This is a genomic window from Bradyrhizobium guangzhouense, assembly GCF_004114955.1.
Lineage (GTDB): Bacteria > Pseudomonadota > Alphaproteobacteria > Rhizobiales > Xanthobacteraceae > Bradyrhizobium > Bradyrhizobium guangzhouense.
The window spans coordinates 1,131,782-1,187,719 of record NZ_CP030053.1; the positions used below are offsets into that span (position 1 = coordinate 1,131,782).

At 64.8% G+C, this 55,938-nt stretch carries 55 protein-coding genes and 1 tRNA gene (1 of these 56 running past the window's edge); 26 read left to right on the forward strand and 30 right to left on the reverse strand.

The genetic code is table 11. The features are described 5' to 3' along the window. Positions 1 to 52 precede the first annotated feature (52 nt). On the reverse strand, positions 53 to 748 hold the full coding sequence (locus XH91_RS05560; RefSeq protein ID WP_128949643.1) for a DUF1013 domain-containing protein: 696 nt from the start codon (positions 746 to 748) through the stop codon (positions 53 to 55). Between the two features lie 266 nt (positions 749 to 1,014). Between XH91_RS05560 and ispH the strand changes: the two genes are divergently transcribed. Genes ispH through rnhA form a run of 3 tightly spaced genes read left to right on the forward strand, consistent with a single transcriptional unit; the run spans position 1,015 to position 3,434 of the window. Beyond that, the gene (gene ispH / locus XH91_RS05565) at positions 1,015 to 1,983 is read left to right on the forward strand and encodes a 4-hydroxy-3-methylbut-2-enyl diphosphate reductase (protein WP_128949644.1); all 969 of its coding nucleotides are present in this window, start codon (positions 1,015 to 1,017) and stop codon (positions 1,981 to 1,983) included. Between the two features lie 6 nt (positions 1,984 to 1,989). Further along, complete coding sequence (locus XH91_RS05570; protein ID WP_128949645.1) at positions 1,990 to 2,973, forward strand: homoserine kinase; 984 nt, start codon at positions 1,990 to 1,992, stop codon at positions 2,971 to 2,973. After that, the gene (gene rnhA / locus XH91_RS05575; protein ID WP_128949646.1) at positions 2,970 to 3,434 is read left to right on the forward strand and encodes a ribonuclease HI; all 465 of its coding nucleotides are present in this window, start codon (positions 2,970 to 2,972) and stop codon (positions 3,432 to 3,434) included. Before XH91_RS05570 ends, rnhA begins: the two co-directional genes overlap by 4 nt. A gap of 677 nt (positions 3,435 to 4,111) precedes the next feature. Here rnhA and XH91_RS05585 read toward each other — a convergent pair. The 5 genes from XH91_RS05585 to XH91_RS05605 form a co-directional block, all read right to left on the reverse strand. Further along, positions 4,112 to 4,597, reverse strand: coding sequence for a peroxiredoxin (locus tag XH91_RS05585; RefSeq protein ID WP_128949648.1), 486 nt, complete (start codon positions 4,595 to 4,597; stop codon positions 4,112 to 4,114). A gap of 108 nt (positions 4,598 to 4,705) precedes the next feature. Next, positions 4,706 to 5,260: a DUF924 family protein gene (locus XH91_RS05590; RefSeq protein WP_128949649.1), complete on the reverse strand. Its 555-nt coding sequence runs from the start codon at positions 5,258 to 5,260 to the stop codon at positions 4,706 to 4,708. Between the two features lie 15 nt (positions 5,261 to 5,275). Continuing rightward, positions 5,276 to 6,961, reverse strand: coding sequence for a long-chain fatty acid--CoA ligase (locus XH91_RS05595; RefSeq protein ID WP_128949650.1), 1,686 nt, complete (start codon positions 6,959 to 6,961; stop codon positions 5,276 to 5,278). A 187-nt stretch (positions 6,962 to 7,148) separates the two neighbouring features. Further along, positions 7,149 to 8,624, reverse strand: coding sequence for a D-alanyl-D-alanine carboxypeptidase family protein (locus XH91_RS05600; RefSeq protein ID WP_128949651.1), 1,476 nt, complete (start codon positions 8,622 to 8,624; stop codon positions 7,149 to 7,151). A 176-nt stretch (positions 8,625 to 8,800) separates the two neighbouring features. After that, entirely contained in the window at positions 8,801 to 10,606 is a 1,806-nt protein-coding gene (locus XH91_RS05605) for a glucan ABC transporter ATP-binding protein/ permease (protein WP_128949652.1), read from the reverse strand. 304 nt (positions 10,607 to 10,910) lie between these two features. Here XH91_RS05605 and XH91_RS05610 point away from each other — a divergent pair, with 304 nt between their 5' ends. The 7 genes from XH91_RS05610 to XH91_RS05640 all read left to right on the forward strand — a co-directional run bounded on the left by XH91_RS05610 (position 10,911) and on the right by XH91_RS05640 (position 16,622). Next, complete coding sequence (locus XH91_RS05610) at positions 10,911 to 11,273, forward strand: hypothetical protein (RefSeq protein ID WP_128949653.1); 363 nt, start codon at positions 10,911 to 10,913, stop codon at positions 11,271 to 11,273. A gap of 116 nt (positions 11,274 to 11,389) precedes the next feature. Then, positions 11,390 to 11,794, forward strand: a complete 405-nt coding sequence (hisE, locus tag XH91_RS05615; protein ID WP_128949654.1) for a phosphoribosyl-ATP diphosphatase — start codon at positions 11,390 to 11,392, stop codon at positions 11,792 to 11,794. A 142-nt stretch (positions 11,795 to 11,936) separates the two neighbouring features. Next, positions 11,937 to 12,539 (forward strand): YqaA family protein, encoded by a 603-nt coding sequence (locus XH91_RS05620; protein ID WP_206736855.1) that lies wholly within the window; start codon positions 11,937 to 11,939, stop codon positions 12,537 to 12,539. A gap of 121 nt (positions 12,540 to 12,660) precedes the next feature. Further along, positions 12,661 to 13,188, forward strand: coding sequence for a hypothetical protein (locus XH91_RS05625; RefSeq protein WP_128949655.1), 528 nt, complete (start codon positions 12,661 to 12,663; stop codon positions 13,186 to 13,188). 30 nt (positions 13,189 to 13,218) lie between these two features. Further along, on the forward strand, positions 13,219 to 14,619 hold the full coding sequence (locus tag XH91_RS05630) for an aspartate ammonia-lyase (protein WP_128949656.1): 1,401 nt from the start codon (positions 13,219 to 13,221) through the stop codon (positions 14,617 to 14,619). Between the two features lie 249 nt (positions 14,620 to 14,868). Beyond that, on the forward strand, positions 14,869 to 15,837 hold the full coding sequence (locus XH91_RS05635; protein ID WP_128949657.1) for an NAD(P)H-dependent flavin oxidoreductase: 969 nt from the start codon (positions 14,869 to 14,871) through the stop codon (positions 15,835 to 15,837). Between the two features lie 11 nt (positions 15,838 to 15,848). Continuing rightward, complete coding sequence (locus tag XH91_RS05640) at positions 15,849 to 16,622, forward strand: thioesterase family protein (RefSeq protein WP_128949658.1); 774 nt, start codon at positions 15,849 to 15,851, stop codon at positions 16,620 to 16,622. 31 nt (positions 16,623 to 16,653) lie between these two features. Here XH91_RS05640 and XH91_RS38710 read toward each other — a convergent pair whose 3' ends face one another. From XH91_RS38710 to XH91_RS05660, 3 genes are all read right to left on the reverse strand, one after another. Beyond that, on the reverse strand, positions 16,654 to 17,316 hold the full coding sequence (locus XH91_RS38710) for a hypothetical protein (protein WP_164938252.1): 663 nt from the start codon (positions 17,314 to 17,316) through the stop codon (positions 16,654 to 16,656). Positions 17,317 to 17,324: 8 nt separating this feature from the next. After that, positions 17,325 to 17,912 carry a hypothetical protein gene (locus XH91_RS38715; RefSeq protein WP_206736856.1) on the reverse strand — a complete coding sequence of 196 codons (588 nt, stop codon included), beginning with the start codon at positions 17,910 to 17,912 and terminating at the stop codon, positions 17,325 to 17,327. A 301-nt stretch (positions 17,913 to 18,213) separates the two neighbouring features. Continuing rightward, positions 18,214 to 19,776 carry an AMP-binding protein gene (locus tag XH91_RS05660; protein WP_128949662.1) on the reverse strand — a complete coding sequence of 521 codons (1,563 nt, stop codon included), beginning with the start codon at positions 19,774 to 19,776 and terminating at the stop codon, positions 18,214 to 18,216. Positions 19,777 to 19,883: 107 nt separating this feature from the next. Here XH91_RS05660 and XH91_RS05665 point away from each other — a divergent pair, with 107 nt between their 5' ends. From XH91_RS05665 to XH91_RS05680, 4 genes are all read left to right on the forward strand, one after another. Next, positions 19,884 to 20,849, forward strand: a complete 966-nt coding sequence (locus XH91_RS05665; RefSeq protein ID WP_128949663.1) for an NAD(P)H-dependent flavin oxidoreductase — start codon at positions 19,884 to 19,886, stop codon at positions 20,847 to 20,849. Positions 20,850 to 20,973: 124 nt separating this feature from the next. Continuing rightward, entirely contained in the window at positions 20,974 to 21,222 is a 249-nt protein-coding gene (locus XH91_RS05670) for a hypothetical protein (RefSeq protein ID WP_128949664.1), read from the forward strand. A gap of 133 nt (positions 21,223 to 21,355) precedes the next feature. Beyond that, positions 21,356 to 22,066, forward strand: a complete 711-nt coding sequence (locus XH91_RS05675; protein WP_164933626.1) for a hypothetical protein — start codon at positions 21,356 to 21,358, stop codon at positions 22,064 to 22,066. An 84-nt stretch (positions 22,067 to 22,150) separates the two neighbouring features. Then, positions 22,151 to 22,816, forward strand: a complete 666-nt coding sequence (locus XH91_RS05680; protein ID WP_128949665.1) for a hypothetical protein — start codon at positions 22,151 to 22,153, stop codon at positions 22,814 to 22,816. An 80-nt stretch (positions 22,817 to 22,896) separates the two neighbouring features. Here XH91_RS05680 and XH91_RS05685 read toward each other — a convergent pair whose 3' ends face one another. Continuing rightward, positions 22,897 to 23,121 carry a hypothetical protein gene (locus tag XH91_RS05685; RefSeq protein WP_128949666.1) on the reverse strand — a complete coding sequence of 75 codons (225 nt, stop codon included), beginning with the start codon at positions 23,119 to 23,121 and terminating at the stop codon, positions 22,897 to 22,899. Positions 23,122 to 23,356: 235 nt separating this feature from the next. Here XH91_RS05685 and XH91_RS05690 point away from each other — a divergent pair, with 235 nt between their 5' ends. Beyond that, positions 23,357 to 23,647, forward strand: coding sequence for a hypothetical protein (locus XH91_RS05690; protein ID WP_128949667.1), 291 nt, complete (start codon positions 23,357 to 23,359; stop codon positions 23,645 to 23,647). A gap of 150 nt (positions 23,648 to 23,797) precedes the next feature. Here the strand turns inward: XH91_RS05690 and XH91_RS05695 are convergent, their stop codons facing one another. The 5 genes from XH91_RS05695 to XH91_RS05715 all read right to left on the reverse strand — a co-directional run bounded on the left by XH91_RS05695 (position 23,798) and on the right by XH91_RS05715 (position 30,001). After that, positions 23,798 to 25,717, reverse strand: coding sequence for a sensor histidine kinase (locus XH91_RS05695; protein ID WP_128949668.1), 1,920 nt, complete (start codon positions 25,715 to 25,717; stop codon positions 23,798 to 23,800). Further along, complete coding sequence (locus tag XH91_RS05700) at positions 25,714 to 26,385, reverse strand: response regulator (RefSeq protein ID WP_164933625.1); 672 nt, start codon at positions 26,383 to 26,385, stop codon at positions 25,714 to 25,716. Before XH91_RS05700 ends, XH91_RS05695 begins: the two co-directional genes overlap by 4 nt. Positions 26,386 to 26,525: 140 nt before the next feature. After that, positions 26,526 to 29,237, reverse strand: a complete 2,712-nt coding sequence (locus XH91_RS05705) for a T6SS phospholipase effector Tle1-like catalytic domain-containing protein (RefSeq protein WP_128949670.1) — start codon at positions 29,235 to 29,237, stop codon at positions 26,526 to 26,528. Between the two features lie 244 nt (positions 29,238 to 29,481). Then, positions 29,482 to 29,733: a GCG_CRPN prefix-to-repeats domain-containing protein gene (locus XH91_RS05710; RefSeq protein WP_128949671.1), complete on the reverse strand. Its 252-nt coding sequence runs from the start codon at positions 29,731 to 29,733 to the stop codon at positions 29,482 to 29,484. Positions 29,734 to 29,758: 25 nt separating this feature from the next. Next, positions 29,759 to 30,001: a hypothetical protein gene (locus XH91_RS05715; RefSeq protein WP_128949672.1), complete on the reverse strand. Its 243-nt coding sequence runs from the start codon at positions 29,999 to 30,001 to the stop codon at positions 29,759 to 29,761. A gap of 300 nt (positions 30,002 to 30,301) precedes the next feature. Here XH91_RS05715 and XH91_RS05720 point away from each other — a divergent pair, with 300 nt between their 5' ends. Next, positions 30,302 to 31,261: an AraC family transcriptional regulator gene (locus XH91_RS05720; RefSeq protein WP_128949673.1), complete on the forward strand. Its 960-nt coding sequence runs from the start codon at positions 30,302 to 30,304 to the stop codon at positions 31,259 to 31,261. 10 nt (positions 31,262 to 31,271) lie between these two features. Here XH91_RS05720 and XH91_RS05725 read toward each other — a convergent pair whose 3' ends face one another. Beyond that, complete coding sequence (locus XH91_RS05725) at positions 31,272 to 31,505, reverse strand: hypothetical protein (RefSeq protein WP_128949674.1); 234 nt, start codon at positions 31,503 to 31,505, stop codon at positions 31,272 to 31,274. Positions 31,506 to 31,600: 95 nt separating this feature from the next. On the opposite strand from XH91_RS05725, the gene XH91_RS05730 reads away from it, so the two are divergent. Beyond that, entirely contained in the window at positions 31,601 to 32,059 is a 459-nt protein-coding gene (locus tag XH91_RS05730; RefSeq protein ID WP_128949675.1) for a DUF6314 family protein, read from the forward strand. 104 nt (positions 32,060 to 32,163) lie between these two features. Here the strand turns inward: XH91_RS05730 and XH91_RS05735 are convergent. Beyond that, a tRNA-Leu gene (locus tag XH91_RS05735) sits at positions 32,164 to 32,248 on the reverse strand. A gap of 218 nt (positions 32,249 to 32,466) precedes the next feature. Between XH91_RS05735 and XH91_RS05740 the strand changes: the two genes are divergently transcribed. Next, positions 32,467 to 33,009, forward strand: coding sequence for a disulfide bond formation protein B (locus tag XH91_RS05740; RefSeq protein WP_128949676.1), 543 nt, complete (start codon positions 32,467 to 32,469; stop codon positions 33,007 to 33,009). Here XH91_RS05740 and XH91_RS05745 read toward each other — a convergent pair whose 3' ends face one another. From XH91_RS05745 to XH91_RS05755, 3 genes are read right to left on the reverse strand one after another with little or no spacing between them, the layout of a single operon-like run. After that, entirely contained in the window at positions 33,010 to 33,741 is a 732-nt protein-coding gene (locus XH91_RS05745) for an ABC transporter ATP-binding protein (RefSeq protein ID WP_128949677.1), read from the reverse strand. After that, on the reverse strand, positions 33,738 to 35,507 hold the full coding sequence (locus tag XH91_RS05750; RefSeq protein ID WP_128949678.1) for a branched-chain amino acid ABC transporter ATP-binding protein/permease: 1,770 nt from the start codon (positions 35,505 to 35,507) through the stop codon (positions 33,738 to 33,740). The genes XH91_RS05745 and XH91_RS05750 overlap by 4 nt, the downstream gene beginning before the upstream one ends. A 7-nt stretch (positions 35,508 to 35,514) precedes the next feature. Then, positions 35,515 to 36,555 carry a branched-chain amino acid ABC transporter permease gene (locus tag XH91_RS05755; RefSeq protein ID WP_164933624.1) on the reverse strand — a complete coding sequence of 347 codons (1,041 nt, stop codon included), beginning with the start codon at positions 36,553 to 36,555 and terminating at the stop codon, positions 35,515 to 35,517. A 176-nt stretch (positions 36,556 to 36,731) separates the two neighbouring features. On the opposite strand from XH91_RS05755, the gene XH91_RS05760 reads away from it, so the two are divergent. The 8 genes from XH91_RS05760 (at position 36,732) to XH91_RS05795 (ending at position 44,975) form a co-directional block, all read left to right on the forward strand. Continuing rightward, entirely contained in the window at positions 36,732 to 37,253 is a 522-nt protein-coding gene (locus XH91_RS05760) for a MarR family winged helix-turn-helix transcriptional regulator (RefSeq protein WP_128949679.1), read from the forward strand. 305 nt (positions 37,254 to 37,558) lie between these two features. After that, complete coding sequence (locus XH91_RS05765; protein WP_128949680.1) at positions 37,559 to 37,828, forward strand: helix-turn-helix domain-containing protein; 270 nt, start codon at positions 37,559 to 37,561, stop codon at positions 37,826 to 37,828. 40 nt (positions 37,829 to 37,868) lie between these two features. Then, positions 37,869 to 39,869 carry a hydrogenase 4 subunit B gene (hyfB, locus tag XH91_RS05770; protein WP_128949681.1) on the forward strand — a complete coding sequence of 667 codons (2,001 nt, stop codon included), beginning with the start codon at positions 37,869 to 37,871 and terminating at the stop codon, positions 39,867 to 39,869. Beyond that, the gene (locus XH91_RS05775) at positions 39,866 to 40,822 is read left to right on the forward strand and encodes a respiratory chain complex I subunit 1 family protein (RefSeq protein ID WP_128949682.1); all 957 of its coding nucleotides are present in this window, start codon (positions 39,866 to 39,868) and stop codon (positions 40,820 to 40,822) included. The genes hyfB and XH91_RS05775 overlap by 4 nt, the downstream gene beginning before the upstream one ends. A gap of 3 nt (positions 40,823 to 40,825) precedes the next feature. After that, positions 40,826 to 41,488, forward strand: coding sequence for a hydrogenase-4 component E (locus tag XH91_RS05780; protein WP_128949683.1), 663 nt, complete (start codon positions 40,826 to 40,828; stop codon positions 41,486 to 41,488). Next, positions 41,485 to 42,924, forward strand: coding sequence for a hydrogenase 4 subunit F (locus XH91_RS05785; protein WP_128949684.1), 1,440 nt, complete (start codon positions 41,485 to 41,487; stop codon positions 42,922 to 42,924). Before XH91_RS05780 ends, XH91_RS05785 begins: the two co-directional genes overlap by 4 nt. Positions 42,925 to 42,926: 2 nt before the next feature. Next, positions 42,927 to 44,447 carry a hydrogenase large subunit gene (locus XH91_RS05790; RefSeq protein WP_128949685.1) on the forward strand — a complete coding sequence of 507 codons (1,521 nt, stop codon included), beginning with the start codon at positions 42,927 to 42,929 and terminating at the stop codon, positions 44,445 to 44,447. A 3-nt stretch (positions 44,448 to 44,450) separates the two neighbouring features. After that, positions 44,451 to 44,975 carry an NADH-quinone oxidoreductase subunit B family protein gene (locus tag XH91_RS05795; protein ID WP_128949686.1) on the forward strand — a complete coding sequence of 175 codons (525 nt, stop codon included), beginning with the start codon at positions 44,451 to 44,453 and terminating at the stop codon, positions 44,973 to 44,975. Between the two features lie 32 nt (positions 44,976 to 45,007). Here the strand turns inward: XH91_RS05795 and XH91_RS05800 are convergent, their stop codons facing one another. The 10 genes from XH91_RS05800 to XH91_RS05845 all read right to left on the reverse strand — a co-directional run. Then, on the reverse strand, positions 45,008 to 46,291 hold the full coding sequence (locus XH91_RS05800; protein ID WP_128949687.1) for a glycerate kinase type-2 family protein: 1,284 nt from the start codon (positions 46,289 to 46,291) through the stop codon (positions 45,008 to 45,010). Between the two features lie 217 nt (positions 46,292 to 46,508). Beyond that, entirely contained in the window at positions 46,509 to 47,738 is a 1,230-nt protein-coding gene (locus XH91_RS05805) for an ABC transporter substrate-binding protein (protein ID WP_128949688.1), read from the reverse strand. Positions 47,739 to 47,951: 213 nt separating this feature from the next. Then, positions 47,952 to 49,181: an ABC transporter substrate-binding protein gene (locus XH91_RS05810; RefSeq protein WP_128949689.1), complete on the reverse strand. Its 1,230-nt coding sequence runs from the start codon at positions 49,179 to 49,181 to the stop codon at positions 47,952 to 47,954. Positions 49,182 to 49,553: 372 nt separating this feature from the next. Next, positions 49,554 to 50,780 (reverse strand): ABC transporter substrate-binding protein, encoded by a 1,227-nt coding sequence (locus XH91_RS05815; protein ID WP_128949690.1) that lies wholly within the window; start codon positions 50,778 to 50,780, stop codon positions 49,554 to 49,556. Between the two features lie 119 nt (positions 50,781 to 50,899). Next, a complete protein-coding gene (locus XH91_RS05820) occupies positions 50,900 to 52,129 on the reverse strand; it encodes an ABC transporter substrate-binding protein (RefSeq protein ID WP_128949691.1) in 1,230 nt (409 codons plus the stop codon). Positions 52,130 to 52,170: 41 nt separating this feature from the next. After that, positions 52,171 to 53,187: a branched-chain amino acid ABC transporter permease gene (locus XH91_RS05825; protein ID WP_128949692.1), complete on the reverse strand. Its 1,017-nt coding sequence runs from the start codon at positions 53,185 to 53,187 to the stop codon at positions 52,171 to 52,173. Between the two features lie 2 nt (positions 53,188 to 53,189). After that, positions 53,190 to 54,068 carry a branched-chain amino acid ABC transporter permease gene (locus XH91_RS05830; RefSeq protein WP_128949693.1) on the reverse strand — a complete coding sequence of 293 codons (879 nt, stop codon included), beginning with the start codon at positions 54,066 to 54,068 and terminating at the stop codon, positions 53,190 to 53,192. A gap of 12 nt (positions 54,069 to 54,080) precedes the next feature. Beyond that, positions 54,081 to 54,794, reverse strand: coding sequence for an ABC transporter ATP-binding protein (locus tag XH91_RS05835; protein WP_128949694.1), 714 nt, complete (start codon positions 54,792 to 54,794; stop codon positions 54,081 to 54,083). Next, positions 54,791 to 55,588, reverse strand: a complete 798-nt coding sequence (locus tag XH91_RS05840; protein WP_128949695.1) for an ABC transporter ATP-binding protein — start codon at positions 55,586 to 55,588, stop codon at positions 54,791 to 54,793. The genes XH91_RS05835 and XH91_RS05840 overlap by 4 nt, the downstream gene beginning before the upstream one ends. A gap of 66 nt (positions 55,589 to 55,654) precedes the next feature. Further along, on the reverse strand, positions 55,655 to 55,938 hold the final stretch of the coding sequence (locus XH91_RS05845; protein WP_128949696.1) for an IclR family transcriptional regulator. The gene runs 583 nt beyond the window's last position; the window shows 284 of its 867 coding nt (coding positions 584-867); its start codon lies off the right edge, out of view; it ends in the stop codon at positions 55,655 to 55,657.

The window sequence follows — 55,938 nt, forward strand, 5'->3', positions numbered from 1 at the left end:
CGGGTTGTCCCGCCGCGTTTTGCGTTTCGATGACGATACGGAGAGGCGAGTCCTACTCCTCCTCTTCCTCGTGTTTCTTGCCGCCGAGGGTCTTGAGCTTGGCGAACACGGCGTCGACGTTGAGGTCGTCGCTGGATTTCTCCGACGGCTCGTACTCGTCCTTCTTGGTGGTCTCGGACGCCGGCAGCAGGGTGGCGCCGCCGTAGTTGGCGTCGATCGGCTTTTCCTTGGCCGCGCGTGCCACTTCGAAATCGAGCTCGATCTGCGAGCAAAGGCCAAGGGTGACCGGATCGATCGGGGTCAGCTGCGAGGTGTTCCAGTGGGTGCGGTCGCGCACGCTGGCGATCGTGCTCTTGGTGGTGCCGACCAAGCGCATCACCTGGGCGTCCTTGAGCTCGGGATGGCTGCGCAGCAGCCAGAGGATGGCGCTGGGACGCTCGTGTCGGCGCGACACCGGCGTGTAGCGCGGGCCCTTGCGCTTGGGCTGGGGCGGCAGCACGACCTTGCTCTCCTGAAGGCGGAGCCGGTAGTCCTGGTTCTTCTCGCCCTTCTCGATCTCCTCGCGGGTCAGCTGGCCGTTGGAGATCGGGTCCATGCCCTTGATGCCCTGGGCGGCGTCGCCGTCGGCGATCGCGCGCACCTCAAGGGGATGCATCTTGGTGAAGTCGGCGACCTGGTCGAAGGTCAGCGCGGTGTTGTCGAGCAGCCAGACGGCGGTCGCCTTGGGCATCAGAGGTGCGTTGCTCATGGCAAATCTCCTTTGTGCTTCGCCCACCCCCTCAGGAGGCGAAACCGGTGGTCATCAGCGATGACAGGGAATTCGCGCTATATAAGCCCGGAGGGGGTAGCCACGCAATGGTTCTGCTATAGATAGTGCCTTGACAGCGCTCGAAAGGGGGCCCAATTCCCTCTCAAGTCGCACTAACGTCGAAGCCGACCGTTTTAGGCCCTTTTCCATCCATCGACCGTCCCTCGCCAGAAGGCGAATGGGTGATTCGGTCCCGAGATCGCTCAATGTCAGCCAAACCAGACCTCAAGATCGTGCTTTGTTCTCCCCGTGGCTTCTGTGCTGGGGTGGTCCGGGCGATCGACACCGTGGAACGGGCGCTCGATAAGTATGGCGCCCCCGTCTATGTTCGCCATGAGATTGTGCACAACAAATACGTCGTCGACGGGTTGAAAAAGAAGGGCGCCATCTTCGTCGAGGAGCTGGCGGAGATCCCGGAGAATACGACCGCTCCGGTGGTGTTCTCGGCCCATGGCGTGCCGAAGTCGGTTCCCGCCGACGCCCAGTCCCGCAATCTGTTCTCGCTGGATGCGACCTGCCCGCTGGTGACCAAGGTCCACCGCGAGGCGGCGATCCACTTCAAGCGCGGCCGCGAGATCTTCCTGATCGGCCACTCTCATCACCCCGAAGTGGTCGGCACGCTCGGCCAGCTGCCGGTCGGCGCGGTCACCCTGATCGAGACCGCCGAGGACGCCAAGACCATCAATCCGAAGGACCCGAACAACCTGGCCTTCGTGACCCAGACCACGCTGTCGATCGACGACACCGCGGAGATCGTGGCGCTGCTCAAGGAGCGCTTCCCGAACATCAACGGTCCGCACAAGGAAGACATTTGCTACGCCACCACCAACCGCCAGCTCGCGGTGAAGAAGGTGGCGCCGGTGGTCGACGCGCTCATTGTCGTCGGTGCTCCCAATTCGTCGAACTCGCAGCGCCTGCGCGAGGTCGCCGAGCGCGAGGGCTGCAAGATCGCCGTGCTGGCGCAGCGCGCCGCCGACATCGACTGGACCAGGTTCGGCAACATCGGAAGCCTCGGCATCACCGCAGGCGCGTCCGCGCCTGAAGTGATCGTCGAGGAGATCATGGACGCGTTCGCCGAGCGCTACACGCTGCATGTGGAGACGGTCTCGGCCGCGGAAGAGAACGAGTTCTTCCCGCTGCCGCGTCAGGTGCGCCCCGAAGCTGCCGCCGAGTAGTCTTGCATGGCGGTCTACACCGACGTTGCCGCCGACGAGCTTGCGGATTTCCTGAAGCAGTACGATCTCGGCGAATTGCTCTCCTACAAGGGCATCGCCGAGGGCGTCGAGAACACCAACTTCCTGCTGCATACCAGCCAAGGCTCGTTCATCCTCACGCTCTATGAAAAGCGCGTGGCGAAGAACGATCTGCCGTTCTTTCTCGCGCTGATGACGCATCTGGCCGAGCATGGCGTGACCTGTCCGCTGCCGGTGAAGGCGAAAGACGGCGAGGCGCTGCACGAGCTGCAGGGACGGCCCGCCGCGATCATCACCTTTCTCGAGGGCATCTGGCCGCGCAAGCCGAACGCCGTGCACTGCGCCGGCGTCGGCGAGGGGTTGGCGAGGATGCATCTGGCCGGCGCGAACTTTGCGATCAAGCGCGCCAACGCATTGTCGGTCGCGGGCTGGCGGCCGCTGTTCGACGCCGCGGCGGATCGCGCCGACGAGGTGCAGCCGGGCCTGCGCGCGTTTCTGTCCGCCGAGCTCGACTATCTCTCCGGCGGCGTCTGGCCGACCAATCTGCCCGAGGGCGTGATCCACGCCGATCTCTTCAACGACAACGTCTTCTTCCTCGGCGACAAGCTGTCGGGTATCATCGACTTCACCTTCGCCTGCAACGACATGCTGGCCTATGATGTCGCGATCTGCCTGAACGCCTGGTGCTTCGAGCCGGATCATTCCTTCAACGTCACCAAGGCGCGCGCCTTCCTGAATGCCTATGGCCGGGTGCGAAAGCTTTCGGAGGCGGAAGAGGCTGCATTGCCGCTGCTCGCGCGCGGTGCCGCGATCCGCTTCCTGCTGACGCGGCTGGTCGACTGGCTCAACGTGCCCCCGGGCGCGCTCGTCAAGCCGAAGGACCCCCTCGAATATGCCCGCAAGCTGCGCTTCCACCAAAGCGTTTCCAGCGCGCGGGATTACGGGCTGATGCCGTCAGGACTGGTCGCGTGAGTGAGCTTCCCAACGTCACGATCTTCACCGACGGCGCGTGCTCGGGCAATCCCGGGCCCGGCGGGTGGGGCGCAATCCTGAAGTTCGGCGACAAGGAAAAAGAGCTGAACGGCGGCGAGCGCCACACCACCAACAACCAGATGGAATTGATGGCGGCGATCTCGGCGCTGGAAGCGCTGAAGAAGCCGTGCACCGTCGATCTCTACACCGACAGCCAGTATGTCCGTCAGGGCATCACGGCCTGGATTCACGGCTGGAAGCGCAACGGCTGGCGCACCGCCGACAAGAAGCCGGTGAAGAACGTCGAGCTATGGCAGCGCCTCGATGCGGCGTTGAAGGCGCACGAGGTGCGCTGGCACTGGGTCAAGGGCCATGCCGGCCATCCCGAGAACGAACGCGCCGATCAATTGGCGCGCGACGGCATCGTGAAGTCGCGGTTGCAGCAGCGGTTGGGAGAGTAGGGCGCGCCGTCGAAGCCGGACTCTCCGCCATCATCGCCCGGCCTTGACCGGGCGATCCAGTACGCCGAGACAGCTGCGATTGAACCGAGGGGCCGCGGCGTACTGGATGCCCCGCTTTCGCGGAGCATGACAGCGAGAATGACGCGCGAACGTCGCGGGTCTCACCGCTTCTCGATCACAAGGCTCTACCGCACCAAAGGTGTCATCGCCCGGCTTGACCGGGCGATCCAGTACGCCGAGACAGCTGCGATTGAACCGAGGGGCCGCGGCGTACTGGATGCCCCGCCTTCGCGGAGCATGACAGCGAGAATGACGCGCGAACGTCGCGGGTCTCACCGCTTCTCGATCACCAGGCTCGACCGCACCAAAGGTGTCATCGCCCGGCTCGACCGGGCGATCCAGTACGCCGCGACAGCTGTGATTGAACCGAGGGGCCGCGGCGTACTGGATGCTCCGCTTTCGCGGAGCATGACAGCGAGAATGACGCGCGAATTTCGCGGCTCTCACCGCTTCTCGATCACAAGGCTCGACCGCACCAAAGGTGTCATCGCCCGGCTCGACCGGGCGATCCAGTACGCCGCAGCAGCTGTGATTTGTCTCTACGTCTCTGGAATACTGGATGCCCCGCCTTCGCGGGGCATGACAGTGTCTTGTGTGGCTGAGAGCGTGGCCCCAGCTTACAGCTGCCCCAGCAGCGTATCGCCGCCCGAGACCTCGACCTTGCCAGGCATTGCCTCGAGGTTGAGCTTCTTGACCACGCCGTCCTCGACCAGCATCGAATAGCGCTTGGAGCGGATGCCGAGGCCGTTGCCGGAGGCATCCAGCTCCATGCCGATCGCCTTGGCGAAGTCGGCATTGCCGTCGGCGAGGAAGATCGCCTCGTCGCGTTGGTCGGTGTCGCGCTTCCAGGCGTTCATGACGAAAGCGTCGTTGACCGAGACGATCGCGATGGTGTCGACGCCCTTGTCCTTCATGGCGTAGGCGTTGAGGAAGATGCTCGGCAGATGCATCTTGTGGCAGGTGCCGGTGTAGGCGCCGGGCACCGCGAACAGCGCCACCTTCTTGCCCTTGAAGATATCGTCGGTGGTCTTCACCTGCGGGCCTTCCGCCGTCATCACGCGGAATTTCGTCTCGGGCAGCTTGTCGCCAACTTGGATCGCCATCGTCAGTCTCCCTGAAAATCGGTCCCGCTTTTTAGACCGTGCGGCCGGACTGCACAATATTGCCGGCGGAAGAAGCCGACGGGCCGGCGGCCCTTCACCGTTATGTCATCAGCCCGAAAAGCCGCCGCCGTCGAGGAACGCCTGTTCGTCCGCCGTGGTCTCGCGTCCGAGGACATTGTTGCGGTGAGGGAAGCGGCCGAACCGGCGGATGATCTCGGCGTGCTCGGCAGCCGATTCCTGGGCGTCCGTGTTGTCGGTGTCGCGAAACAGCGCGATGCAATGCTCCTGGTCGGGAAGATGCTCTGAATGCATCAGCGGCATATAGAGGAATTCGAGCAGGGCAGGATCGACCCTGTCGCCGGCGCCTCGATCGATGGTGCGGCGGGCAATATCGAGCGCCAGCGCGTCGCTGGAAAAGGCCTGCGGCGTGCCGCGGAACATGTTGCGGGGAAACTGGTCGAGCACGATGACCAGCGCCAGTGCGCCGTCATCGCTGACTTCCCAGGAGGCCAGCCGGCCGGCGGCGGCCTGCTCCCACAGGCTGAGATAGCGGCGCCGGATCTCCGCGTCGAATGCATCGTTGCGCTTGTACCAGCGCTCGCGGCCGGCCTCGCGCCAGAAGGCGAGAATGCCTGATGGCGTGATGTCGCGGACGTCAGTCATGGAGCAGCGGCGGCCTTACGCCGCCTGAGCTTTCTTCTCGTCACGCAACTCGCGGCGCAGGATTTTGCCGACATTGGTCTTGGGCAGGTCGGTGCGGAATTCGATGTGCTTGGGCACCTTGTAGCCGGTGAGCTGCTCGTGACAGAACTTGATCACGTCCTCGGCCGTGAGGTTAGGATCCTTCTTCACCACAAAGGCCTTCACCGCCTCGCCCGATTTGGCATCGGGGATGCCGATCACCGCGCATTCCAGTACGCCCGGATGGCTTGCGATCACTTCCTCGATCTCGTTCGGATAGACGTTGAAGCCGGAGACCAGGATCATGTCCTTCTTGCGGTCCACGATCTTGGTGAAGCCCTTCTCGTCCATCACGCCGATGTCGCCAGTGCGGAAATAGCCGTCGGCGGTCATTACCTTGGCGGTCTCCTCCGGCCTGTTCCAGTAGCCCGACATCACCTGCGGGCCCTTGGCGCAGATCTCGCCGGCCTGGCCGAGCGGCAGCTCATTGCCGTCGTCGTCGCGGATCGAGATCCAGGTCGAGGGCACGGGGATGCCGATCGAGCCGGAGAATTCGGTCGTGTTCGCGGGGTTGCAGGTCAGCGTCGGCGAGGTCTCCGACAGGCCGTAGCCCTCGGCGATGAAGCAGCCGGTCACGGCCTTCCACTGCTCGGCCACCGGGCGCTGCACCGCCATGCCGCCGCCGTTGGAGATCTTCAGCTTGGAGAAGTCGAGCTTCTTGAAGTCAGGATGGTGCATCAGGCCGTTGTAGAGCGTGTTGACGGCCGGGAAGCTGTTGACCTGATACTTGGCCAGCTCCTTGATGAAGCCCGCGATGTCGCGCGGGTTCGGGATCAGGAGATTGCAGCCGCCGGCGCGCACCGCGAGCAAGTAGCAGGCCGTCAGCGCGAAGATGTGATAGAGCGGCAGGGCGCAGACGATCATCAACTGCTCGACATGCGGCGGCGCATTGAGCGCCGGCTGCAGCCATGCGTCGTTCTGCAGCACGTTGGCGACGATGTTGCGGTGGAGCAGCGTGGCGCCCTTGGAGACGCCGGTGGTGCCGCCGGTATATTGCAGGAAGGCGACGTCGCCGGGCGAGAGCTTTGGCTTGTTGAAGGTCTGGCCGCGGCCGGCCGCGAGCGCGTCGTTGAACGACACCGAGCCCGGCAGCGCGAAGGCCGGCACCATCTTCTTGACGCGGCGCACGACGAGATTGACGATCACGCCCTTGAAGCCGAGCAGATCGCCCATGCTGGCGACGATGACGTGCTTGACCGGCGTCTTGTTGATCACCTGCTGGACGGTGTGGGCAAAGTTCTCCAGCACGATGACGGCCTCGGCGCCGGAATCCTTGAGCTGATGCTCGAGCTCGCGCGGGGTGTAGAGCGGGTTGACGTTGACCACGGCAAAGCCGGCGCGCAGCACTGCGGCGGTGGCGACCGGATATTGCAGCACGTTCGGCATCATGATCGCGACGCGGGCGCCGCGCTGCAGGCCGCGGCCCTGCAAATAGGCAGCGAGCGCCAGTGACATCTGGTCGAGGTCGCGATAGGTGATCGCCTTGTCCATGCAAATGAACGCCTTGCGGTCGGCGAACTTCGCAAAGCTCTCCTCCAGCAGATCGACCAGCGATGCGTATTGCGTCGGCTCGATATCAGCGGGCACGCCGGGCGGATATTGCTTGAGCCAGATGCGCTCCATGGAAACTCCCCTCTCTCAACACCAGAGCCCGTTGTGTCCCGGGCTGCCTCATTGCCTGCAGTATCGAGCCTGCCGGAACGGCTGGCAAGCGGTCGAGGCTTAGGGCAAAGGCCGGGGAGTGGCTACTGGAATCGTCGCAAGTCGTTGCCGCAGGTGCGAAGTGCGGCCGGCGGCCGCAAGCATTAACCTAGCTGTTGTTGGGCGCGGGCTTCGGCGCAGGCTTTGTCGCGGCCTTGGGCTTTGCTGGCCTGCTCGCCTGATCGCCGCTCGCCGCCGGCTTGTTCGCAGCAGGCTTGTTGTCAGCGGACTTGTTGTCAGTCGGCTTGGCCGCGGCATGCCTGCTCGCGGCCGGCTTTGCCGCGCTCTTCGTATCACTCTTTGCGTCACCTTTCGCCTTGGCGTCGGTCTTGGCATCGGTCTTGGCGGCTGCTGTCTTGGCCGCGCTGCCGGCGTCGAGCTTCTTGGCAACGCGAGACTTCTTGCCACGCCCCTTCGGTGTGGCCTGCTGGTCGCTGTCGGCTGCGACCGCCGCGACCAGGGCCGCGCCCGTGCGCGTCGGGCCGGTATAGACCACCACGGGCTCCACAGGCTCCGGGGCCGAGGCCATCAGCTCGGAGGCCTTCATCAGCGGCGGTTGGAGGCCGGCGGTGAAGAAGGTGACCTTGGCTTCGCCACCGGTCAGGGAAGTCGATCCGCTGCCATTGGTCGCGATCAACGCATCGTCGTCGTCGCTGGCCGGATGCTTGCGATGACCGCCGCACATCTCGTCGCGCAGGTTCGGCGGCGAGGCGTCGACCGGCACGAGGTTTTCAACGGTGCCGAGCGAGGGGCGCAGCCACGACAGATTGTCCTGGCTGAAGCCGCGCTCGAGCAGCTGCGCGGCCTTCACCGCGCGCGCGGTGCCGGAGCTGGCGCCGAGCACCACCGCGATCAGGCGGCGGCCGTTGCGCGTGGCCGACGCAACGAGATTGTAGCCGGACGCGCAGATGAAGCCGGTCTTGAAGCCGTCGGCGCCGGGATAGCGGCCGATCAGCTTGTTGAAGTTCGGCGTGATCCGCTTGCCGAAACGGATCGCGGGGATATGCACGAAATATTCGTATTCGGGCAGGTCGCGCAGGAACGAGCGGGCGAGAATGCCGAGGTCGCGCGCCGAGGTGACGTGTCCGTCCGCGGGCAGGCCGTTCGGATTGACGTAGTTTGTCTGCGTCATGCCGAGCTTCTTCGCGGTGTCGTTCATCATCGCCGCGAAGCCGTCGATCGAGCCGCCGACGCCTTCGGCCAGCACCACGGCCATGTCGTTCGCCGACTTGACCATCATCATCTTCAGGGCGTTGTCGACGGTGAGCTGTGTCCCCGGACGCAGGCCCATCTTCGAGGGTGACTGCGAGGCGGCCGTCGGTGACACCGTCAGCAGCGTGTCGAGCGTGATCTTGCCGTCCTTCACCGCCTTCAGCGTCACATAAGCGGTCATGATCTTGGTAACAGAGGCCGGGTACCAGGGGATGGTGGCGTTGTCGGCCTGCAGCACCTTGCCGGTATCGGCTTCGATCAGCAGCAGCGCTTCGGCATTGACGGCACGGGGCAAGACGATCGCACCGATGGCAATCGTCGCGGCGAACAGGTTGAACAGGGATTTGCGAAGCAGCGGGCGAAAGGCGTGCACTATCCGATTCCGGTCCTTGGAGATCCGCTGGTTCCACGCGGTTCTCGTGATCTGATGTTCGGTTTTGAAATCCAGCGCCGCCGCTCGCGGCAGCGCAAACCTATACTGGCTCGTGCGTCGAGAATAGGGGCTTCGCACCGGTATTCCGCAATGAAATAGGCTGAATTTCGACGGCGCTACGGGGACTTGACGGCAGCCGAAGCGGCCTCCGCGGCACTCGCGCTGCCCCGCGCGGCCGGTGCTTGTTCCTGCACCATGAACTGGGCCTTGGCGAGCTCGGCAAAATGGCCGCCTTTGGCCACGAGTTCATCGAAAGTTCCGCTTTCGATCACCCGTCCGCTCTCGAACACCAGAATCCGCGTGGCATTGCGGATGGTGGAGAGGCGGTGGGCGATCACGAAGGTGGTGCGGCCCTTCATCACTTCGTCGAGAGCGGCGTTCACCTTGGCCTCGGTCACGGCATCGAGCGCGGAGGTCGCCTCGTCCAGGATCAGGATCGGCGGGTCCTTCAGCAGCGCACGCGCGATCGACAGCCGCTGCCGCTCTCCGCCGGAAAGCATGCGGCCGCGCTCGCCGGCATTGGTCGCAAAGCCGCCGCTGCGCTCGATGAATTCGAGCGCTTGGGCGCGCTCCGCCGCCTTGCGCATCTCGGCTTCGGTTGCATCCGGCTTGCCGACGCGCAAATTCTCCTCGATCGAGCGGTTGAACAGCAGCGCTTCCTGGAACACGACGCCGATGTTCCGCCGCAGCGATGTCAGCGTCACGCCGCGCACGTCCATGCCGTCGATCCTGATGAATCCGGATTGCGGATCGAAGGCGCGGTGCAGAAGCGCGATCGCAGTCGACTTGCCGGCGCCGGTCGGACCGACCAGCGCGATGGTTTGGCCGGGCAGCGCGGTGAAGGAGAGGTCCTCGATCGCGGGCCGCTTGCCGTCATAGGAGAAGGTGACGTCGTTGAACTCGACGAGGCCGGACAGCCGCCCGGCATCGATCGCATCGGGCCGGTCGTGCACCGCGGGCACGGCATCGAGCACATTGAAGAACTCGCGCAGGCGCGGGGCTTCCATGAAGACGTTGTTGATGAAGCTGACGACCTGCTCCAGCTTCTGGATCAGCAGCGTGGCGAAGCTCACGAACATCACGATCTCGCCGACCGACGTCAGGCCCTGGTCGTGCAGCGCGATGCCGAGCGTGAAGATCGCGAGCACGGTGATGGTGGTCGAGGCGCGCGTGATGACAGTGACGAGCGCCCACCAGGAGAGAACAGGCATTTGCGCCGCGAGCAGCTCGTCGGCGACCGAGCGCAAGCCCTTCACCTCGGATTCGACACGCACAAAGCTCTGCACTAGCGCGACATTGCCGAGCGCGTCGGAGGCGCGTGCGGAGAGCTCGCTGTAATGCTCCTCGACCGCCATCTGCATGCCGAAGGTCCTGCGCACGACGAAGGTCGTCAGCGCGGTGAAGACGATGCAGAGCACGAACAAGAGGATCGCGAGCCGCCAGTTCAGGTACAGCGACAGCGGCAGCAGCACCACGACCGAGAGGATCGCGGCAAAATGCTCGCGAAAGAAGCCGAGCCAGAGCCGCCACAGCGCGTCCGTGCCGTTGAGCATCACCTTCATCAGCCGTCCCGAATGGGTGCCGGAGTGGAAGGTCAGCGGCAACTGCAGGATGTGCTCGAAATAGCTGGTCAACACCGCCTGGCGCTGGCGATGCGAGAGCCGGTCGGCTTGCAGCGCCACGAGCGCGCTGCAGGCGATGGTGAACAGGCCGAACGCGACCCATGCCAGCAGGAACGGCCAGGCCGAGCTCGAGCCTGCGACGCTCTTGCCTGAGAGCACGTCGACGATCCGCCCGAACAGCACCGGCTCGGCGAATTGCGAGCCTGCCAGCAGCAGATTGGCGAATGCCAGCAGCCAGCCCAGCCGTGCCTCCTTGCCGAGCAGCTCCAGAACGCGGGTGTAGAGACCGAAAATGGACATGAAGCAGGCGTCGACCCAGGCAGGCGGTATGACCTTGAAATGACATTCTAAGCAGGGATCGCCCGCGAGATACAGCGGAAGCTTTTGCTATCCGATCGATCTCTCGCCGGCGGGGCTGAGCCGGCGCGGGTTGGGCTCGTCTGCATCACCCAACATGAATGGAAGGTGAGCGGCGGTTGCGTCACGATCACGCAATGCCGTTCAGCTTGTGTTGGGGTTGGGGAACCTAACTTAGGTGACGGGTGTTTGAGAGGCATGAGCCTGTCTCGAGGCACCAATGCAGGTCCCAAGGAGGGTCCAAGTCATGTTTGACCGATTTTCAAGGTTTGCCGGCCGCAAGGCCGTTCTCGCCACTGCCGCGGTGCTGGCGCTGACCAGTGTCGCCCCCACCGCCTCGTTCGCTGGCGGCCGCCACTGGCACGGCGGTGGCGGCGCGGCCTTCGCCGGTGCGGCGATTGCCGGCGCCATCGGCACCGGGCTTGCGATCGCAGCGAGCCGCGACGCCTACGCCTATGATCCGGGTCCGGGCTACTACTACGACAGCGGCCCGGCCTACTACAGCGCCCCCGGCTATGGTCCCTATTATTACGGCTCGGGCTACCAGGAGCGCTATGGCGGCTACAACAAGGTCTGCGCCCACGGCTATTCCGGTTACGGCTGCGAATAACCAATCGCCGGAAGCCATCGATCAACAGGCCGTCGCGCTTGCCGCGCCGGCCTGTTTTTTGCTTTTGTTCTCAGGCGTTAACGCGCTCTCCATTGGTTTAGAGTAGTTTTGCGTACATGAGTGATTCGCTTGAGCGGCTATATCTGGCTGTGCTCGCGGCCAGGGACCTTGATCCGGCAACATCGCGCACCGCGCGCCTGTTTCAGCGCGGCCCCTCCAAGATGGCGAAGAAGCTGGCCGAAGAGGCGATCGAGGTCGTGATCGATGCGGTCAACGGCGACGCCAAGGCCGTGGTCCGGGAAAGCGCCGATCTGCTCTACAATCTCACCGTGCTCTGGGCGTCCGCAGGCGTGCGCCCCGAAGACGTCTGGCGCGAGATGGCGCGGCGTGAGGACATGCTCGGCATTGCCGAAAAGCTGCCGAAGTCGCCGATGAAACTGCCCAAAGTCGCTTCACCCCGCATCTCCGCCCGGCGGCCGATTGTCGCGCTCGAAGGGCGCGGGGCGCGGAAACGGCACTAAAGCGCGATGAAGCATCATCGCGCTTTAGGTTGTTGTTTGAGCGTGATCTTTCCGGAAAACCGCTCACACTTTGCGCTAACGCGGCCCTTCGGGTCCGGATCACGCTGACCGTCACAAAACTCGCGATGGACAAATCCGTCCCATGGTGCTTCATCGCGGCGCCATGCTGAAACGTATCTACGACTGGTGCATCGACGCCGCCCACAAGCCCTACGCGCTCTGGATCATGGGTGCCGTGGCTTTCGCAGAAAGCTCCTTCTTTCCCGTCCCGCCGGACGTGATGCTGATCCCGATGTCGCTGGCGCGCCCCCAGCGCGCCTGGATCTATGCGGCGATCTGCACCGCGACCTCGGTGCTGGGCGGACTGCTCGGCTATGCCATCGGCGCGCTGCTGTTTGACTCGATCGGACATTGGCTGATCCAGGTCTATGGCCTCGGCGACAAGGTCGACGCTTTCCGCGCCTCCTATGCCGAGTGGGGCGCCGTCATCATCCTGCTGAAGGGCCTGACGCCGATCCCCTACAAGCTCGTCACCATCACCTCGGGCTTTGCCGGCTACAATCTCGCTCTTTTCGTCCTGTGCTCGATCGTCGCGCGCGGCGGACGCTTCTTCATCGTGGCGATCCTGCTCAACCGCTATGGCGACTGGATTCGCGAGCGGATCGAGCGGCATCTCGGCCTCTGGGTCGCGCTCGGCGCCGCCGTGCTGGTGCTCGGCTTTGTTGTGGCGATCAAGCTGATTTAGAGCATGATCCGGACCCGAAGGGCCGCGTTAGCGCAAAGTGTGAAGCGGTTTTCCGACAAGATCATGCTCACGCAATAACGCCCGCTTTGCCACTGCGCCCGCTTCGGCTACGGTTGGCCTCATGATGGTTCGATCCGGCAATCCGGCCGTCCGGCTCGGGACGCTGATGTCAGCAGTGCTGCTCCTGCTCGGTGCCGGCGGGACCGGCTTGGCGCAATCGGCGCCGCCCTCGCTCGGCTTGCAGGAGCAGGGGCCTCAGGCCGCGCCACCGCCCGCGCCCTCGGCGCCGCCGGCGGGCGAGGACAACCCCGGTCTGATCCACGAAATGGGCAAGCTGTTCGACAAGCTGCCCTCGATCCTGCCGCCGATCAAAAGCCCCGGCGAGACCATGAACGATTTGTCGCGCCTGGCGACGCCGTCGACCATGGTCTCCGGCCGTGCGGCCTGCCCGATCTCCTCGAACGGTGCGCCCGACTGCAAGCTCGCCGCCAACCAGCTCTGCCAGAGCAAGGGCTACAAGGAAGGCCGGAGCCTCAATACCGACGCCACCGAGAAGTGCTCGGCCAAGGTTCTCATTCCGGGCAGGCAACGCAAACCCGACGATTGCCGCACCGATACCGCCGTCACCAGCGCGCTGTGCCAGAACTGAAGGACGTCGCGCGAGCAGCAAGGAGCGCCCATGAGCCGCTACGAGCAGGACTTCCTCGGACAGCGTGAGATCGCCGACGACATCTACTACGGCGTCCAGACCATCCGGGGGAAGGAGAACTTCCACATCACCGGCATTCCGATGAACCAGGAGCCTTACTTCGTGAAGGCGCTGGGTTACGTCAAGAAGGCCGCGGCGATGGCCAACCGCGACCTCGGCGCGATCGACGTCAAGGTCGCCGATGCCATCATCCTCGGCTGCGACCGCGTCATCGCCGGCGACATGATGGATCAGTTCGTCACCGACTTCATCCAGGGCGGCGCCGGCACCTCGACCAACATGAACGCCAACGAGGTGATCGCCAACCTCGCGCTGGAATCGCTCGGCTTCCACAAGGGCGACTACCAGCACGTCAGCCCGAACGACCACGTCAATTACGGCCAGTCCACCAACGACACCTATCCGACCGCGTTTCGCCTCGCGCTGATCCTGCGCCTCGAGAGCTACATGACGGCGCTGCGCCAGCTCCAGGAGGCGTTCTTCGCCAAGGGCCGCGAGTTCGATCGCGTCCTGAAGATGGGCCGCACGCATCTGCAGGATGCGGTGCCGATGTCGCTCGGGGCCGAATTCCGCGGATGGGGCACCACGATCGGTGAGGAGGTCGACCGCATCTCGGAGGCGCGTGCGCTGCTGCGCGAGATTAATCTCGGCGCCACCGCGATCGGCACGTCGGTGACGGCCGCAGTCGGCTATCCCAAGCTCGCGGTCCGGCACTTGAGTGCGCTCACCGGCGTCGATTTCATTCTCGCCGGCGACCTGGTCGAGGCGACCTCGGACACCGGTGCCTATGTGCAGCTCTCGGGCGTCCTGAAGCGCACCGCGAGCAAGCTGACCAAAATCTGCAACGACATCCGCCTGCTCGCCTCCGGCCCGCGGGCCGGCTTCAACGAGATCAACCTGCCGCAATTGCAGCCGGGCTCATCGATCATGCCGGGCAAGGTCAACCCCGTCATCCCCGAGGTCGTCAACCAGACCAGCTTCCTCGTCATCGGCCTCGACACCACCGTGACGCTCGCGGCGAGCGCCGGCCAGCTCCAGCTCAACGTGATGGAGCCGGTGATCTCGTTCGCGCTGTTCTTCTCGATCCGCACCATGGAGCGCGCGGTCAACTCCTTGCGCGAAAACTGCATCGTCGGCATCACCGCGAATGAAGAGCACACCCGCAACATCGTGCTGAACTCGCTCGGCATCGTCACCGTGCTGAAGCCGCTGCTCGGCTACAAGCAATGCGCCGAGATCGCGCGCGAAGGCTACAAGAGCGGCAAGTCGCTGCACCAGATCGTGGTGAGCGAACGTAAGCTGCTGACGCAGGAGAAATGGGACGAGATGTTCTCGTTCGAGCGGCTGATCAATCCGGATTTGATTGGATGACGCTGTCATTCCGGGGCGCGCGGGAGCGCGAACCCGGAATCCATTTCGCCATTCGCGCTGACGCACGATGGATTCCGGGCCCGACGCTGCGCGTCGTCCCGGAATCACGAGGGGCAGGAATTCCGCGCGTTGGAATTGCCGTAGCGGCGTCCGTCCCGACGTCGCAACGCAATACTTGACAGTGGAAAGATTGCCTTGTTGGTATGGCCCCAACCTCTCATGCGCCTGCCAGCAAAGGATCGCTTCGCAATGTCCATGCCTGCTCTGTTTAAGGGGCGCCTGTCGATCCCCGTGATCGGTTCGCCGCTCTTCATCATCTCGGTGCCCGACCTCGTGATCGCGCAGTGCAAGGCGGGCGTGGTGGGCTCGTTCCCGGCGCTGAATGCGCGGCCGCCCGAGCTGCTCGACGAATGGCTTGCGCGCATCACCGAAGAGCTGGCGGCCTATGACCGCGCCCATCCCGACAAGCCATCGGCGCCGTTCGCGGTCAACCAGATCGTGCACAAGTCGAACAACCGGCTCGACCACGACATGCAGCTCTGCGCCAAGTACAAGGTGCCGATGATCATCTCCTCGCTCGGCGCGCGCGAGGAGCTGAACCAGGCGGTTCATGGCTGGGGCGGCATCGTCTTCCACGACGTGATCAATCAAAAGTTTGCCCACAAGGCGATCGAGAAGGGCGCCGACGGCCTGATCCTGGTCGCGGCCGGCGCCGGCGGTCATGCCGGCACGATCTCGCCGCTGGCCTTCGTTGCCGAGACGCGGAAGTGGTTCGACGGTCCGATCGCGCTGTCGGGCGCCATCGGCAACGGCAAGGCAATTCGCGCCGCGCGCATCCTCGGCGCCGACTTCGCCTATATCGGCTCGGCCTTCATCGCGACCAAGGAAGCCAACGCGGTCGAGAAGTACAAGGAGATGATCGCGGGCTCGACGGCCGACGACATCGTCTATTCCAACCTCTTCACCGGCGTGCACGGCAATTACCTGAAGCCCTCGATCCTCGCTGCCGGCATGGATCCGGAAAACCTGCCGACGTCGGATCCCTCCAAGATGAATTTCGGCACCGACGCCTCCGGCGAGCGCGCCAAGCCGAAGGCCTGGAAGGAGATCTGGGGCTCGGGCCAGGGCATTGGCAGCGTCGACGGCATCTTGCCCGCCGCCGAGCTGATCGCGCGCTTCAGGAAGGAATACGAGGAAGCGATCGATCCGCCGTTGTGATGGCGTTTGCAATGACCGCCATCTATCGCGTCGACGGCAACAGCGTCGTCACCAGCCCCAACGCCGCCGGTCCCTGGGACCGGCGCATGCAGCATGGCTCGGCGCCGTCAGCGCTGGTGACGTGGGCGGCGGAGCGGATCGCGACGCCGGTGCCGATGACCATCGCGCGGGTCACGATCGATCTGATGCGCCCGGTGCCGGTGGCGCCGCTCACCATCGAGAGCGAGGTGCTGCGCGAGGGACGCAAGATCCAGCTCTGCGAGATCAAGCTGTTCGCCGACGACGTGCAGGTGGTCGACGCGACCGTGCTCAAGATCAAGCAGCAGTCGCAGCCGCTGCCCGACGACGTCAGGGACTTGCCTGTTACCCTGCCGTCGCCCGAGGATTCGCTGGTCGAGGACGGTCACGGCGCGACCAGTCCGTTCGCGGGCATGGTCTCGATGCGCGCGGCGCGTGGCCGCTTCGGCCAGGCGGGGGCGGGCGCGATCTGGTTTCGCCTCGACCATCCGCTGGTCGAGGGCGAGGTGGTCTCACAGGCGATGCGCGCCGTGGTCGCTGCCGATTTCTCCAACGGCACCGCCTCGACGCTCGACTTCCGCAGCTGGACCTACATCAACGCCGACCTCACGGTAAATCTTGCGCGCCAGCCGGTCGGCGACTGGATCTTGCTCGACGGCGAATCCTGGATCGGCCCTGATGGCGCGGGCCTTGCGATGTCACGGCTCGCGGATCGGCAGGGCTATTTTGGCCGCGCGGTGCAGAGCCTTGTGATCGAGAAGCGGTGAGCGGCGCGACGTTCGCGCGTCATTCTCGCTGTCATGCTCCGCGAAAGCGGGGCATCCAGTACGCCGCGGCCCCCGGTTCAATCGCAGCTGTCTCGGCGTACTGGATCGCCCGGTCGAGCCGGGCGATGACACCTTTGGTGCGGTAGAGCCTGGTGGTCGAGAAGCCGTCAGCGGCGCGAAATTCGCGCGTCATGCTCCGCGAAAGCGGGGCATCCAGTACGCCGCGGCCCCTCGGTCCAATCGCAGCTGTCTCGGCGTACTGGATCGCCCGGTCGAGCCGAGCGATGACACCTTTGGTGCGGTAGAGCCTGGTGATCGAGAAGCGGTGAGACCCGCGACGTTCGCGCGTCATTCTCGCTGTCATGCTCCGCGAAAGCGGGGCATCCAGTACGCCGCGGCCCCTCGGTTCAATCGCAGCTGTCTCGGCGTACTGGATCGCCCGGTCGAGCCGGGCGATGACACCTTTGGTACGGTAGAGCCTTGTGATCGAGAAGCGGTGAGCGGCGCGACGTTCGCGCGTCATTCTCGCTGTCATGCTGCGCGAAAGCGGGGCATCCAGTACGCCGCGGCCCCTCGGTTCAATCACAGCTGTCTCGGCGTACTGGATCGCCCGGTCAAGCCGGGCGATGACACCTTTGGCGCGGTAGAGCCTGGTGATCGAGAAGCGGTGAGACCCGCGACGTTCGCGCGTCATTCTCGCTGTCATGCTCCGCGAAAGCGGGGCATCCAGTACGCCGCAGCCCCCGGTTCAATCGCAGCTGTCTCGGCGTACTGGATCGCCCGGTCAAGCCGGGCGATGACACCTTTGGTGCGGTCGAGCCTGGTGATCGAGAAGCGGTGAGCGGCGCGACATTCGCGCGTCATTCTCGCTGTCATGCTCCGCGAAAGCGGGGCATCCAGTACGCGGCGGCCGCTCGCTTCAATCGCAGCTGTCTCGGCGTACTGGATCGCCCGGTCAAGCCGGGCGATGACACCTTTGGTGCGGTCGAGCCTTGTGATCGAGAAGCGGTGAGCGGCGCGACGTTCGCGCGTCATTCTCGTGGTCATGCTCCGCGAAAGCGGGGCATCCAGTACGCCGCGGCCCCTCGGTTCAATCGCAGCTGTCTCGGCGTACTGGATCGCCCGGTCAAGCCGGGCGATGACACCTTTGGCGCGGTAGAGCCTGGTGATCGAGAAGCGATGAGCGTGACGGCGGCGCCGTTTTCGCGCTTGGGGCCGATTGAACGGCAGGCTTCCGCCGCCGCGGAAGGGATGCTTGGTCATATTCGACTTGGCATCCTGCCAGTTCACAATCCGTAGAAGATCTTGATCTCCCACAGCACCACGACGATAGCCGTGATCAACGTGACCGCGGCGACTGCACTTTCCAGGGAAGCGACTCTCATTGCTCACTCCGCTTCCCAGCCCCGTCAGCGGTCTAGTTGATTCCCGGATTCGCGGGCAATCGCGCAGGCTGCACGGGCAGTCACTCCGTGGCGCGTTGTGGTGTCGCGGCCACAACGACACCGTAAAATCCCGGGTGAAAACGCCGAAGATCCCCGGCATTTCGCGCGATGCGTGTATTCCGAACCCGTTGCCGCAGTCGGGAAGATCATCCCACCATCCGGTCCCGTCCGCTCCAGAAGCCGGCGCGCAGCACCTTCTTGTCGACCTTGCCGACGCCGGTCATGGGAAGCTGCTTGACGAACTGGATCTGCTTGGGCGCATGGGCCGCGCCCTTTCGCGTCCGCACCATGTTGATCAGCTCGTCGGGATCGGGCCTCGCGCCCTCACGCGGCACGACGATGGCGGTAACGGCCTCGCCCCATTTCTCGTCGGGGATGCCGACGACCGCGACCATCGCCACGTCGGCATGTTGCGACAGCACGTCCTCGACCTCACGCGGAAAGATGTTGAAGCCGCCGGTGACGATCATGTCCTTCTTGCGGTCGAGAATGAACATGTAGCCGCGCTCGTCCTGGCGCGCGACGTCGCCGGTATGAACCCAGCCGTTCTTCAGAGTCTCGGCGGTGATATCAGGCCGCTTCCAGTATTCCGCCATCACATGCGGTGCGCGCACGCAGATCTCGCCGGCCTCGCCTGTCTTCACCTCCTGGTCGTCGTCGTCGAGAATCTTGACCTCGCACGCCGCGATCGGGAAGCCGCAGGACAGGAACAGCTCGGGCGTTTTGGGGTCGTGATCCCTCTTGCGCAACACCGAGACCGGATAGCATTCGGTCTGGCCGTAGAGCTGCGAGAACACCGGGCCGATGCGCTCGATGCCTTCGAGCAGCCGGCTCGGCGACATGGCGGATGCGCCATAGAGCACAAGCTCGAGCGAGGAGAGATCCGTCTTGTCGAGCGCGGGATGATCGAGCAACACGTAGATCATGGTCGGCACGAACAATGTGAAGTTGATGCGCTCGCGCGCAATCGTCGCCAGCACGGCCTCGGGATCGAAGCCCTTCAGCATGTGCACGGTGCCGCCGCGCATCAGCGTCGGCAGCACCTTCGTTCCGGCGACGTGGCTGATCGGCGCCACCGTGAGATAGCGCGCGGCGTCCGGAATCTCGAAATCGGCGAGGATCGCGCCGGCCGCTCCGGCGTTCTCGCGGTGAGTGCGCAGCGCGCCCTTGGATTTGCCGGTCGTGCCGCCGGTGTAGTTCAGCGTGGAGAGATCGTCGAGAGTTGCAAGGCATCGGGCGCTGGCATGTCCGGCGTTTTCGATCGCCGCGAGCAGATCGACGCCGTAGTCGGCCGGTCCCATCGTGAAGACAGCTTTGAGCAGGGGCGACTTCGCTGCGAGCGCGCCGCCGCGCTCGCGAAACGCAGCCACATCAACCACCAGCACCTCCGCCTCGGAGTCCTCGAGCTGGAACAGCTGGTCCGTCTCCGATCCCAGCGGATGCAGCCAGGTGATGCAGCATCGCGACGTCTGCGCAGCGACACCGGCGCACCAGGTGTCGGCGCGGTTGGCGGTAAGGAACGCGACGCGCGCCCCCGGCTGCAGGCCGAGCCGCATGAAGACGCCCTGGATGCGTCCGATCAGATCGAGCGTGCCCTGATAGCTCAGCGATCCGCCGGGCCAGGCAAAAGCCGTGCGGCCGGGATAGCGCGCTAACGCCCGTAGCGTCTGCGCACAAGTCGGGGACGATGCGTGAAGCGGATCGGACATATGTTTCCTCGTTGCTTTGTCATCGGCTTCTCACGTGCCAATGTTGATGGCGAGGCTAGCACAGAGAATGCGGGATGGAATGGAAATGCCCGCGCGGGGAGGCATGCGTGACGTCAGATCGACTGCAGCGTTTTCACGATCGTCTCAGCCTGCCGCTGATCGCTGCGCCAATGTTCCTGGTGTCGGGCGTCGAGCTCATGGTTGCGGCCTGCCGCAATGGCGTGATCGGCAGCTTCCCCACCGTGAATTGCCGCAGTCCTGAACAACTCGATGGATGGCTCGCCGAGATCGCAACGCGGCTGCGCCAGCACGAGGATCAAACCGGCCGCAAGGCCGCGCCGCTTTGTCCGAACCTGATCGTGCATCGCTCCAATGCGCGGCTGGAGCAGGATCTCGCCGTGCTGCTCGAGCACAAGCCGGAGATCGTCATCACCTCGGTTGGCTCGCCGGCGCCCGTGCTGAAGCCGCTGCATGATGCAGGCAGCCTGGTGCTGGCGGACGTCGCCTCGATCCGCCACGCCGAGCGCGCGGCGGCAGCGGGCGCCGATGGGCTGGTGCTGCTGACGGCAGGCGCGGGCGGACAAACCGGCTGGCTCAATCCCTTTGCCTTCGTCCGCGCAGTGCGTGCGTTCTACGACGGCATCATCGTGCTCGCCGGCGGCATCAGCGACGGCCGCGCGCTGCATGCCGCCGAAGTGCTCGGCTGCGATCTCGGCTACATGGGCACCAAATTCATCGCGACGCGCGAGAGCATGGCGGACGAGCGCCACAAGCAGATGCTGGTCGACAGCAGCGCCGACGACATCCTGCTCACCACCGCCTTCACCGGCTTGCAGACCAGCATGCTGAAGCCGTCGATCGTCGCCGCCGGTCTCGACCCCAATGATCTCCCGGCGCGTGGCGCGATCGATATCGGCAAGGACATCGATGTCGGCGCGCGCGAGGTCAGGCCGAAGCGCTGGCGCGATATCTGGAGCGGCGGGCATTCGACGTCGGGCGTATCAGGCGTGATGGCAGTCGACGACCTCGTCGCAGCAACGGTCGCGGAGTACCGCGCGGCAAGGGAGCGCTAACCTTCCGCGCCGCCAGGCACAGTTAATCCCGCATGGCTCCGCAAGCCCGCATTTAACGGCAGATTAACCATCGCCCGCCAAGAATCCCCCTCACGGCCGCCAATCAGGACGAGAGGGACAGGCGATGGATTTCGATTTTCTCAACAGCAAGACATCAGCCACGCTGGACGAGATCCGCGTTCGCGTCGCCCATGCGCTGGCCCGTCACCCACTTTGCCGCAATGTCCGCTTCGACATCGTCAGCGTCCCCCGCACCCGCCGGGGCGGCAATTGGACGGTGGCGCTGCAATCGGTCGAGCCGCGTGCGGTCTGGGAGGCCTCCGAGATCGTTGCCGACATCCAGGACGCCTACGATCTCGCCGTAGCGGCTTGATTTCGCGAGGCTTTCTGGCTCCGTCGCTCCAGGCAGGGCGATTGTCGCCGCAAAGGCACACTCAAGCCTTAATTCGTGCCCTTTTGCCGGGCATCTCTAACAACATCGTGAAGCGGTCCTTCCGGAGAGACGTTTGTCCAGAGCCATCACCATCACCGTGCTGACCTGTATCCTCGTCCTCGGTGCCGCCACCACTGCCATCCTCGGCCGCGACAGCGTGCCCAGTGTCAGTGCCGAGATGATCACCCAGGCTCCGCCCAAGCCGCTCGCCGCCAACCGAGCCGCCAAGGCCGACCGGCTGGTTCCGACCCTGGCGCTGGCCTCGGCCGCGATCGACCCGGTGCAGGTTCCCGCCGACCGGCTGTCGCAGGCGCCGGTGCCGACCGAACCGCTGCGCCAGGCCTTTGCCGCGGCGACGCCGTCCGATTTCCCGATGCCGAAAGCGAGCGTGAACGAGGCGCCCGCTGCCCCCGAAACCACCGCTGCCATCGAGCCTCCGCCGAAGCCGAAGCCGGTTGCCAAGCCGCTGCCGCAAAAGACCTACTCTCTGCTCTCCGACGTGCAGATCGCCGGCATTCGGGATCGCCTGAAACTGTCGTCGTCGCAGGAATATTATTGGCCCTCGGTCGAGAGCGCGCTGCGCAACGTCGTCAAGAAGATCTCGGCGAACAAGCTCTCCAATCCCAACGGGCCGAACGTGCAGATCGATCCGAATTGCGATGAGGTCCAGCAGCTGAAGTCGGCCGCGATGCCGCTGCTGTTCCAGTTGCGTGACGACCAGAAGGACGAAGTGCGCAAGCTCGCCCGCATCATCGGGCTCGAGAAGGTCGCGCAGCAGATCTGACGACTGTTTCCTCCCGGGAACCACGTCTTTCAGGAACATCCGGCAATCCCAACGCGTTGCCCGCTCCAAACAGGGAGTGGGCCAATGCGTGCCTCGACAGCTTATTTCGTCGGCGCCGGATCGATCGTTGCTGCCATTGCCATCGGTCTCGGTGGCGGCATCGTTGCCGGCAATATCATGAATCCGATCGCGCCCAAGCACGGGCCCGACACCAGCAAGGTGGCGTCGCGCGCGGAAACCAACCCGCCGTCGGAGCGCGTGCCATATCTCACGGGCTCGCAGGCGTTCAGCACGGTCGTCGCCGCGCCGGCGCAGGCGCAGGGCGAAGCCAAGCCCGACGCGAAGCCTGATGCGGGGACAACCGAGGCCAAAGCTGAACCGCCGGCGCCGCCCGCGCAGACCGCGGCCGTCGAACCGTCCAAGCCGGCGCCTTCGTCGTCTCCGCAAGCCACAAAGCCCGCCGAGCAGCAGGCCTCGACCGAGCCGGCACCCTCGCCCGAGAATGCCTATGCCAAGGCCAGGGATTCCGATGTCAAGCGCGCCGCATCCGAGCGTCGACGGGCGGAACGGCACGAGCGCTGGGCCGAACGTCGTCGTTATGAACAACGCGATGCGCGTGGCGGGCGCGACCAGACCAATTGGGATGACGTCGCGCGGAGCGACCGCGAGGATTCTGATTCGCGTGATTTTGCCGGTCGGCAGCGCGGCGGCTTGCCGCAGATCCGGCTGTTTGGCGACGATGACGACTAGCAGCTGATGCCGCGCACACGAATGTGAGCGGCAGCGACGGCTTCAGCAGGCCGCCTGTGCAAGGCGAGCAGGAAGACATGTCAGCCGCCGTGCGACTCCACCACCTTGCGGCAGCCGTCTGAAAGCTTCGTCTTGTTCTCACGCAGGCAGGCATTCATCTCCGGCGGCTTGCCGATGTGCTCGGCGCAGAACTTGCTGGCATCGCCGCGGCACGCCATCTGCTCCTGCGGCGTGGGGCCGGATTGAGCTGCGGCTGGCAGGACGGCGGCAGTGAGCAGCAGCGCGGCAAGAATTGAAGTCTTCATAAAGCACCTCTTTGCAATTGCGGTGGTTGCGCTGGGGATCGAGCGCGGCGGACCATCTCGCGGAGATCCCTGGTCGGTCCATGCCATGTTCATGGCATCGGCTCGCAGGCTTGGCCTGCCGCACCCCCATCTTCATGGCATGTCTTGGTGATCAGTCTTTTGCCATTGAGGCTGGACGTCGGCCGCGAGATCAGGTGATTGCACCAGGGCGCCGAACGGGAAGCAGGAGAGCAAGATGTCGAAAAGAGTGGGAGCGCTGAGCGCCGGGCTGACGGTGATGATGCTGGCGGGTGCGGCGATGGTTTCGCTGGGCACGAGCCCGGCGCAGGCGGTGATCTATTGCAAGACGGTCGGCGTGCCCAAGGGCTGCGTGGTGCGGCCGGATGCGGCCGTGGTGGTTGCGCCGGCGGCGCCGGTTGCGGCTGCGGCCGTGGTGACGCCCGGCGTGGGCGCGCCCGGTGTCGGCGTCCGCGCCGGGACGCCGATGAATCGTGGCGGCCCGGTCAACCGCGTCGGCGTGCGCTGACGACTTTGTTGGATTGAGTTGGTTGCATTCTTTCGGGCCAGGGAGCCCGCTGCAAGCGCAGCCTGCGAACGAACCCCCCGTCCTTCGCAAGCCAATATCCCGGCCCGATCCCTCTCCCCGCACGTCCCACGCGCCCGGGGAGGGGGCTTTTCAGCCGCCGGCCGCATCGCTGTCGGGAAAGATCTGCGGCAATTGCAGCCGCACGCGTGTGCCCGATTCATCCGTGCTCAGCTCGAGAACCGCGCCGCAACGCCTCGCGCGGCTTCTCATGTTGCGCACGCCGCGCGCGGTCTGGCTTGCACCCGCAGCTTCGCCGTCCTCACCAAGCGCAAAGCCGCGACCATCGTCCGCGACGCTGATCGCGCCGTAGGGCCCCTGGCCGTCGTTGCGTGTCTCGACGGTCACGGTGATGTGGCGCGCGTCCGCGTGCTTGACCGCATTGGTCACGGCCTCGTCCAGGATGCGCACGATCTGGATGACGTGCCAGGGCCGCAGCTCGGGGTGCAGCGGCAGGCCCTGCGGCGTCGCCACGCGCCAGTCGAGAGCGATGTCGTGCGGCCGGAGCTGCATGACCGCGCGCTCGCGCCAGGAGCCGAGCGCGAGCATGAGATCGCCGCCGATGTCATCCATGGAGTCGATGACGAGGCGCAGATCCTTCAGCGCGGCGCGCGCCGCATCGGTAATGGTCGCGCCCTCGTGCCCACGCTCGGAGAGCGCGACGATGCTGATGAGCTGGCCGCCGAGACCATCATGCAAGTCACGCATCAGCCGGGTGCGTTCGTTGGCCAGCGCTGCGGCCCGGGCGCGCGCCTCCTCGCGGGCAAAGCTTGCTTTCAGCCGTTCCTCCGCCTCGCGCACGCGTGCGACGAGCTGGCCGGCAAAGCTGTCGACCTGGTTCAGCGCGCGGGCGAAGCGCCAGGTCAGCCCGGCGCCGATCGCAATCAGCAATGCCGAATAGGACAGCCGCGAGACGAAGGTGCGTTCGTTCGGCATGATCTCGAACACCGACAGAATGTCGTGGACCCAGCAGGTCAGCACCACGGTTGCCGCACAGCCGAGCGCGAAGCTCGCGACATCCTGTCGCCGGAACACGGCGTAGGCCGCGATGCCCGCCATCAGCACAAGGCAGAACCCGACGGTGGGGATGCCGAGCAGCAGGAAGAGAATGCGCGGCAGCGGCGGCCCCGCGATGAGGCCGCCTGCGATCACGATAAGTCCGGGCACGAACAGCAGCACCCCATAGCGCGGCCAGCGCCAGCCGAGGAACAGCACGGCTGACGCCACGATCAGCGCGCTTTCGATCGGCGCGGAGGAGAGCAGCACACCGACCAGGCGCGACGAGGCGGCCGGCGGCACCGGAGGCGTGATGAAAGCCTGCACGACGCCGAGCACCATCGCGGCCGCGAGCACGCCGTAGACAGGCTCGTGCCGCCGCATCAGCCACATGATGGCGAGGATGACGGCGAGGATCGACTGCCAGGCGGAGAAAACCACGGGCAGCGTGACGAACAGCAGCGTGCGGGTCTCGAAGGCCGGGCGCAAGGCGGCGTCCGGGCCGACATAGACGGTGTCGAGGAAACCGCGCAGCGGTCCCCACACGAACAGCCGCACCGAAATGTCGTTGCTGCCCTTGCGCAGCAGCGAGGCCGGGATCATCGCGATCTCCGGCGTGTTGCGATCGGGCCGGTTGGCCGTGGGATCGCGCCGGGAGTCCAGGATCGTGACGCCGTTGATCGCGACCTCCACGCCATTGCTGAAGCGCGGCAGGAAGACCGACCAGGTCGTGCCGGCGCCATCGGCCCTGAACACAAAGCTGCCTGAATAGAGCGGCGGATCGGCGAGCGAATAACGCGACGCGGTGAAGTCCGGCAGCGTCACGGGCCGTGTCGTGCCGGCTTCGCGCAGTGAGAACTCGCTCACGGCAAAATCATCGGGGTCGCGCGGCTCCAGCAGCCGCAGCCCGAGGAGGCTGGCGATCACGATCAGCGCCTGCAGCAGGAGATACGGCACGATGCGCGCGAGCCGCTGCTTCTGCCGCGTGGTCACGGCCTTCGCGGCAATCTCGCTCACAGCTTGATCAGACCCTGCTGCACCGCCTCGAACACCGCTTCGCTGCGCGTGTGCACCTCGAGCTTGCGATAGATGTTCTTGATGTGGCCGGGCACGGTTTGCCGGGACAGACCGAGGTGGCCTGCGATCTCGGCGTAGCTGAATCCCTTGGCGATGCCCCAGAGGATGTCGATCTCGCGCGGCGTCAGCTTGGCGGTGTTGAGCGCCGGACCCGGCGGCGGCTCGGCCGAATTCTGTGTTCGCCGCACGATGAAGCGCGCGATCGAGGCCGAGATCGGCGAATGTCCGGCGACCAGATCGCGCACGGTGGTCGCGATGTCGGTCGGGAAGGCGTCCTTGAGCAGATAGCCGGTGGCGCCGACGGTGATGGCGGAGATCACGCTTTCCTCGTCGCCGAGCGCCGAGATCACCATGATCTCGGTGTTCGGAAAGCGCTGCCTGGTCTCACGGATCAGCTCGACGCCATGGCCGTCGGGCAGCCGCAGGTCGGTCAGCAGCACGCGGGGCGCGCCGGCCGCAAGCCCGCTCCGGGCTTCGCCCAGCGTGCCTGCCGTGCGCACCTCGTAGCCGGCCTTCGTCAGGGCGTCCTGAAGGCGCCAGCAGGTCGGTGCATCGTCTTCGACGAGGAGGATGGTGATGGCCTCACCGGTCTCGTCCTGGTCCGTCATGATCATGGTCCTGCGCCGCGTGTCCCCCGCGGCGTGTGCGGCCAGTCTAGCCGTGGCCATGGGGGCGCGACACCCATAATCATGGGGGCGAGGGCACGCGTCGAGAGCCCAACGGCTTGATTGGCGCACTCCGCGCGGCGTTACTTGCTCGCCAGCGGCGAGGCGGTATTCGCCGCGGGCAGCGCAGGTGCGGGCATACGCTGCACCGAGATTTTCGCCGTGCCGGTGTTGTTGTGATAGAATAGGTCTGGCGGGCCCTGGATCACCATGAGCCACGACGGCACCATCGATTGCGGCAAGAGCTGCGGAAAGATCTGCACCGCATCATTGACGTAGAAGAACAGCTCGCCCGAGTCGGGGGCGATGAACTCGGCGACGATGCGGTCGGTCAGGGCTTCGTTCCGCCAGACCTGTTCTGCATCCGCGAGCATGTCCTGAGGGATCGGCTCGAAATTGCCGAGCGTTTTCAGCTCGTCCTTGAAGCGGTCGATGTCGTCGAGGCTGACAGGATATTGATCCCGTCCTTCGACATCATCTTCCGCTGGAAGTGTCGGCTTGATCCGGCGCGGCAAGGCGTCAGCCGGGATCACGTTGATCGCTTGTAGCGGAAGCTCGGTGACCCCTTTGGTCCCGATGCGTACCACGGGCTGGAACCAGTTTGCTGCGTAGAGACGCAGTTCGGGCAAAGCGATGGTGTGACGCAGCCCATGCGTCCGGAAGCCGTTCGCTCCGCTCATGGTGGTGCGGTCGAACCAGGGCTCTTTGACATCGATGAAGACGCGATATTTGCGGCCTTTCTCGACCGCGAGCCCGCTCCACCAGCAGAACGTCCTGGTATCGAACATCGCGATCGCATCGGTCGGGTCGTCACGCACCGGTGTGCCGATCTGGGGTGATCCGGCAGCATCCTGGTTTGTGGTGCAGACTTTCCCGAGCGCGACCCGTCCGGTGAACAGGCTGTTCGACAGCATCAGTGCCGCCGAGCCGAAGATCGTGAGCAGGAAGATGGCCGGCACGAGCCCCTTGGTGATGACGAGCCCTGCCGGACCGGCATTCATCCGCATCCAATGGCCGAACTTCAACAGCCGGCCGGGCTCGTCGATGTGGCTCAGGCTCGCCTTGCGGCGGGGCGTATTCCAGGCGAGGCGCGCGCGTTCCTGGATGGTATCACGCAGCTCCGAATTCTTGTTCCAGATCCACCAGGTCAGGATCGCCACGACCAACGTCATGAACGGATAATAGATCGCAATGTCGAGCCAGGGCGCCGCATAGGACGGCATCACGCTCCTGACGAGATTGGCGAATGGAGCCACCACGGCGCCAAGCACCCAGTCGATGTTGGCGATGAAGGAGACACCCTCATGGCCTACGGGACGTTTGGACCATTGAATCAGCGGATAGGAGATCCACGGCCAGCTGGCGATCACGCCGACCATGAACAGCAGCGCGAAATAAGCGACGCGGCGCCACCACACGGTGTCGCGGGCGAGCGAGGCCATTTCGGCGTCGGGCATGCTCATCGCGGTGAACGCCTCGGCTTCCTTCTGCCGACGCGATCCCCGCGCCTTCGTCAGATAAGCCCCCTTCATCGCCTCGCGCGTGCCCTCGTCGGTGAGGTCGAGCTTGCTGCCATCAGGCATCAGCACCCGGGCGTCGGCAGGAAGCATGATCGGCGCATAGTCGTCGCAGCCGTGCAGCATGCGCTCGACCACGGCGAAATGCACCACGGGCGTGCCGCCATTGGCCTTGCCTGCCAGGACCGGACGGGGGCCGTAGCGATACAGCACCGCCGCGCCGCTGCGTGAATCATGCAGCGGCCCGATGGCCGATTGATAGTCCCTGAAATGCTCGACCGTGCCCTTCTGGAAGCGAAGCTTGTTGCCGAGCTGGTCGGCCATCCAGACCAGCGGCACGAACGACAATGTGCAGTCGGGATAGCCGCCGCCGATGTCGGAGTGGACGCCTGTGAACCACACCTCCTTGACCATCTGGTCGGCGGCGAGATGAGACTGGTCGATCCGCAGCGGATGGAAGGTGGTGCGCTCGTCGTCGAGCGCAAGTGCATGGCAGATGTGCTTCGCCTTGTGCGAAGGGCGGTGGTTGCGGAACGAAATTGGCCAGATCGCCCAGTCGATCGCAACGCGCAGCTCCTCGATCGGGACTCCGAAAGCCTCGACCGTGTCGAACAGTCCGAGGAAGTCGATATTGACGTCCTTGCGGCCGTTCATCGCGGTGCGGACAGCGCTGTAGGGGCGGTGTCCGAAGATCAAATGATAGACGTAGAGCACGATGTCCCGGATCAGGCGCGCGATCCAGATCGTCGGCAGGCTGCGCTGCCACGGGACGGTCTCGCGGCGATATTCGCGCCACGCGGACATGGCATTGCGCTCCATCTCGGCATGGGAGACGGGCTCGTCCCCGATCACGGCAGGCACCAGACCCTGGCTTGCGATCAGGGCCGCCAGCGTGCGCGCGGTGAAGGCACCGCGGCTGAAGCCGAAGATGTAGATCTCGTCGCCCGGCCGCCAGTTCCAGCACAGGAAGCGATAGAGCTTGCGAACGTTGGCCGGCACGCCGATGCCGGTCGCGCCATCGAGCGCGGCGAGCGGCGCCCAGCCGGCGGTGCCGACGCCCTTGATGTAGTAGGCGATCTGGTCGGGCTGGGTATGGTCGAGCGCCTCGTAGAGTCGCCAGACGCTGGATTCCTGGGTGGTGAAGGCGTTGCCGGTGCCGTCGGCGAACAGCACGAGCTTGCGCGGCGCCCGCGCGCCGGGTGCAGTCGCATTCCCGTCGGCATGCGCGTGGTCCGGTGTTGCGGGACTGCCGTGCGGCGTTTCGTCATGGTGGGTCATGGGCCCCTCCGAGATTTCCGTCGGGGATGCTTCAAGCCCTGATGGGGTGGCATCCTCCGAACCCAATCGATAGACGCACGATGAAATGATGGATGTATTGTGCCTGCGAGCGCGCTGAGGTAGCAACCAGGATGGTGCCGACCCGCTCGGGCCGTCTGTGAATTGGGCCACAAGGGGCAAAAGAAATGCCCGGGGCAAGGCCCGGGCATGACACCTGTTTGCGAAGCGGTCGGGTGGCTGGCTTCTACTTGCCGTTGCCTCGGCAGGCGCCGCCCGGTCCGATATGGTAGCCGCGCGGGCACGCATGCGCGCCAGGGTCGGCGTAGTTTCTCAAGCAGCCGCCATAGGGGCCGCGGTGCCAGCCGGCGCCGCAGCCGCCGGCAACAGTGATGACATCGCCGCCGCCCTGGGCGCCGTACGGCGCCAGCGGCATCGCCCGGGCAGAGCTGACGATCACACCGAGCGCAAGCGCCGTGGCAAGGATGGTCCGGATCATGATGTGTGCTCCTGGCTCTGTCGCCTCAGTGGGTGGCCGCGAAAGCGATGCCGGCACGTATTTCGGCGATGGCGTTGTCGATCAACCCCAGCGCCCGTTCGCGATGGCCGCCCTTGTTGGGCTCGGCCTTGGCGAGCTCGGCGCGGGCCGATTGCAGGATCGCGATGGCCTCGTCCATGTGCGGCTGCGCACCGAGCGCGTAGCCGATGCAGAGGCTGGTTGCGATGGCGCCGCCGAGCACGAGGCTGCGGGGTAGAGAGGTTCGCATGTCGATGTCTCCTCCAGCGGGCGTCAGGCTGGGGCCGCCCGGTTGCCCGGACGCGATTCGCGTGTGGGGGAATGTCGCATCCGTTGCCTGCATAGGATGGCGGCGTGAGGGGCGTCTTGGACTGTCCGGCGCCGGAGGCCTTGCCGCTTGGACTGACCGGCGCAGCTTGATTCACGCCAGCGTGCTGATAGCCTGCGCCCATCGGTTGCAGCGGGCGTTCATATCCGGCCCGCGAAGCCTGTTGCGTGCTGCGCTTTTTTTAAGAACCCAGAAAAGCCATTCTCGAAAAAGTCGTTCTCGATGGCCGTCGTCAGGAAGTCGCTCTCCACCGAGATGTTGCCGAAGGAGCTGTCCGACCGGCAGCGCTTCATCCGTTTCGCCGAGCTGTTCGAGCATTTCTCCAACACCGGCGAGCTCGATCCGGCCTCCGACGTGCCGTTCCGCGCTGCGATGAACTCGATTCATATCGGCACCACCTTGCTCGGCCGCTGCAACGGCAGCTTCGTCACGGTGCGGCGGGAAAAGCGCCAGGTGATCGAGACCGGCGACGATCGCTTTTGCCTCGTGCGCAACACCGGAGACCGTCCCTCGCAGGTGATCCATCGCGGCCGCGAATTCACCATGCGGCCGGGATCGATGGTGCTGCTCAAGCTCGACGAGCCGTTTTTCGCCGCCGACGGCGCCAGCCAGAAGCGCTTCACCAATGTGCATCTGCCGGTCGATTCACTGCGCGCGATGGTCACCGACGTCGACGATCTCGTCGGCTGCGAGCTCGAGCCGGGCGGCGCGTTGTCGCTGGTGATGGACTACAGCGACCTGTTGCTGCGTCATCCCGCGGCCGCCGACGAGGCCGGCATGGCGATCGCGTCTCATCTGCTCGATCTCGCCGCGATCGGCCTCGGCGCCCGCAGCGACGTCGCGGCCGCCGCACGGCGCCGGGGCCTGCGCGCAGTGCGGCTCAAGGCCGTGCTGTCGATCCTGGATGTGCGATTCCACGAGCCGGATTTCTCCGCGCAGAAGCTCGCCAATGCGGCCGGTCTCTCCGAGCGCTATGTCAACGAGCTGCTGTTCGAGGCCGGCGCCAGCTTCACCACGCGCCTGACCGAATTGCGGTTGCGCAAGGCTGCAGATTTGCTCGCCCATCGCGAGGGGCGCATCAGCGACATCGCGTTTGCCTGCGGCTTCAACGACCTCTCTTATTTCAACCGCTGCTTTCGCCGCAGGTTCGGCCTGACGCCGACCGCGGCGCGGGGCAAGTGAGCGATCGCGCTTACAGCTGCTCCACCTTCGGCGGCGGATAGCGCCGCGCCAGCATCGACAGCGGCAGGCGCCGCTCGTCCGCCGGCAGCTCCAGCCAGGCCAGCACAAGCGGCCGCTTCCAGTCGCCAAGGCCAAAATCCATGTCGACCCATTTCTGCGGCTCCGGCCCCTCGAGCCCGCGGACCCAGACGAGATAGCGGGGCAGGTCGTTGGCATCCGTTGCGGTCGGGCGTCTCCTGGCCATCATTTGCTCGCTGCATCGACACGCGTTCAGCCCAGGATATAGGTATTGCAGCAGCGAAGTCGAACGCGTCGCTGGTGGGCTGGGGTCCGAAGGATATGAACCAAACTGTGACCGACAGCTGGGGTGATGCCTCCGAGGTGATGAAGCGGCTGACCGGCTCCTGGTCGTTCAATAGGCTCATCGAATGGCAAGGGAGCATGCAGGGCGTCGCAACCTTCACGCCCCTGGACGCGGGGAGCCTGGCCTATCGCGAACAGGGACGCCTAAGGCTCCTGAACGGCACCGAGTTCGAGGCCGGGCGCGACTACGTCTTCCGCACGCGCGTTCGCGGATTCGACGTGTTTTTCAGGGAGACCCCGCCAAGGCTATTTCATGCGATCGAACTCGTTGCATCCGACGGCGGTGATTTGACCGGAAGTGCAGGCCATCGCTGCAATCTCGACCATTATCAGTCGACCTACACCTTCCGCGGCGAGGGCGGCTTTGTCATTCGCCACGCCGTGTCAGGTCCGCGCAAGGACTACACGATGGTCACGACTTACGCGCGGGTGTGAGGAAGGCGAGGCTGTGGATCCAGTCCGCCTTCGCCAAGAGGCTTCGCCGGATACGCTTCGCCCTTCGGTCTTGCGCATGGCCGCGCCACGCGAAGCCCGAAGCGTGGTGCCCCTGGCCGGAATCGAACCAGCACTCCTTGCGGAACTCGATTTTGAGTCGAGCGCGTCTACCAGTTCCGCCACAGGGGCCCTCGGTCGGCCCCTCCGGAAGGAGAGCGTCGCGAAGCCGGCGGACTATAGCCATGGAAAACACCCGGTCAACCCGCGCCAAAGTGATCCCCGATGTTCTCGACAGGGGCCTGGGCCGGGGTTAGAGGCTAATAGCGTTTTCGAGCGAAGTGGATACCGGTTCGCGTGAAGAAAACGCGTCAAAATCTAGAACCACGCCCCTAGCCGGAGAGGCCGCCGTGACGACCCAGAGTGCCGCAATACAAGCGTTTCGCCCCGCTGCCGGCGGCCCCGCGCTGACCGCTTCGCTGGCCGTCACCCTGATCGCGGCCGCGACGATCGCGGGCGCCTGGTTCTTCCAGCTGGTGCTGGAGATCCTGCCCTGTCCGCTCTGCCTCGAGCAGCGCTATGCCTATTATCTCGCGATCCCGCTCGGGGCGCTCACCGCGCTGGCGGCACGGAGCGGCGCGCCGCGGCCGCTCCTGCTGGCGGGGCTCGCGATCCTCACCCTGGCGGCGCTCGCCAATGCCGGCCTCGGCACCTACCATTCGGGCGTCGAATGGGGGTTCTGGAAGGGACCGACCGACTGCTCCGGTCCGGTCGTCAATCTCGGCAGTGCCGGCGATCTGTTGTCGCGGCTCGACACCGTCAAGGTGGTGCGCTGCGACGAGGTGCAGTGGCGCTTCCTCGGCCTCTCGCTCGCCGGCTACAACGTGCTGATCTCGCTGCTGATGGCCGCGATCGCCGCCTGGGGTTTTGTGCGGAGCGCAAAGCGAGCCTGATTAGATCGCGCTCGCGCCTTCGTGCTGGAAGCCGAGATAGCTCGCCGCCACCCGCTCGTTCGCCGCGATGTCGCTGGCCTTGCCGCTCAGCACGAACTCGCCGAGCTCCATCACATAGGCATGGTCCGCGATCTTCAGCGCGGCCTGCGCATTCTGCTCGACCAGCAGCACGGAGACGCCGCTCGCCTTTAGCTCGGTCACGATGCGGAAGATGTCGGCGACGATGATCGGCGCGAGGCCGAGGCTCGGCTCGTCCAGCATCAACAGCTTCGGCTCGCCCATCAGCGCGCGCCCCATCGCCAGCATCTGCTGCTCGCCGCCTGAGAGTGTGCCGGCGAGCTGCTTGCGTCGTTCTTTAAGCCGCGGAAACAGCGTGTAGATCCGCTCGATCGAGGCCTTGGCCCGGCTCTTCTCGATGCGGAAGGCGCCAAGCTCGAGATTGTCCTCGACATTCATGGTGACGAACAATTCGCGGTGCTCCGGCACGAGGCCGAGGCCCATCGCGACGCGATCCTCGATGTCGAGCCGGGCGAGGTCCTGCCCTGCAAAGGCGACGCGGCCCTTCAGCGGCAAAATGCCCATGATGGCCGACAGCAGCGTGGTCTTGCCGGCGCCGTTGGCGCCGACGATGGTGACGATCTCGTTCTCGCCGACTTGAAGCGAGACCGAGCGCACGGCCTCGACCTTGCCATAGGCGACATGCGCGTCGGTGACTGACAACAGCGCGCTCATGCCGCCACTCCGAGATAGGCCTTGATCACTTCGGGATTGGTCTTGATCGTGGCGGGCGTGCCTTCGGCGATCTTGGTGCCGAAGTCGAGCACCACGATGCGGTCGGCGAGGTTCATCACGAAGCCCATGTCGTGCTCGACCAGAAGCACGGACATGCCGCCGTCGCGCAAGTCGCGCAGCAGCTTGGCGAGCTGCTGCTTCTCCATGTGGCGCAGGCCCGCGGCCGGCTCGTCGAGCAGCAGCAGCATCGGGTCGACGCACAACGCGCGCGCGATCTCGACGATGCGTTGCTGTCCCAGCGACAGGCTTCCCGCGAGCTGGTGCATCTGCTCGGCGAGGCCGACGCGCTCGATCTGGCGCGCGGCCTCCGCGAGCAGCTTTGCCTCGTCGGCGCGATCGAGCCGCAGCATCGATGAGAGAGGCCCCGAATGGCCGCGCAGATGCGCGCCGATCGCGACATTCTCCAGCACGGTCATATCGGGCACCAGCTTGACGTGCTGGAACGTCCTGCTGATGCCGAGCTTGACGATCTCCTGCGGCGGTGCGCGGTCGACCTTCCTGCCGAGCACCGAGATCGAGCCTGATGTCGCCGAGAGCACGCCGGTGATCAGGTTGAAGGTGGTGCTCTTGCCGGCGCCGTTCGGTCCGATCAGCGCGACGATCTCGCGGGCCTGGACGTCGAAGGAAACGTTGTTGACCGCGATGACACCGCCGAATTGCTTCCGCGCCTTTTCGACCTGGAGCAGCACGCCGGATTCGGCGGGCGTGCGGGTGCGTTGGTCCAGCTTCAGCGAAGTATCAAGCTTCCTGCCGCCGGCGCGTTCAGGCAGGAACGACATCAGCCAGGGCCAGACGCCGCCGGGCGCAAGCTGGAGCAGCGTCACCAGCATGATGCCGAACACGATGGTCTCGACCTGGCCGGAGCCGGGCAGGATCAGCGGCAGATAGCTCTGCAGCACCTCTTTCAGGATCACGACGATCGCCGCGCCCAGCACGCCGCCCCAGACATAGCCGGCGCCGCCGACCACCGCGATGAAGAGATATTCGATGCCGGCCTGCGCCCCGAACGGCGTCGGGTTCACCGCGCGCTGGAGATGGGCATAAAGCCAGCCGGAGAGGCCCGCGAGCACGGCGGCGTGGATGAACACCAAGAGCTTCGCCCGCGGGGTGTGCACGCCGAAAGCTTCGGCCGCGACATGGCCGCGGCGCAGCGCGCGGATGGCGCGACCGGTGCGGGAGTCCAGCAGGTTCATCGTCAGCAGCGCCGAGAGGATGACCGCGATCCAGATCGCGAAATAGATCGAGCCCGGTGAGAGCATCTTGAGCGAGCCGATCGATAGTGGCGGGATCGCCGAGATGCCGTCGTTGCGCCCCAGGACTTCCAGCTTGCTGAACAGGTAGAACAGGCCGAGACCCCAGGCCAGCGTGCCGAGCGGCAGATAATGGCCGGAGAGGCGGACCGTGACGAGGCCGAGCAGCACCGCCAGCAGGCCGCTGACCACGAGCGACAGCGGCAAGGTCAGCCAGGGCGACAGGCCATAGGCCGTCGTCAGCAGCGCCGTAGTGTAGGCGCCGAAGCCGACAAAGGCGGCCTGGCCGAACGACGTCAGGCCGCCGACGCCGGTGAGCAGCACGAGGCCCATGGCGACCAGCGCGGACAGGCCGATATTGTCGAGCAGCACGATCCAGAACGGTGGCATGCCCGGGATGAACGGGATCGCCGCCATGACACATGCGAAGACGAGAATGGGAAGCCGGCTCTGCATCTTCGCCTCAGTCCTTCTCTTCTTCGACGGCGGGCGCGGCGAGCGAGCGCAACAGCAGCACGGGGATCAGGAGCATGAACACGATCACCTCCTTGTAGTTGGAGGCATAGAAGGACGAGAACGCTTCGACGATGCCGACGAACAGGGCCGCGACCGCCGTAAGCGGATAGCTGACGAGGCCGCCGATGATCGCGGCGACGAAGCCCTTCAGACCGATCAGGAAGCCGGAGTCGTAATAGAGCGTCGTGATCGGCACGATCATGATGCCCGACAGCGCGCCGATGACGGAGGCCAGCAGGAAGGCGATCTGCCCCGACAGCGTGGTGCGGATGCCGGCGAGCCGGGCGCCCAGGCGGTTGACGGCGGTGGCGCGCAGCGCCTTGCCGTACAGCGTTAGCCCGAAGAACAGCCAGAGACCGACGATGAAGGCGATGGTGATGCCGTAGACCGTGAGGCTCTGGCCGGTGAAGCGCAGCGAGCCCGCGGTGAAGGCGCCTGACAGCACCGCGGGTCCGCGCTGCCCCTCGGCGCCGAAGAACAACAGGCCGAGGCCCTGAAGCGCCAGATGCGTGCCGACCGAGGCGATCAGCAGCACCAGCACCGAGGTGTGTGCCAGCGGCTGGAACGCGATGCGGTAGAGATAGAGGCCGATCATCGCGACGATCACCAGCGACAGCGCGATGCAGATCGCGACCGGCGGCTTCTGAGCAACAAAGTATATCGTCAGTGCCAGCACGATGGCCGGCAGCACCACATTGGCAAGGACGCTGCGCAGGATCAGCCGGCCATGCAGCGTCTTGCGGGCCACGAACAGGTCGAAGGCGCAGGCGGTGATGCCCATCGCCAGCGCGAGCTTGGCCGTGCCCGGCATCTGGCCCGAGGCCAGCGAGGCATAGGTGAGCGCGCCATAGGTGACGAATTCGCCCTGGGGGATGAGGATGACGCGGGTGACGGCGAACACCAGCACGAGCGCCAGGCCGAGCAGCGCGTAGATCGCGCCATTGGTGATGCCGTCCTGCAGCAGGAACAGCATGATGGTGGTGTTCAAGTCCGGACGCTCCCCCTTGATTAGGGACCGGTCTCCGCAATTGCGGTGGATGGTCCCCTCACAGCCATTGAAATACGCTGACGATATTTGATATGGTCCATAACAATTATCAAATATAACATCAAGGGTGGGCGAACGACCCGTCCCGAATTTAGCGGGATTACGAGCACGAGGCGATGACCGTTTCCAAAACCGCTGAAAAGTCCTCCGAAAAAGCTGGCGACGCGACCAGGGGCCGCAAGGATGCCGCCGAGGGCCTGCCGGAAGCCCTTCAGCTCGGCGAGCTCTCCGAGCAGCTCGGCTACGTGCTGAAACGGGCGCAGCTCAAGGTGTTCGAGAACTTCCTGCGCTGCATGGCCTCGCTCCAGCTGACGCCCGCGCAATTCTCGGTGCTGCTGCTGGTCGAGAAAAACCCCGGCCGTAACCAGACCGAGATCGCCTCCACTCTCGGCATCCTCCGGCCGAACTTCGTCGCCCTGCTCGACAATCTCGAGAGCCGCGACCTCTGCGCCCGGATCCGCTCCACCAACGACCGTCGCTCCCACATCCTGGTCCTGACCGACAAGGGCAAGGCCGTGCTTTCGAGGGCCAAGAAGCTCGTCGCCACCAAGCACGAGTCGCGGCTGAACGAGCTGCTCGGGCAGGCCAACCGCGAAGCGCTGATCGAGATGCTGTCGAAGATCGCGAACGAGTTCTGAGACGGGCAATCACTCCGGCTGCGCGCGAGCGTGACCCCGGAATCCGGCGCCGTATGGAGCGGTCGTCATGCCGGGGCTTGGCCAGGCTATGTCCCGGCATCCGCGTCGCTCCGCTCACTCCGCTATTCCGGGATCGCCTCAGGACCAGGCGTCCTGACGAGCCTGATGCGGGAATGCGATGGCGTGAGCTCCTGGGAGGTCGCCCGATTGATGCGCTGAAAATACAAAATGATGCTTGAAAAATCATTTTGTATCGATTAAGCTTGCTAAATCAATCACCGTAATTGCCACGGAGAGCCTGCCCCGTGATCACCGCCGCGCAGCTTCGAGCCGCCCGAGCCTTGCTCGGGATCGACCAGCGCGAGCTCGCGCAGCGCAGTTCGCTGTCGCTGCCGACGATCCAGCGCATGGAGGCCTCCGAAGGGGTGATCCGCGGCAACGTCGATTCCCTGATGAAGCTGGTTGAGGCGCTCTCGCTTGCCGGCATCGAGCTGATCGCCGAGGGATCGGCATCGAGCGCCGGGGGACGCGGTGTGCGGCTGAAGTCTCCACCTCCGAGCGCGGGCAGCCAATAGCGATGACGAAGCGCGCGCAGATCATGATCCGGGAGCGGCCATGATCGCGGTGGCGCTATGGTCAGTGGCGGCTCTGCTGGCGCTGGCGCCGGCTGCAATCGCGCTCTCGATGCGTCCGCGCGGCTCGGTCGTGCTCTATGGCGCCTGCCTCGTCATCACGGCTGCGCTCTGCGCCACTGCGCTCCTTCATTTGCTCGATCCCGCGCATCCCGTGTTGAGCGCGACGCTGCCGATCGGCCTGCCCTGGCTCGGTGCCCATGTCCGGCTCGATGCGCTGTCGGCCTTCTTCCTCTTCGTCATCAATCTCGGCGGCGCCGCCGCGAGCTTGTTCGCGCTCGGTTACGGCCGGCACGAGGACTCCCCCGGCCGCGTGCTGCCGTTTTATCCTGCCTATCTCGCAGCGATGAATGTCGTCGTACTGGCGAACGATGCCTTCAGCTTCCTGGTCGCCTGGGAATTCATGTCGCTGACGTCCTGGGCGATGGTGGTGTCGCATCACCGGGAGGCCGAGAATGTCCGCGCCGGCTACGTCTATCTTCTGATGGCGAGTTTCGGCACGCTGGCGCTGCTGCTTGCCTTCGGCCTGCTCGCGAGCGGCGCCGGTTACGATTTCGATGCGATCCGGGCCTCGCATCCTTCCGCTGCGCTGACCGGCATGGTGGTGATCCTCGTGCTGCTGGGCGCCGGCTCCAAGGCCGGCTTGGTGCCGCTGCACGCCTGGCTGCCGCTCGCCCATCCCGCTGCACCCAGCCATGTCTCCGGCCTCATGAGCGGCGTCATGACCAAGGTCGCCGTCTACGGCTTCGTGCGTATCGTGTTTGATCTTCTGCCGGAGCCGGTGTGGTGGTGGAGCATGGTGGTGCTGCTGGTCGGCGGCCCTACGGCGACGCTGGGCGTGCTCTATGCGCTGATGCAGCGCGATATCAAGCGCGTGCTCGCCTTTTCGACGATCGAGAACATCGGCATCATCTTCACCGGTCTCGGCCTGGCGCTGGCCTTCAAGGCGCAAGGGCTCGACTGGGTGGCGGCGCTGGCCTTCACGGCGGCGATGCTGCACGTCTTCAATCATGCGCTGTTCAAGAGCCTGCTGTTCTTTGGCGCCGGCGCCGTGCTGGGAGCAACCGGCGAGCGCGACATGGAGAAGCTCGGCGGGCTGATTCATCAAATGCCGAAGACGGCGTTCGCGGTGCTGGTCGGCTGCGTCGCGATCTCGGCGCTGCCGCCATTCAACGGCTTCGTTTCGGAATGGCTGACGTTCCAGGCGATCTTGCTCTCGCCGCAACTGCCTTCCTGGGGCCTCAAGCTGGCGATTCCTGCTGTCGGCGGCCTGCTGGCGCTCGCGGCCGCCTTGGCTGCGGCCTGTTTCGTCAAGCTCTATGGCATCAGCTTCCTCGGCCGGCCGCGTTCGGATGTCGCGGCGTCAGCGCAAGAGACCGACCGCTTCTCGCTGACCGCGATGCTGCTGCTCGCTGGCCTCTGCCTCATCGCCGGCATCCTGCCCGGGCTGCTCATCGATGCGCTGGCGCCGGTGAGCAAGGACATGGTCGGTAACGTCATGCCGCATCAGGTCGGATTGCAGTGGCTGACCATCGTGCCGATCGCGGAAAGCCGCAGCTCCTATAACGGCCTTCTGGTGTTCGTGTTCGCAGCACTCTGCGGCACGGCGGCGGCGTCGGCCATTCACCGTCTCGCCTCCGACCGCTTGCGCCGCGCACCGGCCTGGGATTGCGGCTATCCCGATCCGAACCCGGCGATCCAGTATTCCGCCTCCAGCTTCTCGCAGCCGATCCGCCGCGTGTTCGGCAGCATCATCTTTGCGGCGCGCGAGGTCGGCGAGATGCCGCCGCCGTCCTCGCCGCGCCCTGCGCGGCTCCAGGTCGAGCTGCACGATCTGATCTGGGATGCACTGTACGCGCCGATCGCGAAGGTCGTCGGCTTTGCGACGGACCGCATCAATATCCTCCAGTTTCTCACCATCCGCCGCTATTTGACGCTGGTCTTCGTGGCGCTGATCGTGCTGCTGCTGGTGGTGGCCCTATGAATGCGCTGCGCGACATCCTCTCCCAGGGCGCCCAGATGTTGCTGGTGCTGGGACTTGCGCCGCTGCTGACGGGGTTCGTGCGCAAGGTGAAGGCGCGGCTGCTGCGCCGGCGCGGGCCGCCGCTGCTCCAGCCCTATCGCGATCTCGTTCGCCTGATGCGCAAGGACGTCGTGCTCGCGGACAATGCATCCTGGCTGTTCCGTGTCATTCCCTATCTGATGTTCGCAGGAACCTGGGTCGCGGCCTCGTTGGTGCCGACCTTCGGCAACGGGCTCCTGTTCTCCTGGACCGCCGATCTCATCGCCATCATTGCGCTGCTCGGCAGCGCCCGCTTCTTCCAGGCGCTCGCCGGCATGGATGTCGGCACCGCCTTCGGCGGCATCGGCTCCAGCCGCGAGGTCATGATCGCCTCCCTGGCGGAGCCCGCGATGCTGATCACGGTGTTCTCGGTCGCGATGATCGCCGGCTCGACACAGCTCGCCACCGTGGCCGAGTTCATGGGCTCGGACGCCGTCGGCCTGCGCGTGTCGCTGGGCATGGCGTTCGTGGCATTGACCATCGTGGCGCTGGCGGAAAATGCCCGCATCCCCGTCGACAACCCCGCCACTCATCTCGAGCTCACCATGGTGCACGAGGCCATGGTGCTGGAATATTCGGGGCGGCACCTCGCGCTGATCGATCTGTCGTCGCAGCTCAAGCTCCTTCTCTATGTCTCGCTGATCGCCTGTGTGTTCCTGCCATGGGGGATGGCGCCTGCGGACGCGAGCGTTGGAAGGTTCCTCTTCGGCGCGCTGCTCTATCTCGGCAAGCTGACGGCCCTTGGCCTCTTGCTCGCCTTGTTCGAAACCGCAATCGCCAAGATGCGCGTGTTCCGGATTCCCGAGTTCCTGGGCGCGGCGCTGATGCTGGCATTGCTCGCCACCCTGTTGCGCTTCGTGTCGGGGAGTCTCTGACAGATGAGCAGCCTGCAATTCGACATCGCCCACCTGCTCGCCGGCTCTCTGGTGCTCGCGAGCTTCATGATGCTCTACCAGGTCCGGCTCTATGCGCTGCTCAACGTCTATGCGCTGCATGCCGGCGTGCTGGCGCTGTCGGTGGCCTGGCAGGCCTATGTGCAGCAGGCGCCGCACCTCTATCTCACGGCGCTGATCGCGCTGGTGTTCAAGGCCATCATCATTCCGGTGGCGCTGCACCGGATCATCAAGCGGCTCGGCATCCACCGTGAGATCGAGAACGTGATCGGGATCGGGCTGACCATGATGGCCGGCATCGGCCTCGTCGCGCTGTCGATGGTGGTGATGCTGCGGGTGACGCCGGGCGCCGATGCGCTCGCGCGCGAGGATCTTGCCTTCGCGCTGTCGGTGGTGCTGCTGGGGCTCCTGGTCATGGTGACGCGGCGCAATGCCGTGAGTCAGGTCGTCGGCTTCATGTCGCTGGAGAACGGGCTGGTGCTGGCGGCGACCGGCGCAAAGGGCATGCCGCTGGTGGTCGAGATCAGCGTCGCCTTCTCGGTGCTGATCGCCTTCATCGTGATCGGCATCTTCCTGTTCCGTATCCGCGAGCGCTTTGACAGCGTGGACGTGCAGGCGCTCGATCGTTTTCGTGGAGAGCGGCGATGAGCTTCGACGTCCTCAGCGCCATCCTTGTGATCCCGGCCGTCTCAGCCGCGTTGCTGGCGGTCTTGCCGGGTTACAGGCAAACGGCGAAGCTGAACGTGGTGGCGGCACTCGCGACCTTCCTGACCTCGCTTTCTCTGTTCGTGGTCGAGCCGGTGTCGGGGCAGTATCTGCTGGTGGACGACCTCAACAAGGTCTTCATCGTGTTGACCACCCTCGTCAGCTTCACCACATCGGTGTTCAGCGCGAGCTACATCCAGCACGAGATTGAGATCGGGCGCCTGACGCCGGCGTTCCTGCGCTTCTATCACGCAATGTATCAGACGCTGATGTTCGCGATGAACCTCGCGCTCGTCGCCAACAATATCGGCCTGATGTGGGTCGCGGTTGAAGTGGCGACGTTGACGACCGTGCTGATGGTCGGCATCTACCGCACCCACGAGGCGCTGGAAGCGGCCTGGAAATATTTCATCCTCGGCAGCGTCGGCATCGCGCTGGCGCTGTTCGGGACCATCCTGGTCTATATGGCGGCGCGCCCCGTGGTCGGCGAGGGGCTCGACGGCATGGTGTGGACGGTGCTGGTGAAGCACGCCGCACAGTTCGACCCGGCGCTGCTCAACGTCGCCTTCGTCTTCCTGCTGCTCGGCTACGGCACCAAGGTCGGCCTCGCGCCGCTGCATGCCTGGCTGCCCGACGCCCATGCGGAGGGCCCGACGCCGATCTCGGCGGTGCTCTCGGGCCTCCTGCTCAACGTCGCGCTCTACGCGCTGCTGCGTTTCAAGATGATGCTCGCGGTCAATCTCGCGGCCATCGCCCCGGGGCCGTTGATGGTGACGATGGGTCTGATCTCGGTGATTTTCGCGTCGCTGATGCTCTACCGCCGCCGCGACATCAAGCGCATGTTCGCCTACTCCTCGATCGAGCACATGGGCATCATCGTCTTCGCCTTCGGCATGGGCGGGCCGCTTGCGAATTTTGCCGGCCTCCTGCACATGACCATGCATTCGCTGACCAAATCGGCGATCTTCTTCGCCGTCGGCCACATCGCGCAGGTCAAGGGCACGCAGAAGATCGCCGACATCGGTGGATTGACGGTGACCAATCCCGTGCTCGGCTGGGGGCTGATGCTCGGCGTCGTCGCCATCGTCGGGTTGCCGCCGCTCGGCATCTTCATGAGCGAGTTCCTGGTGGTGAGCTCGACCTTCTCGCACGCGCCCTGGCTGACGGTCATCCTGGTGCTCGGCATCATCATCGCGCTCGGCGGCCTGCTGCTGCGCGTCGGCACCGTGATGTTCGGTGAACCCAAGGGACCTACCGCGCCGGCGGAGGCGTCCTATGTGCCGATGTTCGCGCATCTCGCTTTGGTGCTGATGGCCGGCATCTATCTGCCGCCGGGGCTGGTCGCCGGCTTCCAGAACGTCGCAAAGCTTCTGGGGTAGCGATGGGCATCCTCGACAGCATCCCCCATGTTCAAGCGGTGCCGTCGCACCGGCCCTGGCCACGCGCGGTGGTGACGGAGGCCGGCTGGCAGGCGGCGATCGATCGACTGGTCGAGGGAGGCCTCACACTGCTCGGCTTCTGGGGCGAGCCGGCTGCAGTGCATATGGCGATGCTCGATGGCGGCTCGGCCGAGATCGCGGTCGTCACCTACGAATGTACTTCAGGCACATTCCCGAGCGTCGCCAGCCGTCATCCGCCCGCGCTTCGGCTGGAACGGACCATCCATGATCTGTTCGGGCTTGTTCCTACTGCCGCCGATGATCTGCGACCAGATCTGCGACCATGGCTCGACCACGATGCCTGGGGCCAATCCTATCCGCTCGCCGGCCGCAACGCATCGCGCGACGTGCGGCCATATCAGTTCCTGCCGGCCGAGGGCGAGGCGCTGCACCAGGTCGCGGTCGGCCCCGTCCATGCCGGGATCATCGAGCCCGGCCATTTCCGCTTCACCGCCAATGGCGAGCATGTGGTGCGGCTGGAGCAGTGGCTGGGCTACACCCACAAGGGCATCGAGCAGCTGATGCAGGGCGCCGACCTCGCGACCGCGGCAAAGCTCGCCAATCGTACTTCCGGCGACAGCGCGGTGGCCTACGCCTTCGCCTTTGCCCGCGCGGCGGAAGCTGCGCTCGACATCCAGGTGCCGCGGCGCGCGAATTATTTGCGGGCGCTGATGGCGGAACTGGAGCGGCTCGCCAATCATTTCGGCGATATCGGCGCGATCTGCAATGACGCGTCTTTCGCGCTGATGCATGCCCAGACCGGCATCTTGCGCGAGCGCTGCCTGCGGACGGCGGACACGGCCTTCGGTCATCGCCTGATGATGGACGTCATCGTACCCGGCGGCGTGGCGCGCGAGGTCTCGCCGGACGGCATCACGGCGCTGCGAACGCTGCTTGCGGACATCGGCGAGGTCTTCCCGCGCCTGATCGAGCTCTACGACAACACCGCGTCCTTGCAGGACCGTACCGTCACCACGGGCATCGTGAAGGCGGACTATGCGCGGCAGTTCGGCGCCGGCGGCTATGTTGGCCGCGCCTCGGGCCGCGATTTCGACGCACGCCGCACGCTCGCTTATGCACCCTACGATCATCTGTCGTTCGAAGTGCCGGTGCTGGATACGGGCGATGTCAACGCGCGGGTCTGGATCCGAATCCGCGAGGTCGAGCAGAGCGTCGCATTGATCGCGCAGATCCTCGACCTGATGGAGCCCGGCGAGATCAGGATCGCACCGCCGGCGGGGCGCGGCGGATGCGAAGGTCTGGCACTGACGGAAGCGTTCCGCGGCGACGTTCTGGTGTGGCTGCGGCTCGATGGCGAGTTGCGCGTCGAGCGCTGCCACCTGCGCGATGCGTCGTGGTTCCAGTGGCCGCTGCTGGAAACCGCGATCGAGGGCAACATCATCGCCGACTTCCCGCTCTGCAATAAGTCGTTCAACTGTTCCTATTCGGGCGTGGACCTCTAAGCCATGCGCAAAACCCTGCTCGAAAGCCTCACCCACGGTTCGCTGACGGAGCCCGCGCCGCTGCCGGACGATTCGGCGCTGGCCGAGCTCGCCGCGAAAGTCGATCGCGCCGCCAAGGCCAGGCTTGGGCGTTCTCTTGCCATTCGCGAGGTCGATGCCGGGTCCTGCAACGGCTGCGAACTGGAGATCCACGCGCTGTCCAACGCCTTCTACGACGTCGAACGTTTCGGCCTGCGCTTCGTCGCCTCGCCACGTCATGCCGACGTGCTGCTGGTCACGGGCCCCGTGACGAAAAACATGCGACAGGCGCTGGAGCGGACCTACAACGCGACGCCGGATCCAAAATGGGTCGTCGCGGTCGGCGGCTGCGCGATCGACGGCGGGATTTTCAGAGGCAGCTACGCCTGCGTCGGCGGCGTATCCGAGACCATTCCGGTGGATCTGCACATCAAGGGCTGCCCGCCGTCGCCGACGGACCTGTTGAAGGGCCTGCTCGCGCTGCTGGAGCACGTCAGCGGCAAGCGGTAAGCCCAGCCGCGGCGGCGTCGAACGGGACGGGCCTAATCCACCAGTATCACCCTGACATCGTTGACGTTGGTCAACGTCGGCCCCGGCTGCAGCAGATCGCCCGTTGCCTCGAAGAACGTCGTGGCGTCGTTGTTGTCCAGATACGCCTGCGGCTGAAGGCCCAGCGCCTTCATTCTGGCAAACGTCGCCGCATCGATCAGTGCGCCGGCGGGATCGGTGGGATGGCCGGCGCCGCCGTCGGCGCCGTCGGTGTCGCCGGCAAGCGCCGCGATGTCGGGCGTGTCCTTCAAGAGGGAGGCCAGCGCCAGCGCATATTCCTGGTTGGGCCCGCCGCGCCCATTGCCGCGCACGGTGACCGTGAGCTCGCCGCCGGAGAGGATGGCGACGCGCTTGCCTTGCGCGCGGGCGGCAAGCGCCAGCCTGGCGTGATCGGCCGCGACCTCGCGCGCTTCGCCCTCGAGATCGGCGCCGAGGTCGATGGTCTCATAGCCGGCGTCTTTTGCCAGCTTCACCGCGGCATCCAGCGATTGCTTGGGACGTGCGATCAGCTCGAACGTTGCGCGCGCAAACGCGGCATCGCCGGGCTTGCAGCTTTCATTGGCGGGATTGTCGAGCGCGTGGGCCACGGCATCGTCGATGGCGAGCTTGTACTTGGCGACGATCGCGCGCGCATCCGCAAGCGTGGTCGGGTCGGGCACGGTCGGGCCCGAGGCGATCGCGGAGGGATCGTCGTGGGGCACGTCGGAGATCGCGAGCGTCACGATTCCCGCGGCGTTCTGGCCGGCGCGTGCGAGACGTCCGCCCTTGATGCGCGACAGATGCTTGCGCACGACGTTCATCTCGCCGATCGGCGCGCCGGAGCGCAGCAGCGCCTTGTTGACCGCCTGTTTCTGCGCAAAGCTGATGCCATCCACCGGCGCGATCCAGTTCGCCGAGCCGCCGCCGGTGAGCAGCACCAGCAGCAGATCGTCGGGTCCGGCCTCGCCCGCGAGCGCGAGCGTGTCGGCTGCGCCTTTCAGGCCGGCCTCGTCGGGCACGGGATGGCCGGCCTCGACCACACGGATGCGGCGCGTCGGCACGCCGTAGCCGTGGCGCGTCGTGGCGATGCCGACGAGGCTGTCAGGCGCGAGCCCCAGCGTGTCGAGATAGTGCCGCTCCGCAGCCGCAGCCATCGCGGCGGCGCCTTTGCCGGCGGCCAGGCAGATCACGCGCCCTTTCGGCGCGGGACGCAAGTGAGGCGCCAGGATCGTGCTCGGATGGGCGGCGGCAACGGCGGCATCGTAGAGCGCGCGGAGCAGGGGACGTCGGTCGGTCATGACGATGGCCTTGGGCAAACTCTTGAGCAGACTAAAGCTGTGGCATGGACGTCGCCATGTCCAAGCCCATGTCCATGCCTAGCGCATCGGACGCAAAAGGGTAAGCAGCCTTTACCATCATTCGATTGTGCAATCGCGTGATGACGTCAGGCGCAGCGAAAAGCCCCCTGCGATCGCCTCGCAGGGGGCCTCGGTCGCGCCGCAAACTGTATGGGTATTAGCCGCCGGCGTCGGCGCTGATCACGTCGCCGAACAGTTCCCAGCGCTCGCCCTTGAACTTCTCGAGCTGGAGCTGGCTGATCGGCGCGAAGTCGTTCGGGCCGGTGTTGATCTTGATGCCGGGCAGCAGCGCCTCGGTGCGATAGTCCTTCATGCTGGCTGCCTGCTTCATGATGTTCTCGCGGGTGAGGTCATCGCCGCAATTCTTCAGCACGTGGACCAGCGTCTGCGCCACCGCGAAGCCGACGATGGTGCCCTTGTCGAGCTTGTCGCCGTCCGGGAAGTATTTGTCCATGAAGGCCAAGAACTCCTTCATGCCGGCATCGTTTTTCCATTCCGGATCGGACACGTCCTTGAGATAGTCGGCCGAGATGATGTCCTGGCCGTTCTCAAAGCCGGCGGGCTTCATCACGCTGCCGACGGAGGCGGAGACGTTGTTGAGGAAGTGCAGCGGCTTCCAGCCGATCTCGGCATTCTTCTTGATCGCCTGCGCGGCGAATTTCGGCGTCGTGATGTTCATGAACACGTCGGCACCGGTCGACTTCAGCCTGACGATGTGGCTGTCGATCGTCGGCTCGGAGGTCTCGTAGCTTTCCTCGGCAACGATCATCGAGGACGCCTTGGCGCCGAGGCCGTCCTTGAGGCCCTTCAGATAGTCCTTGCCGTAATCGTCGTTCTGGTAGAGCACCGCGATCTTGGCGTCCGGCTTGTTCTTGAGCAGCCACTTTGCGTAGATCTGCGTCTCGCTCTGATAGTTGGGCTGCCAGCCCATGGTCCAGGGGAAGTTCTGCGGGTCGTTCCATTTGGTGGCGCCCGTGGCGACGAACAGCTGCGGCACCTTCTTGGTGTTCATGTATTTGTGGATCGCCGAGTTCGGCGGCGTGCCGAGCGAGTTGAAGATGAACAGCACCTCGTCGCTCTCGACCAGCTTGCGCGCCTGCTCCACCGTCTTCGGCGGCGAATAGGCATCGTCGTAAGAGATGAAGTTGATCTTGCGGCCGTTGATGCCGCCTTCGTCGTTGATCTTCTTGAAATAGGCGGCTTCTGTCCGCCCGATGATGCCATAAGCGGAAGCCGGTCCGCTGTAGGGCATGATGTTGCCGACCTTGATCTCGGTGTCGGTCGCGCCGGTATCGTATTTCTTCTGGGCCGATGCGATGGAGGTCGTGGCCGCGAACAGCGCGAGCGCAAGGGACGCAGCCGCAAATTTGCCGGTGACAGCAGGCATTCCAATCTCCCTGATTTTTTCTTGGTGTGTGCGCTCCTTTTCTTGGCTCGATTGTTCTTGGGCTGCGCGGATGCAATTCAATACGATTTGGCTGATGGCTTCAAGAAAAAGCCCCTGCGACCAAGTCGCAGGGGCTGCTCCTTTAGTAGTCAGGTTCGGCCGTCTCACGCCGGTAGCCGGCGCCTCCTCCCATTGCGGAGGCGCAGCCTGCCGTTAACCACTGACGTCGCCGCTGATCACGTCACCGAACAGCTCCCAGGTGTCTCCCTTGAACCGCATGAGTTGCAGCTGCGAAATGGGGGCAAAATCGGTCGGGCTGGTGTTGATCTGGACGCCCGGCAACAGGCCGCCGACCGTGGCATTCTTGATGTTGGCCGCCTGCTTCATGATGTTCGCGCGCGTCAGGTCGTCGCCGCATTGCTTGAGCACCTGGACCAGGCTCTGGGACACTGCGTAGCCGTACATGACGTTGGCGTCGGTGCGATTGGCCTCGGGGTAGTACTTGTCCAGGAACGCGTTCCAGGCCTTCAGGTCGTCGGTGTTCTTCCATTGCGGGTCGGTCGGGTCCTTGATGTAGGCCGACGAGATGATGCCCTGCGAGGCCTCCATCCCGGCCGGCTTGATCGTGGCGCCGATCGAGGAAGACACGTTGTTGAGGAAGTGGGTCGGTTTCCATTCGATCTCGGCGATCTTCTTGATGGCCTGGGCCGCGAACTTCGGAATCGACGCGTCGAAGAACACGTCGGCGCCGGAGGCCTTCAGCTTGAGGATGTGTGAATCGATGGTCGGCTCGGTCGTCTCGTAGCTCTCCTCCGCGACGATCATCGAGGCGGCCTTGGCGCCAAGCCCGTCCTTCAGGCCCTTGACGTAGTCCTTGCCGTAATCGTCGTTCTGATAGAGCACCGCGATCTTGGCGTTGGGCATGTTCTGCAGGATGTACTTCGCGTAGATGTGCGCTTCGCTCTGGTAGTTGGGCTGCCAGCCTATGGTCCACGGGAATTCCTTGGGGTCGTTCCACTTGGTGGCGCCGGTGGCCACGAAGAGCTGTGGCACCTTCTTCGTGTTCATGTATTTGTGGATCGCCGAGTTCGGCGGCGTGCCGAGCGAGTTGAAGATGAACAGGACCTCGTCGCTCTCGACCAGCTTGCGGGCCTGCTCGACCGTCTTCGGCGGCGAGTAGCCGTCGTCATACGAGATGAAATTGATCTTGCGGCCGTTGATGCCGCCTTCGGCGTTGATCTTGTCGAAGTAGGCGGCTTCCGTCTTGCCGATCACGCTGTAGGAGGACGCGGGCCCGCTGTAGGGCATGATGTTGCCGATCTTGATCTCGGTATCGGTCGCGCCGGTGTCGTATTTCTTCTGGGCGAGTGCCGCCGTAGACAGCGTCACGGCGAGTACCAGGGCAGCCGAAAACGCTCCCCTCCGCATGCGGATGGAATCCATGTGCTGATCTCCTTGGATCCGTTGAATGTGTCGCTGCTTGCTGATCGGGAGCTCTTTGTCGGCTCCGGGCAACATTCAATGCCCTTCCCTCATCGCCAGCAAGCGACGGATTCGTGAGAAGGCAGCACCGAGGATTTATCTTTAGTCGAATGGTCGCGAGCGGCGTTGAAGGCGCCGGGATGTTCTTGTCGGGCGTGCCGAGCCGGGGGCGATGGTAACGAAGCCGCGGCGTACTCGCGTCTTGCTTTGCAGCAAGCCTTTCAGGCGACGTCGGATTCCCTGCCGAACCGAAACATTGGCAAGGCCCGGGAGGACGTTGGCGAAAGTTGAGGCGACTGCGTGCGTCGATCTGTGATTGCGAGGCGGAGGATGCTAGTGGCCGGGATCGCTCGAGATGATGTCGCCGAACAATTCCCAGGCCTTGCCCTTGAACCGCATCATCTGGAGCTGCTCGATCGGGGCGAAATCGTCGGGCGCGGTGTTGATCTTGATGCCGGGCAGCAGCGTGTCGGGCGCGAAGTCCTTCAGCGAAGCGGCCTGCTTCATGACGTTGTCACGGGTGAGGTTGTCGCCGCACATCTGCAGCACCTTCACCATGGTCTGCGCCGCGGCGTAGCCGAACACGATGCCGGCATCGAGCTTGTTGGCCTTCGGATAGTAGTCCGCGAGGAAGCTGTAGAACTTCTTCATGCCGTCATCGGCATTCCATTGCGGGTCGGAGCCGTCCTTGATGTAGGTCGCCGACAGAATGCCTTGCGAGATCTCGAAGCCCGCGGGCTCGATCACGCCGCCGACGGAGGCCGAGACGTTGGAGATGATGTGGATCGGGTGCCAGTTGATCTCGGCCGCCTTCTTGATCGCCTGCGCCGCGAATTTCGGCGTGGAGATGCTGATGAGGACGTCTGCGCCTGCGGCCTTCAGCTTCACGACGTGCTCGTCGACCGCGGGCTCGGAGGTGTCGTAGGGCTCCTGCAGCACGATCATCGAGGCCTTGGGGCCGAGCCCTTCCTTCAGCCCGTTCAGATAGTCCTTGCCGAAATCGTCGTTCTGGTAGAGCACGCCGATCTTCGCGTCCGGCTTTACCTTCATGATGTATTTGGCGTAGATCTGCGCCTCGCCCGCGTAGCTCGGCTGCCAGCCCATGGTCCAGGGATACTGCTTCGGATCGTTCCACTTGGACGCGCCGCTCGCCACGAACAATTGCGGCACCTTCTTCTCGTTCATGTATTTGCGGATGGCGCCGTTGGTGGAGGTGCCGAGCGAGCCGAAGATCAACAGCACGTTGTCGCTTTCGACCAGCTTGCGCGCCTGCTCCACCGTCTTCGGCGGCGAATAGGCGTCGTCATACGAGATGAACTTGATCTTGCGGCCGTTGATGCCGCCCTCGGCATTGACCTTGTTGAAATAGGCTTCTTCGGCCTTGCCGATCACGGCATAGGCGGAGGCCGGGCCGCTATAGGGCATGATGTTGCCGATCTTGATTTCGGTATCGGAGGCGCCGCTGTCGTAGGATTTCTGTGCCAGCGCGGGACTGCTCATTGCAGCGCACAATGCGAATGCGGCCGATATCACCGCAACCTGAAATCGAACGACGGCCATTGCACTCCTGCCTCACCTGGATCGGCGTCGCATTGAACAAGATTGATATCCGCCGTCAACAAAAAGCCCCCGCGATCGCTCGCGGGGGCCTCGTCAGTTTGGACTATTGCAACGACGCGCTATTCCGGCGCGACGTCGCCGCTCATGATGTCGCCGAACTGTTCCCACTTCTCGCCCTTGAACCGCTGCATCTGCAGCTGGCTGATCGGGGCGAAGTCGTTCGGTCCGGTGTTGATCTTGACCCCAGGCAGCAGCGTATCCGGCGCAAAATCCTTCAGGCTCGCCGCCTGCTTCATCAAATTGGCGCGGGTGAGATCGTCGCCGCATTGTTCCAGCGCCTTGACCAGCGTCTGTGCGGCACCGTAGCCGTAGACGATGCTGGAGTCGGTCTTGTCGGCGCCGGGCATGTACTTGTCGAGGAACTCGACCCACTTTTTCATGCCGGCATCGTCAGCCCAGCGCGGATCGGCGCCATCCTTGGCGTAGGCCGCCGACAGCACACCCTGGGACGCCTCGAAACCGGCCGGCTTCATCACGCTGCCGACCGAGGCCGACACGTTGGTGATGATCTGCAGCGGCTTCCAGCCGAGCTCGGCGGTCTTCTTGATGGTCTGGGCGCCGAATTTCGGCGTCGTGTAGATCAGCAGCACGTCGGGATTGGCGGCCTTGATCTTGACGATGTGGCCGTCGATCGATGGCTCGGAGACCTCATAGCTTTCTTCCATGATGATCGTCGATGCCGCCTTGGCCCCCAAACCGTCCTTGGTGCCCTTGAGGTAGTCTTTGCCGAAATCGTCGTTCTGATAGAGGATCGCGACCTTGGCGTCGGGCTTCTCCTTCATCAGCCATTTGGCATAGATCTGCGCTTCGCTCTGGTAGGAGGGCTGCCAGCCCATGGTCCAGGGGAAGTTCTTCGGGTCGTTCCACTTGGTGGCGCCGGTGGCGACGAACAGCTGCGGGATCTTCTTGGCGTTGAGGTACTTCTGGATCGCGGTGTTCGAGGGCGTGCCGAGCGGGTTGAAGACGGCGAGCACCTCGTCGCTCTCGACCAGCTTGCGGACCTGCTCCACGGCCTTCGGCGGCGAATAGCCGTCATCATAGGTGACAAAGACGATCTTGCGGCCGTTGATGCCGCCCTTGTCGTTGATCATCTTGAAATAGGCTTCTTCGGTCTTGCCGATGACGCCATAGGCCGATGCCGGACCGCTGTACGGCATGATGTTGCCGATCTTGATCTCGGTATCGGTCGCGCCGGTGTCGTATTTCTTCTGGGCGAGGGCGGCAGTGGAGGCGAGCGTGGCGACCGCCGTTATGAGTGCGGCGGTTCGCAGTGTTCTTACGAAAGGCAATTGGGTCTCCTTGGTTGAAACGACAGTCTTGGTGAAGTGGGTCAGTTCTTCCTGAACCTGCCTGCGAATTGCTGGCCCAGGATCGCGACCTGCCTTGCGCCATGCGGCACGAGGTAGATGACGAGGAACAGGAGCACGCCGAACACGGCGCCGGAGAGGCCCTTGGAGATGCCTTCGGCGATGTTGGGCACGAAGATGATGAAGGCGGCACCGACGATCGAACCCGGCAGCCAGCCGACGCCGCCGACCACCATGCCGAGGAACAGCTGGATCGCGAGCGTGATGGTGAAGCTGTCGGGCGCGACGAACTGCACCGCGATGGCGCTGAGGCCGCCGGCGACGCCGGTGATGCCGGCGGAGACGCCGAAGGCGAGCGTCTTGTAGAGAGCGACATTGACGCCCATCGCGGAGGCCGCGATCTCATTGTCGCGGATCGCCATGAAGGCGCGGCCCGAGCGGGAGCGCAGCAGGTTGACCGAGAAGATGTAGATCGCGAGCACGACGACGAGCGTGAAGTAATACAGCCACATGTCCTGCGACATCGGCAGCCCGAACGGCGCATCCGGCTTGGTGACGACCAGGCCCTGCACGCCGCCGGTCCAGGGCTCGAGGAAGTTCAGCTTGAGCAGCTGCGGCATCGCGGTGGCGAGCGCGAAGGTCGCGAGCGCGAGATAGACGCCGGAGAGCCGCAGCGCCGGCTGGCCGAACAGGAAGCCCACGCCGAAGCAAAGCACGCCCGCAGCCGGCAGACAGAGGAAGTAGGGGATGTTGAACTGCTCCATCATCACCGCGGTGATGTAGGCGCCGATGCCGTAGAACGCGCTCTGGCCGAGCGAGAACTGGCCGCTCCCGCCGGTCAGGATGTTGAGCGCCAGCACCGCGAGGCCCAGATAAAGCAGCTGGGTCAGCTGGAAGATCACGAAATTCTTCGCGAACACCGGCACGACGAGGAGAAGCAGCAGCACCACCACCGAGGTGCCCGTGCCCAGCGTCATGGCCCGCTTCGGCACGGCCTCGACGGCCGGGGCTTCCGTGACGACGTCTTCGACAGCGCTCATGATCAAACTCGCTTGACGATGTGCCGGCCGAACAGACCAGCGGGTTTGACGACCAGGACGGAGATGATCAGCGCGAGCGCGATCGGGAGTTTCAGCTCGTTGCCGACGCCGGGGATGTAGGTGCCGGCGAGGTTCTCGAAGATGCCCATCAGGAAACCGCCGACCACGGCGCCGAACGGGCTGGTCAGCCCGCCGAGCACGGCTGCGGCGAAGCCGTAGAGCAGCACGCCGCCCATCATGTTGGGCTCCAGGAATACGACCGGGGCGATCAGCATGCCGGCAATGGCGCCGATCGCGGAAGCCATGCCCCAGCCGAGCGCGATCATCCAGCTCGTGTTGATGCCGACGAGACGGGCCGATTCAGGCAGCGAGGCGGCAGCCCGCATCGCAAGTCCGATCCGCGTGTACTGGAAGAAGAAGAACAGGCCGATCAGGAGCAGCACTGTGACGCCGATCATGCCCGCCTGGTGGGTCGAGATCAGCTGGCTGCCGAGGAACGGTGAGGAGCCGAACGGGGTCGGATATTGCTTGATGGTGAAGTCCCAGATCAGGCCAGCCGACGAGTTGATGATCGAAAACAGCGCAATGAAGCCCGCGACATTGGTCAGGATCGGCGCCTTGGCGAGCGGTTTGAACAGGATGCGCTCGATGGCAACGCCGCCGACGAAGGCGAACACCAGCGTGATCACGAAGGCGCCCCAATAGGGCACGCCCCACTGCATCAGCTGCCAGGAGACGAAGGTCGAGAACATCGCCATCTCGCCTTGCGCGAAGTTGAGGTGGTCGATCGCCTGGTAGATCATGACCACCGCGAGCGCCATGCAGGCGTAGATGGCGCCCGTGGCAATCCCGGCCAGGACCTGGTTGGTAAACAGTTCCATCGTGCCGGCTCCTCAGTAACCCAGATAGGATTTGCGGATTTCTTCGTTGTTCGCGATGTCCTTGGCGTTGCCGGACATCACGATACGACCGGTCTCGATCACATAGGCCTGGTCGGCGAGCTCCAGCGCGAGCTGGGCGTTCTGCTCGACCACCAGGATCGACACCTTGTCCTCGCGGTTGATCTTACCGAGGATGCCGAACAGGTCGCGCACGACCAGCGGCGCGAGTCCGAAGGACGGTTCGTCGAGCAGCATCAGCCGCGGCCGCAGCATCAGCGCACGCGCGACCGCGAGCATCTGCTGCTCGCCGCCGGACAGCGTGCCGGCCTGCTGGGTATGCCGCTGCTTCAACACCGGGAAATGCGCGTACATGCGCTCGATGTCGGAGATGATGCCCGCATTGTCCTTGCGGGTGATGGCGCCCAACTGCAGGTTCTCCTCCACCGTCATGGTGGTGAAGGTGCCGCGGCCCTGCGGCACATGGGCGATGCCGAAGCGCACGATGCTTTCGGTCGATTTGTTGTTCAGCGGCTGGCCGTCGAACTCGATGCCGCCGGTGGAGCGCACCATGTTGCAGATCGCGCGCAGCGTCGTGGTCTTGCCGGCGCCGTTGGCACCCAGCAGCGTCGTCAGCGAGCCTTCGTTGAGCGAGAAGGAGAGGCCGTGGAGCGCCTGGACCTGGCCGTAATAGGCGCGCAGGTCCTTGACGTTGAGCAGAACGGTCATTGGTCCTTGCTCCCGAGATAGGCCTTGATGACGTCGGGGTCGGCCTGCACCTGGGCGGGCGTGCCTTCCGCAAGCTTCTTGCCGAAATTGAGCGCGACGACGTGATCGGCGATCGACATCACGAGGCCCATGTGATGCTCGACCAGCAGCACGGTCATGTGGCGGTCGTCGCGGATTTTGCGGATGAGGTCGCCGAGCACGTAGACCTCTTCGTGGTTGAGGCCGCCGGCGGGCTCGTCGAGCAGCAGGATCTTCGGGTCCGCCGCGAGCGCGCGGGCCAGTTCGACGCGCTTCTGCGTGCCGAAGGGCAGGCCGGAGACGGTGGTGTGGGCGACCTCCTCGAGACCGAGATAAGCGAGGAGCTCGTGCACCTTCTGGTTCACGCTGGTCTCGCTGCGGCGAATCCAGGCGAGCCGCAGCGAGTCGCTGACGATGTCACTGGAGGTGCGGGCATGGGTGCCGACGCGGACATTGTCCATGACGGTCAGGTTCGGAAACAGCGCCACGTTCTGGAACGTGCGGCCGATGCCGATCTCGGCGATCCGGTGCGGCGGACGCGTCAGGATGCTTGCGCCTTCCATCAGGATGTCGCCCGCTGACGGCTGGTAGAGGCGGGACAGGCAGTTGAACAGCGTGGTCTTGCCGGCGCCGTTCGGGCCGATCAATCCGAGGATCTGTCCCTTGTGCATGTCAAAGGACACGCCGTTGAGCGCGACGATGCCGCCGAACACGACGCTGACGTCGCGAACCGCGAGCAGAGGCGATGTCCCCTGCGCGAGCTGTGCCTGCGTCATCTCGTCTCGCCCACACCATTCAGTGGGCGAAGGAGCGATGCGAACCGCTCCCTGACACGACAAAGGCTATCTGATCCCCTCGGCCACACGCGCAACTTTCCCTCCTGGTTTCAGCTTTTTGCTGTCGTCTTTTTTGGATAGCGACATCAGACCCCCAAGTGCCGCTTCGATGTTCCTTACCATCGCAAGCAGACGCGGTCCAATGTCGTTGATCAATCGTTCTTCCGTAAAGCGGAATGCAGGCGCGCCACAATTGAAGGCGTAAGGCCCGGTTCCGTCATTGAGCTTGAGCGCGACGCCGGCGGCGCCGATGTCGTCGTGCCAGTCCCCGACCGAGATCGCGAAGCCGT

Bases quoted from the DNA above. Each gene is read 5' to 3' on its own strand.
- XH91_RS05560 (WP_128949643.1), bottom strand. From the start codon at position 748: ATGAGCAACGCACCTCTGATGCCCAAGGCGACCGCCGTCTGGCTGCTC.
- ispH (WP_128949644.1), top strand. From the start codon at position 1,015: ATGTCAGCCAAACCAGACCTCAAGATCGTGCTTTGTTCTCCCCGTGGC.
- XH91_RS05570 (WP_128949645.1), top strand. From the start codon at position 1,990: ATGGCGGTCTACACCGACGTTGCCGCCGACGAGCTTGCGGATTTCCTG.
- XH91_RS05585 (WP_128949648.1), bottom strand. From the start codon at position 4,597: ATGGCGATCCAAGTTGGCGACAAGCTGCCCGAGACGAAATTCCGCGTG.
- XH91_RS05590 (WP_128949649.1), bottom strand. From the start codon at position 5,260: ATGACTGACGTCCGCGACATCACGCCATCAGGCATTCTCGCCTTCTGG.
- XH91_RS05595 (WP_128949650.1), bottom strand. From the start codon at position 6,961: ATGGAGCGCATCTGGCTCAAGCAATATCCGCCCGGCGTGCCCGCTGAT.
- XH91_RS05605 (WP_128949652.1), bottom strand. From the start codon at position 10,606: ATGTCCATTTTCGGTCTCTACACCCGCGTTCTGGAGCTGCTCGGCAAG.
- XH91_RS05610 (WP_128949653.1), top strand. From the start codon at position 10,911: ATGTTTGACCGATTTTCAAGGTTTGCCGGCCGCAAGGCCGTTCTCGCC.
- hisE (WP_128949654.1), top strand. From the start codon at position 11,390: ATGAGTGATTCGCTTGAGCGGCTATATCTGGCTGTGCTCGCGGCCAGG.
- XH91_RS05620 (WP_206736855.1), top strand. From the start codon at position 11,937: ATGGTGCTTCATCGCGGCGCCATGCTGAAACGTATCTACGACTGGTGC.
- XH91_RS05625 (WP_128949655.1), top strand. From the start codon at position 12,661: ATGATGGTTCGATCCGGCAATCCGGCCGTCCGGCTCGGGACGCTGATG.
- XH91_RS05630 (WP_128949656.1), top strand. From the start codon at position 13,219: ATGAGCCGCTACGAGCAGGACTTCCTCGGACAGCGTGAGATCGCCGAC.
- XH91_RS05635 (WP_128949657.1), top strand. From the start codon at position 14,869: ATGTCCATGCCTGCTCTGTTTAAGGGGCGCCTGTCGATCCCCGTGATC.
- XH91_RS05640 (WP_128949658.1), top strand. From the start codon at position 15,849: ATGACCGCCATCTATCGCGTCGACGGCAACAGCGTCGTCACCAGCCCC.
- XH91_RS38710 (WP_164938252.1), bottom strand. From the start codon at position 17,316: ATGACGCGCGAACGTCGCGGGTCTCACCGCTTCTCGATCACCAGGCTC.
- XH91_RS05660 (WP_128949662.1), bottom strand. From the start codon at position 19,776: ATGTCCGATCCGCTTCACGCATCGTCCCCGACTTGTGCGCAGACGCTA.
- XH91_RS05670 (WP_128949664.1), top strand. From the start codon at position 20,974: ATGGATTTCGATTTTCTCAACAGCAAGACATCAGCCACGCTGGACGAG.
- XH91_RS05680 (WP_128949665.1), top strand. From the start codon at position 22,151: ATGCGTGCCTCGACAGCTTATTTCGTCGGCGCCGGATCGATCGTTGCT.
- XH91_RS05685 (WP_128949666.1), bottom strand. From the start codon at position 23,121: ATGAAGACTTCAATTCTTGCCGCGCTGCTGCTCACTGCCGCCGTCCTG.
- XH91_RS05690 (WP_128949667.1), top strand. From the start codon at position 23,357: ATGTCGAAAAGAGTGGGAGCGCTGAGCGCCGGGCTGACGGTGATGATG.
- XH91_RS05700 (WP_164933625.1), bottom strand. From the start codon at position 26,385: ATGACGGACCAGGACGAGACCGGTGAGGCCATCACCATCCTCCTCGTC.
- XH91_RS05705 (WP_128949670.1), bottom strand. From the start codon at position 29,237: ATGACCCACCATGACGAAACGCCGCACGGCAGTCCCGCAACACCGGAC.
- XH91_RS05710 (WP_128949671.1), bottom strand. From the start codon at position 29,733: ATGATCCGGACCATCCTTGCCACGGCGCTTGCGCTCGGTGTGATCGTC.
- XH91_RS05715 (WP_128949672.1), bottom strand. From the start codon at position 30,001: ATGCGAACCTCTCTACCCCGCAGCCTCGTGCTCGGCGGCGCCATCGCA.
- XH91_RS05720 (WP_128949673.1), top strand. From the start codon at position 30,302: ATGGCCGTCGTCAGGAAGTCGCTCTCCACCGAGATGTTGCCGAAGGAG.
- XH91_RS05725 (WP_128949674.1), bottom strand. From the start codon at position 31,505: ATGGCCAGGAGACGCCCGACCGCAACGGATGCCAACGACCTGCCCCGC.
- XH91_RS05730 (WP_128949675.1), top strand. From the start codon at position 31,601: ATGAACCAAACTGTGACCGACAGCTGGGGTGATGCCTCCGAGGTGATG.
- XH91_RS05745 (WP_128949677.1), bottom strand. From the start codon at position 33,741: ATGAGCGCGCTGTTGTCAGTCACCGACGCGCATGTCGCCTATGGCAAG.
- XH91_RS05750 (WP_128949678.1), bottom strand. From the start codon at position 35,507: ATGCAGAGCCGGCTTCCCATTCTCGTCTTCGCATGTGTCATGGCGGCG.
- XH91_RS05760 (WP_128949679.1), top strand. From the start codon at position 36,732: ATGACCGTTTCCAAAACCGCTGAAAAGTCCTCCGAAAAAGCTGGCGAC.
- hyfB (WP_128949681.1), top strand. From the start codon at position 37,869: ATGATCGCGGTGGCGCTATGGTCAGTGGCGGCTCTGCTGGCGCTGGCG.
- XH91_RS05775 (WP_128949682.1), top strand. From the start codon at position 39,866: ATGAATGCGCTGCGCGACATCCTCTCCCAGGGCGCCCAGATGTTGCTG.
- XH91_RS05780 (WP_128949683.1), top strand. From the start codon at position 40,826: ATGAGCAGCCTGCAATTCGACATCGCCCACCTGCTCGCCGGCTCTCTG.
- XH91_RS05785 (WP_128949684.1), top strand. From the start codon at position 41,485: ATGAGCTTCGACGTCCTCAGCGCCATCCTTGTGATCCCGGCCGTCTCA.
- XH91_RS05790 (WP_128949685.1), top strand. From the start codon at position 42,927: ATGGGCATCCTCGACAGCATCCCCCATGTTCAAGCGGTGCCGTCGCAC.
- XH91_RS05795 (WP_128949686.1), top strand. From the start codon at position 44,451: ATGCGCAAAACCCTGCTCGAAAGCCTCACCCACGGTTCGCTGACGGAG.
- XH91_RS05800 (WP_128949687.1), bottom strand. From the start codon at position 46,291: ATGACCGACCGACGTCCCCTGCTCCGCGCGCTCTACGATGCCGCCGTT.
- XH91_RS05805 (WP_128949688.1), bottom strand. From the start codon at position 47,738: ATGCCTGCTGTCACCGGCAAATTTGCGGCTGCGTCCCTTGCGCTCGCG.
- XH91_RS05810 (WP_128949689.1), bottom strand. From the start codon at position 49,181: ATGGATTCCATCCGCATGCGGAGGGGAGCGTTTTCGGCTGCCCTGGTA.
- XH91_RS05815 (WP_128949690.1), bottom strand. From the start codon at position 50,780: ATGGCCGTCGTTCGATTTCAGGTTGCGGTGATATCGGCCGCATTCGCA.
- XH91_RS05825 (WP_128949692.1), bottom strand. From the start codon at position 53,187: ATGAGCGCTGTCGAAGACGTCGTCACGGAAGCCCCGGCCGTCGAGGCC.
- XH91_RS05830 (WP_128949693.1), bottom strand. From the start codon at position 54,068: ATGGAACTGTTTACCAACCAGGTCCTGGCCGGGATTGCCACGGGCGCC.
- XH91_RS05835 (WP_128949694.1), bottom strand. From the start codon at position 54,794: ATGACCGTTCTGCTCAACGTCAAGGACCTGCGCGCCTATTACGGCCAG.
- XH91_RS05840 (WP_128949695.1), bottom strand. From the start codon at position 55,588: ATGACGCAGGCACAGCTCGCGCAGGGGACATCGCCTCTGCTCGCGGTT.